The following is a 56,450-nucleotide window of genomic DNA, read 5'->3' as shown; positions in this document are numbered from 1 at the left end:
TAAAAACGCTTTCGCCAACCGGCGGCAGCGCTACCAGGGTTGTCATCGACGTTTCCAGCTCGTACCCCACGCCGTGTACATCCACCACGATCCATGGCGGCTGTTTCTCAATCAACTGGCCTTGAAGCCGTCCAATCATATTTATGCTCGCGCTAAGCCAAACCAGTCGCCACTATAAAGCCACTCTGTACAAGTGACCAGTGGTGGGGCTGATTATCAGAGTCGCCACCGCCCGGTCGAACGGCGGCGCCCTCTCCCCTGCGTGGTCAGCGCCTTGGGCCCTTGACTGGCGTAGGCGTGGGTCAGTGCAATGGCCAGGGCATCGGCGGCATCGGCCTGTGGCGAAGCCACCAGGTGCAGAATAGCCGCTACCATATGCTGCACCTGCACCTTATCGGCGCCGCCCTGACCGGTGACCGCCTGTTTGATCTGCCGCGCGGCATACTCGTCGACCACCAGACCATGGTTGGCCATACAGACCAGCGCCACGCCTCTTGCCTGGCCGAGCTTGAGCGCTGAATCAGGGTTTTTGGCCATGAAGACGCGCTCTATGGCCACGGCGTCCGGGCGGTGTAATCCAACCACTTCCCCAAGTCCGGCATAGATTTGCGCCAAACGCTGCTCTAAAGGCCCTTCCGCCGTGCGAATGCAGCCGCTAGCGACATACCGGGGAACAAGTCCTGCCAGCTCAATGACCCCATAGCCGGTAATGCGCGAACCAGGGTCAATGCCCAGGATGCGCAGCGGACTGGATAAGGCAGGTGTCTGCATATAACAGCACTCAGGTCGTCCAAACAAAAACACCGACGCCCAGGCGCCGGTGTAAGGAGGTATATAAAGAGCGCTTATTCGGCCGTGGTATCCGCTTTGGCTTTCTGACGCAAACGGATATTAAGGTCTTTAAGCTGCTCTGAGCTGACTTCCCCCGGGGCGTCGGTCATCAAGCAGGCAGCGCTTTGGGTTTTCGGGAACGCAATCACTTCACGGATGGTCTTGGCACCGGCCATCAGCATCACCAGACGGTCCAGACCGAAGGCCAAACCACCGTGAGGCGGTGCGCCGTACTGGAGAGCATCCAGCAGGAAGCCAAACTTCTCCTGGGCCTCTTCCTGGCCAATTCCCAGGATATCAAACACCGTACGCTGCATGGTTTGATCATGAATACGGATTGAACCGCCGCCAAGCTCGGTACCATTCAGCACCATGTCATAGGCGCGCGACAGTGCGCTCGCCGGGTCATCCTTGAGCGCTTCAGGTGAGCATGACGGGGCAGTAAAGGGATGATGCAGCGGGCTGAGACGGCCGTTATCGTCTTCTTCGAACATCGGGAAGTCGACGACCCAGAGAGGCGCCCAGGCCTGGGTGTAGAGGTCGAGGTCTGCCCCCAGCTTAACACGCAATGCGCCGATCGCTTCGTTGACGATACGCGTCTTGTCAGCACCGAAGAAAATAATGTCGCCGTCTTGGGCGTCAACACGGTCGAGCAGTTCCTCAACCACGTTTTCCATGAACTTGACGATCGGTGACTGCAGGCCATCAAGCCCCTTGGCGCGTTCGTTGACCTTGATCCACGCCAGCCCCTTGGCACCATAGATACCGACAAACTTGGTGTATTCGTCGATTTCCTTGCGCGACAGTGATGCACCGCCAGGGACTTTCAACGCGGCAACGCGGCCGTCTGCCGCATTCGCCGGTCCGGAAAACACCTTGAAGTCAACCTGTTGCATCAGGTCATCGACATTGGTCAACTCAAGGGGGATACGCAGGTCGGGCTTGTCTGAACCAAAGCGGTCCATGGCTTCCTGCCACGTCATGCGCGGAAACGCGGCCAGCTCGACGTCCAGCACTTCCTGGAAGAGCTGGCGAATCATGGACTCGGTAATGTCCATGATGTCGTTTTCTTCTACGAACGAGGCCTCGATGTCGATTTGCGTGAACTCGGGCTGGCGATCGGCACGCAGATCTTCGTCGCGGAAACACTTGGCAATCTGGTAGTAGCGATCAAACCCCGCCACCATCAACAGCTGTTTGAAGAGCTGCGGCGACTGCGGCAACGCAAAGAAGTTGCCCGCATGGGTACGGCTCGGCACCAGGTAATCGCGCGCGCCTTCGGGTGTCGCGCGGGTCAAAACCGGGGTTTCGATATCCAGAAATCCCTGATTTTCGAGGAACGCACGGACGGTGTGTGAAATACGCGAACGCAGCCGCAGCTTGTCGATCATATCGGGGCGGCGTAAATCGATATAGCGGTGTTTGAGGCGCACCTCTTCACCGACTTTGCCATGCTCGTCGAGCTGGAAAGGCGGCGTCACCGCGGTATTAAGCACTTCGACATCTTTTGCCAGTACTTCAATCATCCCGGTGGGCATGTTGGGATTTTGCGTGCCCTCGGGGCGCAGACGAACCCGCCCGGTAATGCGCAGAACGAACTCATTGCGAGCACGGTCGGCATTGGCAAACGCGTCGGCGGTATCTGGGTCCACGACGAACTGAGCGACGCCGTCGCGATCGCGCATATCGAGGAAGATAACCCCACCGTGGTCACGGCGGCGATGCACCCACCCGCATACGGTGACCGTCTGGTCTACCAATGTTTCATTTAGCTGGCCGCAATAATGACTGCGCATGTCTCATCCTGTTGTGTTTCGTGGCAAAAGATAATGGTGGGCCTTGATAGGCCCAGGTACGTGGGCTAGGCCGCCGTGTCTTTTTTCTTGGCCGCCGGACCGGTGCCATTCTGGCCGCCGGTCTCCGGCGTTGCGCTTTTGGCATCAGCAGCTAAATTCTTTTTGCTGCCGGTTTTAAAATCAGTCTCGTACCAGCCGCCGCCCGCCAGACGGAAACCGGCCGCGGATACCAGCCGCGACAAACTGGCGCTTTCGCAAACGGGGCAGTCCGTCAACGGATCAGCGCTGATTTTTTGCAATTTATCCATGCGATGGCCGCAGGCCTTGCACTCATATTCATAGATGGGCATGTTGATGACTCCAGATAAAGCTCAACTCCGACAAAACAGCAACATGAATGTTGCCAAGCTGCAATATGCGGCCCGTCGGGATAAATTCCAAGGCGATGATTATTCACGCCAGTTTATTATACCCTTTTGTGCCCCCTGCCGAGCAAGGCTAGACGCCACCGGCAGACAGTGGAGGTCAGAAAATGCCTAATGCAGTGATACTGGATGCCGAAAGCCTCGGCCCGCAAATCGATTTAACTGCCATCCGCCAGGCGGTATCGCATCTTGAGGTGTTTGGTCAAAGCACGACTCAACAGGCCCGTGAACGTCTGGCCAAGGCCGATATCGCCATTGTCAATAAAGTTGTGCTGGATGCGGAGACACTCGATCAATTGCCCTCGCTCAAATTGATTTGCGTGCTGGCTACCGGGCTTAACAATATCGACCTGGAGACTGCCCATGCCAGGGGGATAGCGGTTAAAAACGTTGCTGCTTATGGTACCGCCAGTGTGTCGCAGCACACCTTGATGCTGATGCTGACATTGGCAAACCGACTGCCGCTTTATCAACGGGATGTCGCCGCAGGTGCCTGGCAGAAAAGCGACTTCTTCTGCCTGCAGCATTATCCAACGATGCAGCTGTCGGGCAAGCACCTGGTGATGATAGGCCAAGGAGAATTGGGCTCGGAAGTGGCGCGTCTCGCTGAAGCGCTGGGCATGCGCGTCACCTTTGCGGCCCGCCCGGGTAATGAAGCGAACGACAACCGCGCGTCGCTCGACGACCTGCTACCGGAAGCCGACGTTATCAGCCTTCATTGCCCGCTGAATGACGCCACCCATCACCTGATCAATGCCTCACGCCTGGCCAGGGCCAAGTCTTCGTTATTGCTGGTTAACTGTGCCCGAGGAGGCGTTATCGACGAACATGCCGCGCTCTCGGCACTCAGGGATGGGCAGATCGGCGGGCTTGCCGTCGACGTGCTACCCAATGAGCCGCCCCGCGAAGGACATCCTCTGCTGGACGCGTTGGATGAAGCAATCAACCTGATTGTCACGCCCCATAACGCCTGGATTACGCCAGAAGCCAGGCAAAACATTGTCGGCTTGACCGCTGAGAACATCCAGCAGTGGCAAGCAGGCTGCTAATAAGTCGCGAAATGATCCGGAGCGTGGCACTGATCCAGGACGTTAAATTCGACATGGGTCACCTGCGCTCCTTCGGGACCTTTCCATAGCCATTCGCTGACGGTTTTTACATCCTCCGAACGGCCACAAAGCAACACTTCAACACGGCCGTCAGGCAAATTCTTTGCATAGCCGGTTAAACGGTGCTGCAGCGCCTGTTGTTGGGTAGAGCGCCGAAACCAGACGCCCTGCACTTTCCCCGTCACCCATGCACGTACACAGCAATCTGCCATTGTCGCCCTCCTGTTTTAACCGTCGTCATGTTCCTGATATTTGATAACAACAGCGCTATTGCGTGGCACCAACGGCCGACCTCTGCGTAACAGAAGCGAACGCGTAAAGGCGGCGCCAAACAGCAAAATGAGAGATGAATAATAAACCCACAGCAGCACCATCACGACAGAACCCGCTGCACCGTAAGTGGAAGCCGTTGCCGTATAAGCAAGATAGACAGCGATGACGCTCCGGCCAATGGTAAATAATACGGCTGTCACCAACGCCCCTATCAGGACATCTTGCCAACTCAACACCACATCGGGCAAGACCTTGAAAATCGTCGCAAAAAGAAGCGCAACGACCAATAGGGAAACCAGCGATTCGGCCACTTGGCTCAGCAGGCCCACGTAAGGCAGCAGTTGATCTGCAGCGCCGAGGGCGCTTCGGATGGCCACACCCAACACTAACGAAACCAGCAATATAAACCCGATCGACAGTACAACCGTCAGCGATAGGATGCGATTTTTAATGAACACCAGCGCCCCGTTAGCAGTCGGCTTGGCGGTGACGCCCCAGATCGTATTGAGCGAGAACTGCATTTGTGCGAACACCGTTGTGGCACCCACGACAAGTGCGCCCACGCCGAGTAGCGTCGGCATTACTCCCGCCTCCTGAATGCGCGATTGAGCGACGGCTTCCTCCACTACCGCTGCGGCATCAGGGCCGATAGTGCCTTGCAGTTGCGCCACAATCTGACCCTGGGCCGCCTCTTCACCCAGCACAAGGCCAATAACGGTGACCGCAATAATGATGGTGGGCGCCAGTGAGAAGAGGGTGTAAAACGCCAGAGAACCGGCATAGCTGAAGGCGTTGCGCTTCAACCATAATGACGCTGAATCCCTGATCACGTTGCCCCAAAAACAAGCACTGCGTTTAAGCATGAAAACTCCCTAATCCATTGATAAAGGGCCAACTATCCATGGCCTGATTTAATTAGCATACCCAATCACACCGTTGGCTGCAGAGGTAGATTGCGCCGCCTGGACAAGCCCACCATAATGCGGGGCCATGACTTACAGACAAAGGACGGCCTCGCATGCCAACTGATGCCTCACGCCCGAGCCAGGCGTATGAGTTTGACTGCCTCGTCTTTATTGGCCGTTTTCAGCCCCCTCACCTTGGCCATGTGGCGGTTATTCGTGAGGCGCTGAAGCAAGCCCGTCAGGTCATCGTGTTGGTCGGCTCATCCTGGCAGGCACGTTCGCTGCGTAACCCCTGGCGTTTTGATGAACGGCTGATGCTGTTGCGTTCAGGTTTTGACGAGGAGGATAACCAGCGGCTGGAAATCACACCGCTACTGGACGCGCTTTACAACAACGACGTCTGGGTTCGCGATGTTCAGCGTAAAGTACGGGATTTGACCGCGCCGACAAATGCCAGGCTGCCACGGATCGGACTTATAGGCGCTAGCCGGGGGCAATCCAGCTACTACCTGTCACTATTTCCGCAATGGGAGTCGGTGAGCGTCCCCTTGGTCGAAGGCATTTCGGCGAGCCAGATCCGTGAACGTTTATTCCGCTCGCCCGGCGCCACCGACGATTACCTCAGTACAGGGGCCTACCACGACCTACCGCCCGGCGTGGTCGATCATGTGCAAGCTTTTTGCCGGGGCAGCGACTATGAACAGCTGCTGGAAGAACAGCAACTGCTGGACCAGTATCGTCAAGCCTGGCAGCAGGCCCCCTACCCGCCCATTTTTGTCACCGTCAATGCCGTGGTGGTCCAATCAGGGCATGTGCTGCTGGTGCGCCGGACTGCAGCACCGGGTAAGGGGCTGTTCGCGCTGCCGGGCGGCTTTATCAATCCCCATGAGCGCTTGCTTGACGCCTGTCTGCGGGAATTGCGTGAGCGTATTCGCTTGAAGGTACCAGAACCGGTATTGAAAGGCTCATTGAGGGGGCAGCGCCTGTTTGACGAACCCCACCGCAGCTGGCGAGGTCGTACACTGGCGGAAGCGTTTTACTTTGCCCTGCGCCCTGACCAGCAGTTGCCTCGCTTGAAACCCGTCAAGGGCGGCGATCATGCCCGCTGGGTCGCCCTTGCCGACCTCCAGCCCGACAGCCTGTTTGAAGATCATTTTTTTATTATTCAAAATTTTCTCGGCCTACCTGCCGACTTCAGCAGCGTTCCATCGCACTAATTCAAACAACCAGGACTTATCCCTGCAGAAAGTCCCGAGGCAGCTTCATCATTTGTCGCCACAGGCGTTCGACACCAGGCTTGTGGACCAGTGAACAGCGGTATAGTCGAATTTCCAGCGGGATATCCCAATTGGCATCAGCGGCACGCACCAAACGACCGCTTTTGAGCTCCTCGCGAATGCAGAAATCCGGTATCCAGGCAACCCCCACCCCCTGCAATACCATGCCTTTCAAGCCCTCCGCCATGGCGGTTTCATAGACCGTGCGCAGCTTCATGCGCAGTGGGTCGTTTTTCAGCAGCATGCGCACACTGCGGCCCAAAAAGGCCCCCTGCGTATAAGCCAGATAGGGCACTGAACTATCCTGCTGAAGCGAAAACAACGGCTTGCCCTGGGCATCGGGTAATGACACGGGCAGCATATTGACGTTGCCGATCGAAAAAGACGGGAACACTTCGGCATCCAACTGCATGGTGGCGAAGGGATCATAATAGGCCAACATGAGGTCACAGTTGCCTTCCCGCAGCACGTGAATCGCCTCTCCGACATTCATGGCGACCAGGCGGGTAGGCAGCTCCCCGAGGCCTTTTTGCAACCTTGATATCCAGGGGGGATAAAAGCTCAGCGCTAACGAATGCGCGGCAACGATATCCAGCGCCTCATTGGCAATCGAGAGCCCCCGTAAATGGCCTAACGATTCGGTAAGCTGTTCAACAAGGTTTCGCGCGGTGACCAGAAACAGCTGGCCTTCTGAGGTCAAGCCCACCGGCGTTGTCGAACGGTCGACCAGGGTTACCCCCACCGCCTGCTCTAACGCCCGGATACGCCGACTGAACGCTGGCTGTGTCACGTGCCGCTGCCTTGCCGATGCCGAAAAGCTACGTGTATTGGCCAATGCGACAAAATCTTCCAGCCATTTTGTTTCAAGGTTCACCAACGACTCCTTGTCACCCTAGTTATTTGAATTGATCTGTCACCGAGCCGTGAGGCTACTGAATGGGCGCCGTTAAATAGGCTGCCCGAGAGACCACCTTTTTCCACCAGGGACGCTGGGCAATTTCATCCAGACTGATACGACGACATCTTGCGAAATCATTCTCGAGCATCAAGCTAACCTGAGTGGCCACCGACGCGCTGGGCATAAAAGCAGTAATTTCAAAATTCAACCGAAAAGAACGGTTGTCCATATTCACCGTACCGACGGTCGCTGCCTTGTTGTCAACGAGCATGACTTTTTGGTGTAAAAAACCTGGGAGATAACGGTATATTTTTACGCCTGCACGCAGCATGTCGGGCAGGAATGAAAAGGCTGACAGGAAAACCAGTAAATGATCGGGGCGTTCAGGCATCATGACCCGGACATCGACCCCCCGCATGGCGGCCAGCCGAAGTGCATCCTGAACGCCCTGATCCGGCACGAAATAAGGGCTGGTCACCCACAGCCGCTCTTCCGCGCTCTGAATCACCTGCTGTATAAGCAGGCTGGCCGTGTCCTGGCGATCTGCGGGCCCCGAGGGCACCACGACCACATGGTGGTTACTGGCAAAGGTCTTCAGGGGCTGCCAATCCAGGGTAATGACCTCCCCTGTGGCCCAATGCCAATCTTCCCAGAAGGCTTCCTGAAGACCCAGGACACTCGGGCCTTCAAGCTTGAGATGGGTATCACGCCAGGGGCCACGAGCCGGGTCCTCGCCCAGATACTCCACGCCGACGTTAAACCCGCCAAGCCAACCTTCCTGGCCGTCGACCACCATCACCTTGCGGTGATTACGGAAATTCAGCTGGAAAGGATGCTTCAGCCCCCTGGAGGAACGAAACGCACTGACTTCAATACCTGACTGCGCCAGATCATTTAAATAGCGATCGTTGAGCTTTCGGCTGCCCATCTCGTCGTAGAGGAAGTAAATATTGATGCCACGCCGGACAGCCTGCTGAAGGTATGCCATCAATCGACGCCCGAGGCGATCATCCCGGACGATGAAAAATTGCAGAAGGATATAGCGCTGTGCACGCTCGATACCGGCAAACAGGCTTTCGAACGTTTCCTTGCCGTCAATCAGCAAGGTTGCCTGATTCCCCTGCGTCATCGGCATCATGGCTAACTGCTCAACGGCTTTAATGTCAGCGCTTTTGGCTGAAACGCTGTAAGGATCAATGTTGGCACGATAACGCACCAGCATGCGGCGCAATATATTGTCACGCACCCCGCGGGCCGTGACATAACCATAAAACCGCGGCCTTCCAAATAGCCAGTAGGCAGGTACGGCCACATAAGGAAAGGTGAGCAGTGAAATAATCCAGGCGACCGCCCCCTGAGAGGTCCGGCTGGACATCAACGCCATAATCGCTGAAACAATCCCCAGCGCATAGATCAACAAGATGCCGGTCCCTAGCAACCACGAGGTCATAGTGGTGTCCTCATTATGGGTGTCAATTCCATTGCGATGCGCCGGTTGAACATGGATAAAGCCCCGCCACTGGCAGAGCCTTTATAGCCTGGAACACCTTGCCCGTTACGACACTCAAGCCGTCTGGGCGATAATGTCCTTCCACTTGGCAGGCCCGGTCTGGTGAACCGAGGTCCCTGCACTATCCACGGCAACGGTAACAGGCATGTCTTCCACTTCGAACTCATAAATGGCTTCCATGCCGAGATCCTCGAAGCCAACCACGCGAGACTTCTTGATTGCCTGGGCGACGAGATAAGCGGAACCACCCACCGCCATCAGGTAAACCGCCTGGTTATCGCGAATGGCGTCAATGGCTTCCTGCCCACGCTCGGCCTTGCCGACCATGCCCAGCAGGCCTGTTTCTACGAGCATGGTACGGGTGAACTTGTCCATACGGGTGGCGGTGGTGGGGCCTGCGGGGCCTACGACTTCGTCTCCGATCGGGTCTACCGGGCCCACATAGTAGATAAACCGCCCTTTCATATCGACAGGTAAGGGGTCACCCTTGGCAATCATATCCACCATACGCTTGTGGGCCGCATCACGCCCGGTCAACAGCTTGCCGTTCAACAAGAGTGTATCGCCGGGCTGCCAGGCCCTGACGTCTTCGGGTGTCACCGTATCCAGATTGACACGTTTGACGTTGTCGCCTGCCTCACGGGTAATTTCCGGCCAGTCCTCCAGCTTGGGAGCAGGCAATGCCACAGGGCCCGAGCCATCCAGCGTGAAGTGGGCATGGCGAGTGGCGGCGCAGTTGGGAATGATGGCAACCGGCTTATTCGCTGCGTGGGTTGGGTAATCCTTGACCTTGATATCGAGCACGGTGGTCAAACCGCCCAACCCCTGGGCGCCAATGCCACTTTTATTGACCTTGTCGAACAGCTCCAGACGAAGCTCCTCGGCACGATTGCTGGCCCCACGTGCCTGCAGGTCTTGGATATCGATCGGGTCCAGCAGTGCCTCTTTGGCAATTTCCATGGCCTTTTCCGCCGTACCACCAATGCCAATGCCCAGCATGCCCGGCGGACACCAGCCTGCCCCCATTTTAGGCAGTTGCTCCATCACCCAGTCCACCACGCTGTCAGAGGGGTTGAGCATGGCAAACTTGGATTTTGCTTCGCTGCCGCCGCCCTTGGCTGCCACATGAATATCGACTTGATCGCCCGGCACGAGTTTGTGGTGGATAATCGCCGGGGTGTTGTCCTTGGTATTCTGGCGCTTGCCATCAGGGTCCGCCAGGACAGACGCCCGAAGAATATTGTCAGGGAGCTGATAAGCGCGACGCACCCCTTCATTGACCATGTCATCCAGACTCATGTCCGCGTCCCAGGTTACCTTCATGCCCACATGAACGAACACGGTGACGATACCGGTATCCTGACAAATCGGGCGATGGCCGGTGGCACACATCCGTGAATTGATCAGAATCTGGGCGATCGCATCCTTGGCGGCGGGGTTTTCTTCACGCTCGTAAGCGGCCGCCATGGCATCGATAAAGTCTTTGGGATGGTAGTAAGAGATGTACTGCAGTGCATCGGCAACGCTTTGAATCACGTCGTCCTGGTGAATCACGGTCATGAACAAACTGCTCCTCGGTTATCGTCTTATCGGCGGCCTAAGCGGTTATTGGAATAGCGGCCTTTTGGCTGAAAACATTATACCGTATTGGCATTACCCCGGCAGTAACACCAACGTTATAGAATCAGGGAATGGCAGGTTTTAGTGATCTCAGCAGTAAGATAACGGTATAAATTATGGTGTATTGATTTGACAGCCCGGGCACAAATACAGCCGCCGGGAGCCAACCATCATACGTTCGATAATCTGGCCGCAGCGATGGCAGCCAAGTCCCGCCCGTTCAAAAACGCTGAATCGCCATTGGCGGCGCGGTTCACCCGTGGCAATGGCCTGCTCAATCCAGGACTGTGTATTGGTAACACCCGCCTGCTCGTAGGCCTGACGAGTCGTTTCGATAATGCAAACGGCGAGTTGTTGGCGCTGTTGCTCGGTTAAATCAACGGGGCGTTGTTTGGGGTGGCACCGGGCGTAGAAAAGAATTTCCGAGCGCAGATAATTGCCTAACCCCGCGACAAAACCCTGGTCGAGTAGTAATGCCCCCAGGCTGCGCCGATGAAATTGCTTGAGGCTCAATCGTTGCTGAACTTGCAGTGGCGTCACCGCCTGGCTCAGCAGGTCAGGCCCGAGCCGGGACAAAAAAGGATGCTCGGCGAGATTATCTTCATGCCAGAGTGAAATATCCGACGCGCTATAGAGACTGGCGCAGCGCCCTTCTGTGGTTAATCGAACGCGCAGCGAGCGCCGGGTACTGGGTGGCTTACCTTCTTTGTGCAGTTTCCAAACCCCATAAAGCTGATTATGGGAGTAGAGCACGCGCTGATCGGCGAACCCAATCAGCATTACCTTGCCCCGGGTGTCTACCCGCAAAACCCGCACCCCAATCAGCGACGCTGCCTGCTCGGCAAGTTCGGGGAAGGCGAACCAGGCATCGTCAACCACCCGGCCGCCTATCTGCTGCTCAATACGATCTGCCGCACGGCGGATTTCTGGACCTTCAGGCATGCCCTACCCTAGCGCCAGCTGTTTTTCTTTCATCTTGTGCAACTGGTCACGCAGGCGTGCCGCTTCCTCGAACTCGAGATTTTGCGCCGCTTCAAACATGGCATCCTCGATTTTGCTGATCGCGGCGAGGAAATCGTGCTTGTCCATACTGGCGGTATCGTACTCGGCAGCACTCTCAGCCACCTTGCGATCACTGCCACGCTTACGGTTGCTTTTCTTGCCTGGGGCCTGCGCAGCTTCCATGATATCGGTCACCGAACGGGTAATCGTGGTGGGGGTGATACCATGGGCCTCGTTGTGGGCCTTCTGCTTGTCACGCCGACGCTCGGTTTCATCCATCGCCCTGCGCATGGAATCGGTAACCCGGTCGCCGTAAAGGATGGCTTTGCCCTGGGCGTTACGCGCAGCGCGGCCAATGGTCTGGATCAACGAGCGTTCGTTACGCAGGAAGCCTTCTTTATCGGCATCGAGAATGGCAACCAATGAGACTTCCGGGATATCCAGCCCCTCTCGCAGCAGGTTGATCCCCACCAGCACGTCGAATTTACCCAGCCGCAGGTCGCGAATGATTTCCACCCGCTCGACGGTATCGATATCCGAGTGCAGATAACGAACGCGGATACCATGCTCATCCAGGTATTCGGTCAGATCTTCTGCCATGCGCTTGGTGAGAGTGGTCACCAATACGCGTTCGCCCACTTCCGTGCGAAGTCCGATCTCGGACAGCAAATCATCCACCTGAGTGCTTGCAGGACGCACTTCAATTTCAGGATCCAGCAGCCCCGTCGGCCGCACGACCTGCTCGACCACCTGGCCTGCATGCTCGGCTTCGTAGGGGCCCGGTGTCGCCGAGACGAAAATCGTTTGCGGCGAAATGGCTTCCCACTCTTCAAACTTCATCGGCCGGTTATCGAGTGCAGATGGCAGGCGGAAACCGTATTCCACCAGCGTTTCTTTGCGCGACCGGTCGCCTTTGTACATACCGCCTACCTGGGGCACGCTGACGTGGGATTCATCGATAAACAGCAGCGCATCGTCAGGCAGGTAGTCGAAAAACGTCGGTGGCGGCTCGCCGGGGGCGCGGCCGGATAAATAGCGTGAGTAGTTTTCGATACCGTTGCAGTAACCCAGCTCGAGCATCATCTCGATATCGTAAAGCGTACGCTGCTCGAGCCGCTGCGCCTCTACCAGACGCTCGTGCTTGCGCAGCCACTCCAGGCGCTCTTTAAGCTCCGCCTTGATATCGTCAATCGCAGCCAGGATCGTCTCCCGGGGCGTAACATAGTGGGATTTCGGGTAGATGGTCATGCGCGGGACTTGCCCGCGCACGTCGCCCGTCAGGGGATCAAAGAGCCGGATCGAGTCGATTTCATCGTCAAACAACTCCACCCGTACGGCTTCTTCTTCGGCATCCGCCGGGAAAATATCGATCACGTCGCCTCGCACCCGGTAAGTACCACGGCGAAAATCCATATCGTTGCGGGTGTATTGAAGTTCCGCCAGGCGGCGCAGGAAGGCACGCTGGTCGATCAACTCGCCGCGGGTAAAATGCAAGCGCATCTTGAGGTACTGGTCAGGGTCGCCCAGGCCGTAGATCGCCGACACCGATACGACGATCAACGCATCCCGGCGCTCCAGGAGTGCCTTGGTCGCCGACAGGCGCATCTGCTCGATGTGGTCGTTGATGGAGGCATCTTTTTCAATAAAGGTGTCCGACGACGGCACATAGGCTTCCGGCTGGTAGTAATCGTAGTAGGAAACGAAGTACTCAACGGCGTTGTCCGGGAAAAACGCTTTGAACTCACCATAAAGCTGCGCCGCCAACGTCTTGTTGGGCGCCATGACAATCGTCGGCCGCTGCTGTTGCGCGACGATATTGGCCATGGTGAAGGTTTTCCCCGAGCCGGTGACACCGAGCAGCGTTTGATGGGCAAGCCCCGACTCAAGACCACTCACCAAGCCCTCGATAGCGTTGGGCTGGTCGCCTGCGGGCTCAAACTTCGACTGCAACCGGAAATCCTTGCTCATCTTCGCTCCTGATCAGGGTAAGGCGAGCTACGTGGCGCTCGTCGTAATCTCCACGGTCGATGAGGTCATCAACCGCTGGATGGGGCAGCGATGGCTGATATCTTCCAGCCGGGCACGCTGCTCGGCATCGTCAATGCCGTGAAATGTCATCGTCACTGCCAGCTTGTAAACGCCTTTCGTTTCCTGGCTATCATCGCGCTGAACAGTGACGGTAATGCCTTCCAGGGGCCATTGCTTCCGCTTGGCGTACATCTGTACCGTAATGGCCTTGCAGGTACCCAAGGCGATATCGAAGTAGTCGTGGGGGTCCGGCGCGCTGCCGTCGCCCCCCACAACGGGCGGCACATCCGCCGCCAGATCCTCAAGGCCGTCAACCTCAACGCGCTGTCGAAAGACGCTGTTGCGCTCACTGATCACCGTAATCGGCTTGTGCATCATGTTACCTTTATGCCCAGGTTGAGCTTTTCAACGGCCTTGATGAGCGCTTCACGCTTTACCCGGCCGTCCACCTCAGCGCCATAGCGGCCCACTTCAGCGCTGTCCACGCCGTCGAGCATCATCAGCGCTGTGGTAATCTGATTGACCTGTTCAGCGGATTTGACCCCGTGAAAGGTTAATGATTGCTGTGCCATTGGCTAGCCTTGTTTCAAATACATTGTACTGTCACGGGTCAATGCCAACGATTATTGGCTCTCCGAGCGGATTGATATTGTCCTATGCAAAACTGATACAGACAACGAGTCTAGCATGCGGCGGGGACCTTGCAATCGCGGCCCATCGCCCACACTTAAGGTAAAATTGATTCGCATCACGATTCAGCCACCCCTTCAACAGGAGTTGTCATGGCGACCGTTCCCTCTCTCGATGCCCTTAACAGCGGTATTCGCCTTCACCACTTGGCGGCCTTGGATATCCAAGGCCCCGATGCCGAGAAATTCTTGCAAGGGCAAACCAGCGCTCAGGTCAGCCTGGCCGACGGGCGCTTTGCGCCCCTCACCTGTTTCTGCACGCCAAAGGGGCGCGTGCTGGCGAATGCTCAACTGATGAAGATAGGCGACAGTCATTATCGGCTACTTCTCAGCGAGTCGCTGCTGGAAACGCTGACCAGCCATTTGAAAAAATTTGCTGCTTTCTATAAAGCGGAGTTGACCCCACTTGCCGAGCTCTCGCTGGTCGGCGCGGGAGAAAATGCCCGCTCAATCGCGGAAACGCTGGATCTCCCCCTACCCAAGGCGCCAGGCACTCAATCCGCAAACTCGCACGCCAGCGTGCTATGTTATCCAGGGGATACACCACGCTGGCTGTTCTGCCTGGAAGACGACACCCTGATCGAGGCCCTTGACGATGAAGGCGGCCGGGCGGCCTGGCAACTGGCCGACATTCGCAGCGGCCTGGCATGGTTGACCGAGGCACAGCAGGACCATTTCCTGCCGCAGATGCTCAACTGGGAAGCGCTTGGCGGTATCAGCTTCAAAAAAGGCTGTTATACCGGTCAGGAAGTCGTTGCCCGGGCCCATTTCCGCGGTCAGGTAAAAAAACGCCTGGTGCGCGCTGAACTTGCGAATAGCGAGACGCCGACAACCGGGGACACGGTCATCAATGAAGCCAGCAAGGCCGTCGGCGAAGTCGTTAACAGCGCCGTGAGCGAAACAGGCAGCATCGAGCTTCTAGCCGTCATGAATACCAAGGTGATGGAAGAGGCCATGCCCGTTTATATCGGGGAGGCCCGCTTGGCACTGCTTGACCTTCCCTACCCTATCGAACGGCTCGACCCCGAACAACTTGCCATGGGCCTGGCGAATTGAAGGCTGGTTAATCGACGGCATAGGGTAGTCGAAACAGGCGGGCAGCATTGGCGCTGCTGATGGCGGCGACATGCTCGCGTGTTTGTCCGCGTAATGTTGCCACGACATCGCAGACGTCACTCACCCGGCAGGGTTCATTGCGCTGGCCCTGGTAGCCACTGAGCGGCATATCGGGGCTGTCCGTTTCCAGCACAAAGCTGTCATCGGGTAATGCCCTGATAACGCGGTGCAAGCGCTTTGCCCGCTGATAGCTCGCCGCGCCCCCCAACCCAAGGACATAACCGAGATCCACAAACTTCCTGGCCTGTTCGTAAGACCCGGCAAAGGCGTGGATCAACCCGGCCCTGGAAAGCGTGCGCTGGCGAAGCCGTTTGGCGACGGTGTCGTTGGCTTTGACACAGTGCACGACCACCGGCAACGCATGTTGCTTGGCCAGGGTCAATTGGGCATCGAAGTACGCCCACTGGGCATCGAGCGTAGCGTCGAAGCGTGCATCAATCCCGCACTCGCCGACGGCAACCAGCTCGGAACGCTCATTCAGCAAGCACGCCAATCGGGCAAGATCCTGGTCACGGTGTTCATCCATAAAGTAAGGATGAAGGCCCGCGCAAACGCTGACATCCTGGTGTTGCTCCCCAAGCGCCAGCACGGCTTGCCAACGGGCGCAGGTCGTCCCCGGCACGATAAAGTGCTTGACCCCCACGCCTCTCGCGGCTGCCATGACCGCATCACGATCAGGATCGAACTCCGTAAAATCAAGATGGCAGTGGGCATCAATCAGCATGGTCGCCTCGTATTGCCAGGCTAGTGCTCGCGTGTCGGCTGGAAGCGAATGTCCGGCCAGCGCTCCTGGGTCATCTGCAGGTTGACGCGAGTCGGCGCGATGTAGGTCAGGTAGCCCCCGCCATCGATCGCCAGGTTGGCGCTTGCCTTGCGCTTGAATTCCTCCAGCATCTTGGCATCTTCACAATACACCCAGCGGGCCGTCTGCACATTGACGGCTTCATACAGGCAATCCACCTTGTATTCTTCCTTCAAGCGGTGCGCCACCACGTCAAACTGCAGCGTCCCCACGGCCCCCAGGATCAGGTCATTGTTGTCGATCGGCATGAAGACCTGCGTAGCGCCTTCTTCCGAGAGCTGCTGCAGGCCTTTCTGCAAGGCTTTCATTTTAAGCGGATCTTTCAGGCGAACGCGTTTGAAAAGCTCCGGCGCAAAGTGTGGAATACCGGTAAAGCGCATATTCTCGCCCACGGTAAACGTATCGCCAATCTGGATGGTGCCGTGGTTGTGCAGGCCAATGATATCGCCAGGCCAGGCTTCTTCCACCTGGGAGCGGTCGGAGGCCATGAACGTCAGCGCGTCGGCAATCTTGACATCCTTGTTGATACGCACATGGCGCATTTTCATGTTCTTGTCGTACTTGCCCGAGCACACCCGCAGAAAAGCGATACGATCACGGTGGTTGGGATCCATATTGGCCTGGATCTTGAACACGAAGCCCGTAAAACGAGGGTCGTCAGCCGGGACATCCCGCACATCGGTTTCCCGGGGCTGGGGGGCTGGTGCATATTCAACAAAGCCATCCAGCATTTCGCGAACGCCAAAGTTACCCATCGCGGTTCCGAAGTAGACGGGCGTCAATTCCCCACGGCGATAGGCGTCAAGGTCGAACTCATGGGATGCGCCGCGCACCAGCTCGACTTCCATGCGCAGTTCCTCGGCCTGCTCTTCACCCAGCACTTCGTCTACCTCGGGATTATCCAGCCCCTCGATACGCTTGTCCTCGGGGATACGACTGCCCTGGCCCTGGGTGTAGAGATGAACCACATCGTTGTACAGGTGATACACCCCACGGAAATGCCGTCCCATGCCAATGGGCCATGTCATGGGCGCACACTGGATATTGAGCACCGTCTCGACTTCGTCCATCACCTCGATGGGGTCACGGATATCGCGGTCCATTTTATTGATGAAGGTCAGAATCGGCGTGGTGCGTAGACGACAGACGTCCATCAGCTTGATGGTCCGGTCCTCGACGCCTTTAGCACCGTCAATCACCATCAGGGCAGAGTCCACCGCTGTCAGGGTACGGTAGGTATCTTCAGAGAAATCCTCGTGACCTGGCGTATCAAGCAGGTTAACGATGCGTCCTCCGTAGGGAAACTGCATCACGGAGGTTGTCACCGAGATGCCCCGCTCCTGCTCCATTTTCATCCAGTCCGAGGTGGCATGACGGTCATTACGCTTGCTTTTCACCGAACCGGCCAGCTGGATGGCATTGCCAAACAGCAGCATCTTTTCAGTAATGGTCGTTTTACCGGCATCGGGGTGGGAAATGATAGCAAAGGTTCTTCTAAGCCCGGCTTCCTGGGCTAATTGGGTATCTTTCATCGGGCCTCATCATTAGCGTGTACTCAGCCAGACACATGGATGCCAAGTGTCAGTGGCCGAGCTATATGGCATTGCTGGCAATTGTACCCTCGCAGACAATCTTGGGCCACAAGAGGACGGTTTGGGGACGGGTTAGAACGCAGCCTCCTGTCGTGAACAGCGGGCACCATGGAGAGGCGCCAGACGCGAATAAGCGGCCATAAAAAAACGCCGGAAGACCGGCGTTTTTTTTTAAGCTGTCGCTAACCAATGGAATATCAGGCGAAGGTGTTGACCTGAGTTCCCACGGTGCCCTCTTTTGCCAGATCAGGCTGTGCACCGGTATCGGCGGACGCCATGATGTCAGTCACCTGCTGCGCCTGCGTATCCAATGCTTCCTTGAATACCTGCATCTGAGCCTGTTCAGCACTCTGGGCCTGGTTCATGTAAAGCGCTGTGCTCACCGCATTACTGACGGCTACATCCATATGGTCACCTCAATGTAGTACGAATATACTAGGAGACTAGCAAATGGCACGACAACACGCAAAACACACTCTCTAAAAACGCTCGGCCCTGAAGGGCGCCATGTCGATGGCGGGCGTCTTGCCTTCCATCATGTCAGCAAGCAGGTAGCCCGTTGCCGGTCCCAGGGTAAACCCTTGATGACCGTGTCCGAAGGCCAACCAGAGGCCTTTATGCCGAGGCGCGGGGCCAATCACCGGCTTCATATCCGGAAGACACGGGCGTGCGCCCTTCCAGGCGGCTTCATCAAGACGCTCAGCCAGCGGGAAAATACGTCGTGCAGCGCTTTCCGCCGCGCTTAGTTGGCCTTCATCAGCCGGTGACTCAAGGCGGTCCAGCTCGGCACCGGTGGTCAGCCGAATGCCTGCATTCATGGGCGCCAGCAAATAGCCTACCTCGGCATCCATCAACCAGTACTGCAACCGAGCCGGTGCTTGAGTGGCATAATGCATGTGATATCCCCGCTTGACGAAGGTCGGGAAGCGGTAGCCCAAGCCTTTGAGCCACTCGCCTGACCAGGGTCCCAGCGCCATTACGACATCGTCTGCGACCACCTCTCCATCACTGGTGGTCACACACCATTGTGCTTCACGCTGGGTGACCGACTGAATGTCACTTTGCACAATCTGACCGCCATTGGCGACGAATGATGCTGCATACGCGGCCACCAACGCGCCAGGGTCAGCGACTGTCCAGGGATCAAGCCAGTGAATGGCCCCCATGATTTCATCGCCAAGGTCGGGCTGTTTGTCTAGCAACGCCTGTCGATCCAACACCTGAAATTGCACATCGTAGAGGTCCCGCATTTCTTCGGCCTCTTTCGCGCGCTTGGCCAGCTTCTCAGGCGTTCGATATATCTCCAGCCAGCCTTGGCGACGCACCAGGTCCTCGGCACCCGCGGCCTCGATCATCGGTCCATGGGTTTTAAGACACAGCTGAATCAAGGAGGCATATTCCGGCACGATCTGGCGGTAGCGACGCGGCGAGGAATGATGCCAATAGCTCAATAACGGCGACGCCGCCTCCAGCATACCGCCAGTACGATAGCGAATATCCACGCGTCGATTGGGCAGCACGCTCAGGATGGTTTTAAAATCGCGAGGAAAGGGGTAGGGCTTTACCGCTTCACGCTGGATAATACCGGCATTGCCAAAGGAGGTTTCCCGGCCTGGCTGGCGTCGGTCCATCAGAGTGACCTGAATCCCCCGCTGCTGCAGATGCCATGCAATGCTGACACCTACCATACCTGCCCCTAACACCACCGCATGACGCGACATTGAAACACCCTCCCATCGACAAATTGCACGACACGCAGGTCAGTCACACCGCACGCCTAGTTACCTAAAAAATAGCACTGATAAAGAAGCATTAATACAGTCTAAAAAACTGTTTTTAATAAAAAAATCAGAAATTAATATCGCCAAAAACAAAAAAACCGAAAGCGTTCGGTATTACGGCACAGCAATTGCTTTGCCTTATTACCGCGAGGACCATCATTATGGCAAAAGGCGCTAATTCAGCGCCGCCTTAACCACGCTTCGCCGTGCGCCATGCACCCAAATAGAGCTTGCAGCGCACCAAAAAAGAACAAGGATGCCACCATGCCACTTACCCCCATCATCGATACAGAACTGCTCGATACACTATGGGTATTATGGGCAGCCGCACTGGTCTTTGTCATGCAGGCGGGTTTTTTATGCCTGGAAGCGGGCACAACCCGCAGCAAAAACGCCATCAATGTCGCGATGAAGAATATTGCGGATTTTGCCATTGCACTGAGCGTCTTCTGGCTGGTGGGCTTCGGGTTGATGTTCGGCGTCTCGGAAAGCGGCTGGCTGGGCACAAGCCTGTTCGGGTGGCAACTCAACTCAGCATCCAGCTGGGTAATCACGCTATTCATCTTTCAGGCCATGTTCTGCGCTACCGCGGCGACCATTGTGGCAGGCGCCGTCGCCGAGAGAATGCCGTTTTTTACCTACCTCTGGACCGCCCTCTGGATAGCGCTACTCATCTACCCCGTATTCGGGCACTGGGCATGGGCCGGCCTACTGGGAGGGGAAAGCGGCTGGCTCGCTTCGCTGGGGTTTGTGGATTTTGCCGGTTCCACCGTCGTTCACAGCGTGGGGGGCTGGGTCGCGCTTGCGGCCGTTCTCGCCATCGGCCCTCGCCAGGGACGCTTCAACCAAAACCAACCCCCCACTGCCTTTCCGGCGGGCAACCTGCCCCTCGCCATGCTGGGGGCGCTGTTCATGATACTCGGCTGGTTTGGCTTCAACGGCGGCAGCACGCTGGCCATCAACGGCCAGGTACCCGGCATTCTCGCCAATACGGTCCTGGGCGCCGCAGGGGGCATTCTATCCGCCATGCTGATGGGCTGGCGAGCCCGCCGCTATGCCGACGTCATGTATGCCATCAACGGCGCCATTGCCGGATTGGTCGCTGTTACCGCAGGAGCCCATGCAGTGTCGATGTCAGCGGCACTGGGCCTCGGGGCTGTCAGCGGTGTTCTGATGGTGATCACCAGCGAATGGCTGCTCAACCACCGCATCGATGACGCCGTAGGCGCTATTCCGGCGCATCTGGTTCCCGGCATTTGGGGCACGCTCGCTCTGCCCTGGATAGCCGACCCCGAGGCGCTGGGGACTGGGCTGGGCACGGTGGAACAGGCCGGTGTGCAGCTGCTGGGCGTCGTTATCTGCGGACTCTGGAGTTTTGGTATTGCGTGGCTGCTGTTTCGTATCTCCGGGCGCTATTTTCCGCTTCGGGTTAGCCCTGAAGATGAAAAAATGGGCTTAAACCTCGCCGAACACGGCACCCATAACGAACTGACCCAATTGCTGGAACACATGCGCCGCCATGAACAACAGGGCGACATGCGCCAGCGCATCGAGGCAGACCCTTTTTCTGAAGTGGGCGAGATTGCCGCAGGCTACAACCGTGTCGCGGCGGCCCTGGAAAGCGCTATCGGCCATACCCGGGTGATGCTTCACAACCTGCGTGACGGCGTGCTTACCTGGCAGGCCAACGGGATACTCACCAGCCTCAACCCGGGTGCGGAGCAGCTGTTTGGCGTTCAAGCCGAGCAGATGATAGGCACCCCTGTCAGCCGCTTACTGGAGCGCACCAACCTGGCGCCGGGTGAACGCCATGAAATCAAGCTGCGCTCCGCCACTCAGGAAGTCCGCTATCTGGAAGTCCAGATCAGCGAAGGAGCCAGCGGTTCGGACTCGGAACGTTCCGGCATGGTGCGCGACATTACCGAACGCAAGCGCCTGCAGGAACAGTTAAACCGCGAGCGGGACCTGGCCAGAACGACCCTGGCCTCGATTGGGGATGGCGTCATCACCTGCGATGCTAGCGGCCTGATCACCTTCATGAATAGCGAAGCCCAGCGGCTGACCGGTTGGCACCTTCGCGAGGCTCGTGAAAAACCGATCCAGTCGATTTATCGCCTCATCGACGACAAAACCGGCAGTCTACTCAGCAACCCGGCGCGCCAGGTACTCACCCAGCACCGCGCCATTCATTCCACCGAGGACGGCTGGCTTGAGCACTGCGACGGACAGCGAACGCCCATTCAACACAGTGCCGCCCCGATTCGCTCGCGCAGCGGCATTACGTTGGGCGCAGTAGCGGTCTTCCAGGACGTCAGCATCACTCGCCAACTTGCCGACCAGCTTAACTACCAGGCCAGCCACGACAACCTGACAGGGCTAATCAACCGTCGAGCATTTGAAACAACGCTGAGCCAGTTGCTCGATGGCCAGGAAGGCAGTCACGTTTTATGCTATCTGGATCTTGACCAGTTCAAGATCGTCAACGATACCTGCGGCCACATCGCCGGTGATGAGCTTCTCCGCCAGGTGGCCACAAAACTGCAGGCTTATGTCCGCAGCAGCGATACCGTCGCCCGCCTTGGTGGCGACGAGTTTGCCCTGTTGCTACCCAACTGCCCCATGGATCAGGCCAGACAAATTGCCGATGCTATCCGCTGCGATATCGAAAACTATCGCTTTGCCTGGCAGGAGCACACCTTTGGTATTGGCGTCAGCATCGGGCTGGTCGTTCTGAGTGATGCCCACATGCAGTTAACCGATGCCCTGCACGCTGCCGATGCCGCCTGCTACACCGCCAAGGAGGCAGGACGCAACCGCCTACACTGTTACCAGGCCAATGACCATTCGGTACTCGAACGCGACGGTGAGCTTCGCTGGGTACAGCGCTTGCAGAACGCGCTCGACAATGATCATTTCCGACTCTTCTCGCAACCTATCGAAGCTGTCTGCGCCAAACGCCCCGCTTACCAGGAAATACTTTTACGCCTGGAGGAAGACGGCAACCTGATCACACCGGGCAGTTTTCTACCCGCTGCCGAGCGCTACCACTTTATGCCGCGCATTGACCGCTGGGTGGTCCGCAACACCCTTGCATGGCTGTCCGATATTACCCGCTCAGCCCCCGACACTGCCTGGGGCTGCTGGGGGGTCAACCTCTCGGGCGCGTCGCTGTCCGATGGCGAATTCTGCCGGGACCTGATCACCCAGGTGCAAAATGCCCAGTTGCCCAAGGGCAGCCTGTGCTTTGAAATCACCGAAAGCGCGGCCATTGCACAACTTTCCAGCGTGATCGAGCTCATCCACACACTGAAACAACTGGGCTGCCGGTTTGCGCTGGATGATTTTGGCACAGGGCTGTCTTCCTTTAGCTACTTGAAACAGCTGCCCGTTGATTATTTAAAAATCGACGGGCATTTCATTCGCCATGTCCATGAAGACCCGATTGATCGAGCAATGGTGGAAGCCATTCACGCCGTGGGCAAAGCGCTCAGTATAGAAACCATTGCTGAATTCGTCGAAACGCAGCAAACCCTGGATACGCTAAAGGCCCTTGGCATTGACTATGCGCAAGGCTATTTACTCGGACACCCCGGCCCACTCACCCAGGTAGGCGGACAGCCCATCAAGGTGATGCCACGCTGACCAACAAGTGACGCCCAGAAAATTCCCGGATGGGAGAAGTCATTGGGAAGTTCAAAACGGGAGAGAAGATATAGATGAATGAAGATAAGCGGGTAAAACAGAAAAGAGGTTAATGGGGTGGATGATGGGGATCGAACCCACGACCACCGGAGCCACAATCCGGGGCTCTACCACTGAGCTACATCCACCATAACCTGTAGAAGGGAACTGCTGATTACTGTGCTGTCACTGGGGTGGATGATGGGGATCGAACCCACGACCACCGGAGCCACAATCCGGGGCTCTACCACTGAGCTACATCCACCATTGACAACTGCAACCGACGAGATTTCAAGGCTGATCGCTACTGGTACAAATGGCGCGCCCAGCAGGATTCGAACCTGCAACCTACGGCTTAGAAGGCCGTTGCTCTATCCGGTTGAGCTATGAGCGCACATGTAATATCCGTGAACAAAGACATTGATGAGCACTTGACCACAACCATCGCCTGGAAAAGCAAAACTACCTTTCGCGTTAGACGTGGTCGGGGTGGAGGGATTCGAACCCCCGACATCCTGCTCCCAAAGCAGGCGCGCTACCAGACTGCGCTACACCCCGATTTCATTGCCTAAACGCTGCCGCCTGGCCCGTCTCAAGCGAGGCATATATTACTGTTTTTAATTTTAAAGTCAACCATCAAGCTGACAACTTACCCTGGCACTTTGCCTGACTGCCCCATCATGCGAAAATTGGTAACGGCAGACCTTTGGTTAACACTCGTGTCTTTAGTTCGCCCTTCAACCTCTACGGGGATTTCTTTACATGACCGCCCAACTCATCGATGGCAAAGCTATCGCCGCCAATGTCCGTCAGCATGTTGCTCAACAGGTAGCTGCCCGCCAGCAGGCAGGTAAACGAGCACCCGGACTTGCGGTTGTGGTGGTAGGAGACGACCCCGCCTCACAAGTCTATGTGAACAATAAGCACCGCGCCTGTGAACAGGCAGGCATTCTTTCCTTTCAGCACGCCCTGCCCAGCGATACTTCCCAGCAGACACTTGAAGCGCTGGTTGACCAGTTAAATGACGATCCTACCGTCGACGGCATTCTTGTCCAGCTCCCCTTGCCCGACTCGCTCAACGCCGAACCGATACTCGAACGGATTCGACCCGACAAGGACGTCGATGGCTTTCATCCCTTCAATATTGGCCGGCTGGCCCAGCGCATGCCTGCCCTTCGCCCCTGTACACCAAAAGGCATCATGACGCTGCTCGAACAGAGTGGCGTCAAGGTCCGCGGTCTCGATGCCACCGTCGTCGGCGCCTCTAACATCGTCGGGCGGCCCATGGCACTGGAGCTGATGCTTGCCGGCGCCACCACCACGGTATGCCACCGGTTTACCAGGGATCTGGAAGCACATGTCCGACGTGCCGATCTTGTCGTGGTTGCCGTCGGCAAGCCCGGCATCGTGCAGGGTGACTGGATCAAACCCGGTGCCGTGGTGATTGACGTGGGGATCAATCGCCAGGAAGACGGCAAGCTGAAGGGGGATGTCGGCTTCACCGCTGCCGCCGAACGCGCCAGCCTGATCACCCCCGTCCCTGGCGGCGTAGGACCGATGACCGTCGCCACCCTGCTGGAAAACACCCTGGCGGCCGCTGAACAGCACGATCAATCTGACAGCTAACCGCGCTGTTTATCTTCTTCTGACGTACAGGAAACCAACATAGTGAAGCGTATCGGTATCATTGGCGCCATGGCGCAGGAAGTCAGCATCCTGGCGTCCCAGCTCGACAACCCGGAGCGTTATGAGCACGCGGGGTTTATCTTTCATCGTGGCACACGCCACGGCCTCGACGTGACCATCCTGCAATCGGGTATTGGCAAAGTGAACGCAGCGGTCGGCACGGCGCTACTGCTGGAGCGCCATCAACCTGACGCGGTGATCAACACCGGTTCAGCCGGCGGGTTCGCCAGCGACCTGCATATCGGCGATATCATCATTTCCGACGAAGTCCGCCACCATGACGTAGACGCCATGGTCTTCGGCTACGAAATGGGCCAGGTTCCCGGCATGCCCGCGGCTTACCTGGCCGATGCAGCGCTCCGCAAAGTGGCCCAGGGCGCCATCAAGACACTGGGCGAGGTCAAGGTGCGTGAAGGCTTGATCGCCACTGGCGATGCCTTCATGGCTGACCCGGCCAGGGTCGATGCCACCCGCGCCTTGTTCCCCGACATGCTGGCGGTGGAAATGGAAGCCGCCGCCATTGCCCAGACATGCCATTTGTACCAATGCCCCTTCGTGGTGATCCGCGCCCTATCCGACATCCCCGGCAGCGGCGATAACCATCTGTCCTTTGAGCAATTTCTGGATATGGCTGCCGACCATTCCTCGCGCATGGTCGACCAGATGCTCCTCACCTTGAGCGCTAGCTGATTGACCAGTCGAGCGCTTCCCCCGCCAGCAGCGGAATGATCGCTTCACCCTCGGCGTAGGGGTAGCTGGCGGGGACGTTTTGCGGGCGCCGAGACAGGGTAATCGTGTCGCCATTGGGCGGAAGACCATAAAAGCGCGGCCCGTTGAGGCTGGCAAACCCCTCCAGCGCCGATAGCGCCCCGACTTCGTCAAACGCCGTCGCATAAAGCTCTATCGCCGTGGATGCCGTGTAAGCGCCCGCACAGCCACAGCTGGACTCTTTGGCGGTTTGCGCATGGGGGGCGCTGTCGGTACCCAGGAAAAACTTCCCACTGCCGCTGGTCGCCGCTTTCAGCAACGCCTGGCGGTGCCTTTCGCGCTTGAGAATGGGCAGGCAGTAATAGTGCGGCCGAATACCCCCGACCAGCATTTTATTGCGATTGAATAACAGGTGGTGCGCGGTAATCGTCGCGGCCACCGTATCGGGTGCCTGGGCAACGAACTCGGCGGCTTGCTGTGTCGTGATATGTTCGAACACCACTTTCAACCCTGGGTGGCGCGCTAAAAGCGGTGTCAGCACGCGCTCGATAAACACCGCCTCGCGATCAAAGATATCAATGGCCGCGTCGGTGACTTCACCATGCATCAACAACGGCATGCCTGCTTCGGCAAGCGCGGCAATGGTCGCATCGCAGCGCGTCAGATCCGTCACCCCAGAGGCAGAGTTGGTGGTCGCGCCTGCCGGGTAAAGCTTGACGGCGTGGACGATGCCGCTACTTGCCGCCCGCGCGATTTCTTCCGGCGGTGTGGTGTCTGTCAGATACAATGTCATGAGCGGTTCAAAGCGACTACCGGCAGGCAGCGCATCCAGAATCCGCTCACGGTAAGCGACAGCTTGTTCGGTCGTGGTGATCGGCGGCGTCAAGTTCGGCATAATGATTGCGCGCCCCATCTGGGCAGCGGAATGGCCCACGACCGCTTTCAGTGCTTCGCCATCGCGCAGGTGGAGGTGCCAGTCGTCTGGCCGGGTCAAAGTAATTGCGTCCACGGAAGATCCTGTACGTCGTCAGTTATCGCAGTCAATGAAATGGGCGCCCAGCGCCTCGAACAGCAGTATACCGGATACGCCATCAGGTTGAATCGAGTGCCATTCACCCACAGCTGACTCAATGTGGCGTATGATAATTATCACTGGTTGGTCAAAGGATACACGTTATGCAGAAGGTCCGGCGAAACGCCGACATTATTGCCAGCCTCGAAGGCTTGCTGTGGCTCGCACTCGCGTGGTCGGTGTCGTTTTCTGCGTATTACGGCAGCACCGAAGCAACCGTCACCATGCTGCTGATCATTGCCACGCTGGCATTTTTCAGCTGGGCGCACCGGCCGCTTCGCTACCTGCTGCGGCGTTATCATGTGCGCAAACGGCGGACCGATATGTGGATTCACCTGCTGGCGCTGCCGGTGCTTATCGCGATGTTTTTCCACATCATGATTGAGGGCCTGTTAGGCAGCGCCTGGCTGCCGCCCAAGATGCTGGTCTTCAATATTGTGGCCACGGCGGGATGGTTAACTTACGTCATGACGCTGTTTATTAAATTCCTGATTCATCGCTTTAAATCCACCGCCAGGTGAGCCACATGCCAACCGAGCTCCCGCTACCGTTATCGACCCCGAACCGCAACCTGGTCCGCTTGACCATTGTCAGGGGCATTACCTGGACGGGTTTTTTAATTGCCATCATCGTGGGCGTCAAGTTCCTCTCGTTTGAGCTGCCCGTCCCTGAGGTGGTCAGCGTCGTTCTGGCGATGGGACTGCTCAACATTGCCACCTGGTGGCGGCTGGGGCGGCCACGTGCCGTCCAGCACCTTGAGTACTTGCTGCACCTGCTCGCCGATGTGGTGGGCTTGACGCTGCTGTTCTATTTTTCCGGGGGATCCACCAACCCCTTCATCACCTATTATCTGGTTCCGATTACCATTGCGGCCGCTACCCTGCCCTGGCGTCATGCCTGGATCATTGCCGGCTGCGCCATGGCCGCCTATAGCTTCTTGATGATTGACTACCATCCCATTCCCCAATTGGGGCATATCAACAGTGGCAGTCCGCTGAGCCTCCATGTCTTGGGCATGTGGGTGAATTTCGGCATGTCCGCAGGGCTGGTCACTTTTTTCATCTATAAAATGGCCCATGCCTTGAGACGTCGCGACCAAGCGCTTTCCCGCACCCGCGAAGCGGCGTTACGCAACGAGCAAGTGCTGGCCGTTGCCACCCAGGCGGCAGGCACCGCGCATGAATTGGGCACGCCGCTATCCACCATGGCGGTACTGCTCAAGGACATGCAGCAAGAAGCCAAGGGTGACCCGGAGCGTCAGGAAGATATCGAATTGCTGCGTCAGCAGGTGGATATTTGCAAATCCCGCCTGCAGCACCTCGTCAACCAGGCAGACCGGCGGCGCATGGCAGAACCGGAAGTGCTCGACGCCGAAACCTGGCTAAGCGGTGTTGTCCAACGCTGGCTGGTGTTACGGCCCGATGTCAGTCACCGACTGGACATCGCTGGCCGCCGTGGACGGCCCTGGCTGGCCGTTGACGCCACCCTCGATCAGGCGCTCACCAATCTGCTCAATAATGCCGCGGATGCCAACCCCGAAGGCGTCGCCATCGGGCTGGATTGGCACTCAGACCGCGTCGTGATCGATATTCGTGATCACGGGCCTGGCGTTGCCATGTCGATTGCCGATCAGTTGGGCGATACGTTCATTTCCACAAAAAGCAAGGGAATGGGCATTGGCTTGTTTTTAACTCACGCCACTATCAATCGTTTTGGTGGGGGCGTCAGTCTTTATAACCATCCTGAAGGCGGCACGTTAACCGAAGTCACGCTACCCCGTGCTGGTGCTGACTAGGCGCTGTGACGCCTCCCGTTAGTGATTCATTGAGGTCATCATGCAAACACCCAACCAGCGGTTATTGATCGTCGACGACGACGAGATGTTTTGCCATGTGCTAAGTCGCTCGCTCACCCGGCGCGGCTTTGAGGTCGTCGTGGCCAATGATGCGGATCAGGCCCTGGCACTTGCGGCTCAACATATGCCCACCATGGCCACCCTCGACTTGAAGCTGGAAAATTCATCGGGGCTCAAATTATTGCCCGAACTGCTGGCAGTCGTTCCGCACTGTCATGTGGTCGTATTGACCGGCTACTCGAGCATTGCGACCGCCGTGGAAGCCATCAAGCTGGGGGCCGTCAATTATCTATGCAAACCGGTCGACGCTGACGATGTACTGACCGCTTTCGAACGGTCCCAGGGGGACCCCAATATTGAAGTGGCTGATAACCCACCTTCCATCAATCGCATTACCTGGGAACACATCCAGAAGGTCTTGCAGGAGCACGATGGCAATATCTCGGCCACCGCCAGGGCGCTCGGCATGCACCGCCGAACACTGCAGCGCAAACTGCAAAAGCGCCCTGTGCGCCACTAACCCGCTGTTTGTCTAGGCCTGTGGGCTAATGCAGCGCGAATTAATGGGCGGTCCAGCCCAGGTCGATATTCCAGCTCGCCCCGGTCACCGCCCCTGCTGCATCCGAGGCCATGTAGGCGACCAGTTGCGCCACTTCACTCGGCTCGATCAGGCGTTTTACAGCGGCGTTCTTGAGCATGATATTTTCAATCACTTCCTGCTCGCCCATGCCATGCAGCTTGGCCTGATCCGCAATCTGGTTATCGACCAGCGGCGTCTTCACGTAAGCCGGGCATATCGCGTTCGCCGTAATCCCCTGTTCACCGCCTTCCAACGCGGCCGTTTTGGTCAGCCCGATCATGCCGTGCTTGGCACTGATATAAGCCGCCTTGCCCGGCGAGGCTACCTGGGCATGAATCGACGCAATATTGACGATCCGCCCCCAGCCCTTTTCACGCATGTGCGGCCAGGCGGCCTGGGTCAGCAGGAAAGGGGCTGTCAGCATCAGGTCGATAATGTGACGCCATTTGGCTTCAGGAAAGTCTTCAATGGCCGCCACATGCTGAATCCCGGCATTGTTGACCAGGATATCCACGCCGCCAAAGCGTTTGACCGCCTCCGCAACGGCGCCGCGACAGGCTTCCGGGTCGGTTAAATCCGCCTGGTAGAACGCAGCCCCTGCTGCCTCGGCAATCGTTTTACCCTCGGGATTGAAATCTACCGCCAATACCTGATGGCCCAATTCACAAAAGTGTTTGACCACTGCCTCGCCAATACCGCTGCTGGTGCCGGTAACCAAGGCAACACGAGGGGTCACTGCTGTCGTCGTCATGGCAAATCCTGTTGATCAAGTGAATGTACATACTGGGGTCAGTCTAGCTGATTGCTTACCGCTTCACTGCTCCCCTTCGGTAGCAGACGCAGATGATAACGTGACTCAATAACCTTTTTAGCGTCCCCCTATTGGATAACGCTGGCCGGTTGATTCACAATGCGTCTTCGTTCTGATACTGACAAAGGAGTCATGTATGTTTGTGGTCATTTTTGGGCGCCTTTCCTGCCCGTTCTGTGTTCGCGCCAAGCAGCTTGCTGATCAGTTGGAACAGGCAGGCAGTATCGAAGGCTACCGCTACGTCGACATGCCGTCTGAGGGCGTCAGTAAAGACGATATTGCCAAAACCGCAGGCAAGCCGATTCATACGGTGCCCCAGGTCTTTGTCGATCAGCAGCATGTCGGTGGCTTCAGCGAGTTCGACCAGTTCGTCCGCGACCGCCAGCTACTGAGCACCTCCTCGACTGCCTGACCCATCGTTAGCCTGCCGTTTAGCTGCGTTGAACTTATCGTTTGTCACTTGCCTATACTGGGGTCGATAGCAACCCATAAGTTAGTGGGCCGACACCCTGGCAAGGAAGGCAGCATGCATCGCGAGGAGTTCATCCAGCAGTTATGGCTGGATTATATTCATACCCACCCTGATATCGGGGCACTTCGCCTCTGGCCCCTTTCAACGCCAGCGGATTACCTCACGCTGGTAACGCTCAATCATGGTGGTTTTTCCTCACAGGCACTGTCACCAGCGCTTGCCCATATGGGGTATCGCCATATCGGGCATTATGCGATGGCCGACAAAGGGCTGCTCATCCACCTGTTGGCGCCAGCGGACAGCGGCAGCTGGTTGGTTCTCGCCGAATTACAAACGGGCACCCTGTCAAGACCCTCACGCGAAGCGCTACTCGGCCTCGTCCAGCAGACACATCCGCAAGACAGCAAGGGCCAGAACCTGCTTTGCAGGGGTCGCCCCTGGCCAATGCCTACCTGGGGGCTCTATCAGCAGCTTTACACCGAACACCCACTCGCCGCCTGGTTAGCCGTAATGGGGCCCAGGCTGCACCATGCCGGCTTTGACTGCGAACAGCTTGGCCTGTCAATGGAAACCATTGACCGGCAACTGACAGAAAGCGGCCTGCCCCACCTGGAAGGCCAGCAGAATGGGGTGTTTAGCGTTTCCAATCTGCTCACCCACCGTTTCTATCCGACCACGCCGCAAAAAATGATATTCGCCCAGGGTGATGAACATCGCCTCTGCCTGGGCGGCCTGGCTATTGTCCAGAAGCACCTGGACAGCAATCATGAGCGGATCGCCGAGCTGTTGCTGCCTCTTCATGCACGCTGCGAGATGGCGTAAGCGCGGCGACGCTTACGCCCTGACTTGCAACAGGCACTCGCGGGTCGGCTAGCCTTCAACAAAGGTCATTTCGGGGACGTGGTCGGGTACCACCAGTTTACCAGCGGTCTTTTCGACGATTTCCTCAACACTCACGCCCGGCGCACGCTCTTTCAGAATGAAAGTGCCGTCCTTGATTTCCAGGTAAGCCAGGTCAGTCAATACACGGTTGATACAGCCTGCGCCGGTCAGTGGCAGATTGCATTTTTCGAGCAGCTTGGATTCCCCGTGTTTCGATGCATGGGTCATGGTGCAAATGATATTTTCCGCACCGGCCACCAGATCCATGGCGCCCCCCATCCCCTTGATCAGCTTGCCGGGAATCATCCAGGAGGCAATATTGCCGTTCTGGTCGACCTCAAACGCCCCCAGAACCGTCAGGTCCACATGGCCGCCGCGAATCATTGCGAAGGACTCTGCCGATGAGAAAATCGCCGCGCCGGGCCTCGCCGTTACGGTTTGCTTGCCGGCGTTGATCATGTCGGGATCGACTTCTTCTTCGGTGGGATAACGGCCCATGCCCAGCAAACCATTCTCCGACTGAAGCATTACGTCCATATCCTCGGGGATATAGTTGGCCACCAGGGTCGGAATGCCGATTCCCAAATTAACGTAAAAGCCGTCTTCCAGTTCACGCGCCACGCGCTGAGCCATTTGTTCACGTGTCAATGCCATGGTCAGTTCCTCATAGTGAATCGATTAAAAGCCAAAAAACCGGGTGGTTCGATAACGCCGCACTCTTAGCTGTGCACCGTGCGTTTTTCGATGCGCTTCTCAAACGTGCCCTGAATGATTCGGTCTACATAGATGCCCGGTGTATGGATCTGACTGGGCTCCAGTTCGCCGGGCTCAACGATCTCTTCGACTTCAACGACGGTAATCCTGCCCGCCGTTGCGACCATGGGATTAAAGTTCTGCGCCGTATGGCGGTACATCACATTACCGTAGCGGTCGGCTTTCCAGCCCTTCACAATGGCAAAATCACCGGTAATGGCCTCTTCCAGAATATACGGACGACCATTGAATTCACGGACTTCCTTGCCTTCGCCGATGGGGGTGCCGTAGCCGGTGGCGGTGTAAAACGCCGGGATACCGGCCCCGCCCGCGCGCATCTTTTCCGCGAGTGTCCCTTGGGGGGTCAGCACCACCTCGATCTCGTCATTGAGCATCTGCTGCTCAAAGAGCGCATTTTCGCCTACGTAAGACGCCAGAATCTTGCGTATCTGACGGTCTTCGAGCAACAGGCCGAGGCCAAAACCATCGACGCCGCAGTTGTTCGATACAACGGTCAGGTCCTTGACCCCACGCCGCTTTATTTCAGCAATCAAATTTTCAGGAATGCCGCACAGGCCAAAGCCACCGGCCAATACGGTCATGCCGCTTTCAATGCCTTCCATTGCTTCTTCGTAGGAAGCAACACGCTTATCGAATCCTGCCATTGTTATACCTCGCCTTGTTGTCGATGACTGTTGTCGATGACGGTTGTCAGTGATACCCCAATGTCGCTGAGCCCACGAGATGCAAGGTGTGACGGCTATTGCGACGCAGGCTTAGGGTTGCAGTGTTGTGCCAGACAATATATTTGTTAAGTTTGTTTTTCTTATCGATTTATTTTCATAACTTATAAAGAGACAGCCATGACCGTCAAACAGTTACGCGCCTTTCTGGCTGTTGCCCAGACCCTGAGCTTTACCCAGGCCTGCGAACGGCTGCATTTGTCCCAGCCCGCCCTTAGTCTAGCCATAAAAGGGCTCGAAGATGCGCTGGGCGGCAAATTATTGCTACGCAGCACTCGCAGCGTCCGCTTGACGCCCGAGGGCGAGTCGTTGCTACCGCTGGCCAAGCACTTGCTCGCCCAGTGGGACAATACGGAAGAACGCCTGCGTCAACGCTTTACCCTGCAGTTGGGACGCCTCAGCGTCGCGGCAATGCCCGCCTTTGCCTGCAACCTGCTGCCCAGGGCATTGGTTCGATTCCGTCAACAGTACCCCAAAATCAACGTGACCGTGCACGATGTCATCAACGAAGACGTTAACGACATGGTGCGTTCGCGTCAGGTGGAAATGGGCATTGCGTTCGCACCGGAGGGTACCGGCAGCCTGTCATTCACGCCCTTGTTCGAGGACCATTTTGTCGCGGTCGTTGCCAAAGGCTCACGGTTGAAGCAGCGAACATCGCTGTCATGGGAAGACTTGCTTGGCGAAGACTTTATCACCTTGCAGCGTCCCTCAATGGTTCGCCGACTGCTGGAACAGGCCCTTTCCCGACAGCAAATGGATTTGCCGGTTGCCTTCGAGAGCCATCAGTTATCGACCGTCGGCCGAATGGTGGCGGAAGGCCTGGGGGTCAGCGCCGTGCCGTCAATGTGCATTCCCCAGATGCAGGCGCTGGGCGCCCACTACCTGCCACTGACCTCGCCAACCATCGCCTGTCGCGTGGGGATCCTGACGCAACAGGAGCTATCAGTGGCCGCGCATGCACTACGCACGGTCTTGCTGGAAACCGTTCAAGCGCCCTACTTACCCGAGCATGAGGCTGGGCAGGCTGGGTAATATCCTTTAGCATTCAACATTACGCACCAGTAAGGAAGCGCGGAATGCCGATGTTTAAAGGGGTGATTAGCGTCGTCTTGCTAGTCCTCAATACGCTTTTTTGGGGTATCCCCCTGACAGCGCTATCGCTGCTCAAACTGATAGCCCCCAGGGGGCGCATTCAAAAGGCAGTACAAGCAGGTATTGGTCACGTCACCATGAACTGGATAGGCGTTAACCTGTGGTGGATGCGCCACTGGATACAACCCCGGCTGGAGGCGTCCGTTCCCGACAACCTGCGCCCGGATCAGTGGTGGCTGGTGATATCCAACCATCGTAGCTGGACCGATATCTTTATGCTGCTGATGGTTCTTCACCGGCGCATTCCCATGCCGCGTTTCTTCGTAAAGCGGCAGTTATTGTGGATACCGATAGTCGGTCTTGCCTTCTGGGCGCTCGATTTCCCTATCATGCGCCGCATTACCCGAGAGCAAATTGCCCGCAATCCGGGCCTGGCAAAGCTGGACCGGGAGGCGACAGAACGCATGTGCGCTCGCGCCCGCCAGTCGCCCATTGCTATCTACAATTTTGTTGAAGGCACCCGCTTCACGCCGCATAAACATGCCTTGCAACAGAGCCCCTACCGCCATCTGCTTCGGCCCAAGGCGGGCGGGGTTGCTCAAGTCCTCAACTTGCTTGGCGACAAGCTCGACGGCATCCTTGACGTGACGCTGAGCTACACCAATCCGAATCCCACTTTTTGGGGCTTTCTTTGCGGCCAGGAAGCACCGATCACCCTGAAGGCACGCATCCTTGAAGTGCCTGCATGGATGTTGACCGCTGACTATCACGCCGAATCGCAGCACAAGGAACATTTCCACTCATGGATCAATGCACTCTGGCAGGAAAAAGACTGTCAGCTGGATGGCCAGATCGATCACGCGTGAGCAAGTGGCTCGGGGCTCTCATGGTCGCCAGCACACTGGTCGGCTGCGCCAGCACGCCCTCTGCCCCTCAGCGAGTCGCCGCCCCGGCGGCGGCCCAGATCAGCGGTAGCTGGGTGGCAGTCAAACGTGGCGATACGCTGGGCCAGTTAGCCAAACGCGCCAACGTGCCGCTCGAAAGGCTGCAGCGTTTCAATCCGGGCGTCAGAGCACGCCACCTGGCCGTTGGTCAACGCTTGCTGATTCCCACGCAGCAGGAACGCGCGCCAGCCAGCGGCCCATACCGCTACCAAATCCGCCCGGGCGATACTTTTTCCAGCCTTGCTCGCCATTTCGGCACCACCCCATCGCGGCTGCAAAGTGCCAACGCGGGCACCTCGGCGACCGAGTTGCGCGTTGGTCAAATGATCAATATTCCCGTCGGCTCGAGCAATGGTACCTCGACCGCAAGCTCGACAACGTCAAGCCGCAGCCAATCGGCCGCGCAAACATCCAGCCCGAGCAGCTCATCGCTCCCGTCATCGGCCAAACGCTGGCCCTGGCCGCTGGACGATTACCGTGTAGTTCGCCGCTACGGCCCCGATAGCCGTGGCACGCTCCAGCCCATGCTGCTGGCCACCCAGGCCAATGCAAGTGCGAAGGCAGTTGCCAGGGGCGAGGTTCGTTTTGCGGGCAGTATGCGACAGCTTGAGAAGGTGGTGATTGTTCACCATGCGGATAACCTGCAAAGCGTCTATGCCCTGTGTGAGCAGTTAACCGTCGAAGAAGGTCAGCAGGTGGCCGCAGGTGACCCGCTTTGCCAGGTAGGCAAAAGTCGGGCCACAGGCCGTCATGATTTGTTGTTTGACTTACGTCAGGGCGGCAAACCGATCGACCCCCGGCGGGTGCTGAAATAAAACCGTCCCCGCGGCTGAAACCGGAGCGGGGGCGGTTTAACAGCCCTTAACCACGATAATAGTTGGCGGTGACAAAGGGTGTTTTGGTGACCGTCATGGGCAACCGTTTGCCGCGCACTTCGGCATAGACGGTCGTGCCCGGTGCTTCTAGGTCCCGGGAAACATAGCCCATTGCCACCGGCTTGCCCACACTGGGCCCGAATCCACCGGAGGTCACCGTCCCCACCTCACTGCCATTTTCATCTACCAGCGAGGCGCCCTCACGCACCGGCGCGCGCCCCTCGGCCACCAGCCCCACGCGTTTACGGGTATGGTCTTTGGCATCGACCTGGTGAAGGATCAAATCCGCACCGGGGAAGCCGCCAGGGCGGGCACCACCGTGGCGACGCGGTTTGCTGATCGCCCAGATCAAACCGGCTTCTACCGGCGTGGTCGTGGTATCCATGTCGTGCCCGTAGAGACACAGACCCGCTTCCAGACGTAAGGAGTCCCGCGCCCCAAGACCAATGGCTTCTACTTCTGGTTCTGACAGCAGACGCTCGGCGAAAGCCTCCGTGGCGTCAGCCGCCACCGATATCTCGAAGCCATCTTCGCCGGTGTAGCCACTGCGGCTGATCCATATTTCCTGGTCATCCACCTGAAAGCGACCGTGCTGCATGAACACCAGCTCGCAGGCTGCCGGGCACACCCGCTGCATGACCTGGTGCGCGCTGGGACCCTGCAGGGCGAGCAACCCACGGTCCAGGGGCGCTATGCTCAGACGGTCACCTAAACGGGCCTGCAGATGGGCGATATCCTGTTCCTTGCAGGCAGCATTGACCACCAGATAGAAATGTTCGCCCGCATTGACGACCATCAGGTCGTCAAGAATCCCGCCTTCATTGCTGGTCAGCAGCCCATAGCGCTGGGCACCTTCGGCCAACCCAACCAGATCGGCAGGAATCAGGGTTTCCAGTTCCTCGGCGACGTTATCACCGGACACCACTACCTGCCCCATATGCGAGACATCAAACAAGCCGCACTGCTGGCGTGTGTGCTCGTGCTCCTTTTTAACGCCCAACGGAAACTGGACAGGCATCTCGTAACCGGCAAAAGGCACCATCTTCGCCCCAAGTCGGCCATGCAGCGCATGCAACGGGGTCTGTTTAAGCTCAGTCATCAATCACTCCTCTACAAACAAGAGCGGGAAGCCACATGAGTGCCTTCCCGACTCTTCATAAGCATTGCAAAGGCGCACGAGCGCCTGGCAACGATTAGTTGTCGTGGTCTAACGCTTCCCCTGGCAAGACGTCTTTGCCATCGAAATAGTCTTTGGTCAGTTTAAACACGACAGGCGACAGCAGTGCCAGTGCAATCAGGTTGGGAATTGCCATCATGGCGTTGAAGGTATCTGCCATCAGCCAGATGAAACCAAGCTGTGCCATGGCACCAAGCGGAATCGCCAGAACGAAGAGTACCCGATACAACATGATAGAGCGCGTACCGAACAGGAACTGGAAGCATTTTTCACCGTAAAACGACCAGCCAAGGATGGTGGTAAAGGCAAATACCGCCAGTGCAACGGCAACAATCTGATTGCCGAACCCGGGTAACGCCGCATCGAAGGAAAGTGCCGTCAGCGACGCCCCTTCTTCACCATCGATCCATACGGTTGAGGTCAGGATCACCAGCGCTGTGATGGTACACACCACAATGGTATCGATGAAGGTGCCCAGCATGGCAATCAGACCCTGGCGGACCGGGTTCTTGGTCTGTGCCGCCGCATGGGCAATTGGCGCACTACCCAAGCCTGCCTCGTTGGAGAAAATCCCCCGAGCCACACCAAAGCGAATCGCTGCCATGACCGCCGCGCCAGCAAAACCACCCGCAGCCGCAACGGGGTTGAAGGCGTAGTAGAAAATCAGGCTGAAGGCTTCACCGATCTGGCCAGCATTAATAATCAGCACGAGAATACCCGCGACGATGTAGGCAATGCCCATGACCGGCACCAGCTTGCCGGCGACCTTGGCAATCCGCTTGATGCCGCCGAGAATGACCGCACCAGCCAGCACCATGATCACCACACCGGTCAACCATGTCGGCACGCCAAAGGTGGCATCCATGGCATCCGCGACCGAATTGGACTGAACCGTGTTACCGATACCGAAGGCCGCAACAGCCCCGAAGAACGCGAACAGTACGCCAAGCCACATCCACTTCTTGCCGAGACCGTTCTTGATATAGAACATCGGTCCGCCAACATGGTAGCCAGTGCTGTCGGTTTCACGAAAACGGACCGCCAACAGGGCCTCGGCAAATTTTGTGGCCATCCCCACCAGCGCCGTGATCCACATCCAGAACACCGCGCCCGGCCCACCTAACGCAATCGCGGTGGCCACCCCGGCGATATTACCGGTACCGATGGTCGCCGATAACGACGTCATCAGCGCGTTAAAGGGAGAAATTTCGCCATCTTTTTCAGCACTTTCGCCCTTGGCTTCCCGCCCCTGCCACATGAGCTTGAAGCCGATACCCAGCTTCCTGATGGGCATCAGTTTCAGGCCAAGCTGGAGGTAGATACCCACACCTAGCAGCAAGATGAGCATCAACGGGCCCCATACCACCCCGTTAATGGCTCCGAAGAGACTGTTTAATGTTTCCACCTGCTACCTCCTTACCCTTTTCATGGTTTGATTTATTCGATGTAGACCAGATGTGACGCTTGGCGACGCGTCGCTTGATTCTGGCCATCAAACGTTCTGGTGTCACGAGCCGATCGCTGGCGGCACCCGACGTAAGATCGCCATGTTTTACACCATAACTTTGGTCACTTGCCATGGCATTGTCGAGTTTACATAGCAAATATCGCTAAATTGGCAATTCATCACCACGTAATCGCCATTGACGTTTTAGGTAGGGGGGTCGTCATAAAGCGGCATCGGGGAACTTGTTTCCTATTGGAAACACGTTACCATGCGTCGCTAAACGCTCGCCGTGCACAGCGCCCATCGCCAAGGTGAACAACAAGCGCTAAGATGGCGGCTCCACATCCGTTTCGTATAGGGAATCACCATGAGCAACCTTCCTGCCAACCTTCGTTACGCTGAGAGCCACGAGTGGGTGCTTGATCATCAAGACGGTACGGTCACCATCGGCATTACCGACCATGCTCAAGCCGCGCTCGGTGATGTCGTGTTCGTCGAACTGCCCGATGTTGGCACCACGCTGACCAAGGGTGATGAGTTTGGTGTCATTGAGTCGGTCAAAGCCGCTTCCGACCTTTATTCGCCCGTCGATGGTGAAGTCATCGAGGTCAATGAAGCGCTGGAAGATGCCCCCGAAACGGTCAATGATGCCCCTTATGAAGGCGGCTGGATCATGAAGGTGCGTTTAAGCGATGAAAACCTTGACGAGCTCATGGATGCAGACGCTTATCAAGCGACCTTGAGCGACGACTGATCAATAACGCCTGCCCATTGGCAGGCGCAGCCCCCTGCCCGGTTTTCTCATCACGTTCGGAATTCTCTCCATGCCTTTTGAAACTCGCCGATTAGCCGAACTGGCTGACCACGATGCTTTTATCAAACGTCATAATGGCCCTGACGCCGACGACGTCTCCACCATGCTAAAAGCGCTCGACATGCAGCGCATGGAAGACCTGATCGAGCAAACTGTCCCTGGCGATATTCGCCTCGGCCGCGAGCTGTCGCTCGACGATCCCAGAAGCGAAGCCGAAGCCCTCGATTACCTGAGCCAGCTGGCACGTCAGAACCGGGTCGCCAAAAGTTATATTGGCCAGGGCTACTATGGGACCCACATGCCCGCGGTGATTCAGCGCAACGTACTGGAAAACCCGGGCTGGTATACGGCCTATACGCCTTACCAGCCGGAAATATCCCAGGGGCGCCTGGAGGGCCTGCTGAACTTCCAGCAGGTGGTCATGGATTTAACCGGCATGGAGCTTGCCAACGCCTCCCTGCTGGATGAAGCAACCGCGGCGGCTGAAGCCATGGCGTTGTGCAAGCGCGCCAACAAGAAAAACAAGTCCAATGCCTTTTTTGTTGCTGACGATGTGTTTGTCCAAACCCTGGACGTGGTCAAAACCCGCGCCGATTTTTTTGGGTTTGAACTCATCGTCGGACCGGCGTCATCTGTCGCCGAGCATGACGTTTTTGGGGCCTTGTTCCAGTACCCCACGGCCAACGGCGACATTAGCGACCTGGCGTCGTTGATCAGCTCCGCCGAAAAACATTCAATCATGACCTGTGTCGCCACTGATCTGCTGAGCCTGGTTCTGCTCAAAGAACCGGGTGCTCTGGGTGCCGATATCGTGGTGGGTAACTCCCAGCGCTTTGGTGTACCCATGGGCTTCGGTGGGCCTCACGCCGCCTTTTTTGCCACATCAGACAAACTCAAGCGATCCATTCCCGGGCGGATTATTGGCGTCTCCAAGGACAGCCGTGGCCAAACGGCGCTACGCATGGCCATGCAAACCCGTGAGCAGCATATTCGCCGCGAAAAAGCCACGTCCAACATCTGTACTGCCCAGGCGCTACTGGCCAACATTGCCGGTTTTTACGCCACTTACCACGGTGCCGACGGGCTGCGCAAAATTGCCGGCCGCGTGCATCGCTTGACAACAGTGCTCGCCCACGGCCTTCAGCAGGCAGGTATCCGGCTGACACATGACACCTGGTTCGATACGCTGCGCCTGACCCAGGTGGATGCAGGCAAGATCCATGGTCGCGCGATGACCCACGACATCAACCTGCATTATTTTGCCAACGGCGATGTGGGCATCAGCCTGGATGAAACCACCACGGCCCACGACGTGGCCCTGCTGTTCGACGTGCTGCTGGGTGATGAGCACGGACTCTCTGTCGCCGCTCTTGACGAGCAGATTGTCACGGACCGTGTTTCCGGCATTCCCCGCGCCTACCAGCGAGAAAGCGATTTTCTGATCCACCCTACCTTTAAGCGCTATCGCAGCGAAACCGAGATGCTGCGCTATCTGAAGCGATTGGAAAATAAGGATTTATCGCTTGCCCATGCGATGATCCCCCTCGGCTCGTGCACCATGAAACTCAACGCCACCAGCGAGATGATTCCGGTTTCCTGGCCGGCGTTTGCCCATATTCACCCTTTCGCCCCCCGCGAGCAGGCGGCTGGCTACCACCAGATGATCGACGAACTGGCCGACTTCCTGGTTGAGGTAACCGGCTATGAGCATATTTCCATACAGCCTAACTCGGGCGCCCAGGGTGAATACGCCGGGCTGGCGGCCATCAGGCGTTACCAGAATGCCCAGGGCGAAGGCCACCGCAATGTCTGCTTGATCCCAAGCTCGGCCCACGGCACCAACCCGGCGTCTGCGGCCATGGTGCAAATGCAAGTGGTGGTGGTCGAGTGCGACGCCAACGGCAACATTGACCTGGATGACCTGCGCAGCAAGGCAGAAAAGCACCGGGATCAGCTCTCCGCCATCATGCTCACTTATCCGTCGACCCACGGCGTTTTTGAAACCAGCGTGCGCGAAGCCTGCCAGATCGTTCACGACAATGGTGGCCAGGTATATATCGACGGCGCCAACATGAACGCCCAGGTGGGGTTAACCCGCCCCGGGGATTTTGGCGGCGACGTGTCGCACCTGAATCTGCATAAAACGTTCTGCATCCCCCACGGCGGCGGCGGCCCAGGCATGGGGCCTATCGGCGTCAAAGCCCACCTGGCGCCCTACGTGTCCAACCACGTGGTCACGCCCATTAACGGTGTCAATCCAGAGTGCGGCGCGGTATCCGCCGCGGCGTTTGGCAGTGCTTCCATCCTGCCGATTTCCTGGGCCTACATTAAAATGATGGGCGCGCGGGGGCTGCGCGAAGCCACCGAGCTGGCCATTCTCAATGCCAACTATATTGCCAAACGGCTTGAAACGGCCTACCCGATTCTCTATCGCGGCCAGAACGGTACAGTGGCCCACGAGTGCATCATCGACATTCGCCCGCTCAAGGCGGCCTCAGGCATAAGCGAAGAAGATATCGCCAAACGCCTGATGGATTACGGTTTCCATGCGCCCACCATGTCGTTCCCCGTGCCTGGCACGCTGATGATCGAGCCAACCGAGTCGGAATCATTGTATGAAATTGACCGTTTCTGTGATGCAATGATTGCCATTCGGGAGGAGATTACGCGTGTCGAGCAGGGGGAGTGGCCGCTGGATAACAACCCGCTGGTCAATGCGCCGCATACGCAGGCGGATATCATTGACACCGAGTGGCAGCGTCCTTACGACCGCGAACTGGGGGCCTTCCCTACCGCCGCCGTCAAGGCATCGAAATACTGGCCAGCCGTCAATCGCGTGGATAACGTCTTTGGTGACCGTCAGTTGATTTGTTCTTGCCCGACCATCGACGAGTACCGCGACGCATAACGGCCAGCTCAATCAGCAGCCAAGCGCCTTGAGGCCGACGCCTGTAAAGAGCCTCAAGGCGTTATTTCCTGCATCCGCTCCTGATGAAAGCCGTCAAGCAGCTTTTCATAGCGCTTGGGCAACACGGAATCCCGACGACGCAGTAAATACAGCACTTCATTCACCGTATTGGGCAGGTTGAGTGCCTTCACCTGGCGTTGCCAGGGCGAGGTCTCGAGTACCAGACGCGATACCACCGTAAACCCCAGCCCCCGGGCGACAGCATCGAGCACCATGCTGACCTCATTGGTGAAGCCCTGGTGACGGAAATGCGTCATCGAGCGAAACTCATCCGGAAAGTTGGCACGCAACAACGCATTGGCGTGGTTGATGCCGTCGTAATAGTTGAGAAAACCAATTCCCATCAGATCCGCAAGCGTCCCCTCGACAAAGTCTGCCGGTACCACCAGACACAGCGGCTCCTGGTGCCATACGTGGCACTCCAGGTCGGGATGATTGACCGTATCGGTCACGATCCCGATGTCATAGCGCCCCTCCAGGAGGTCATTGACGATCTCGTGATTGAAGGCAAAGCTATAGCTGACGGTCAAGCTGGGGTGTCGTTGCTGCTGACCCAGAATGTACGGATAGAACATCAGCCCCACGCTTCCCGGTGACGCTATCCGGCATTCGCCGCTATCCAGCAAATCGTCGTCCAGCGCATGACGAAACTGCTCATGCTCAGCAAACAGCTTCAGCGCATAGTCGTAAGCCCGACGCCCCGACTCGGTTAACGTAAAACCTCGACCGCGCCGCTCCAACAAGGTTTTATTTAAATAACGCTCCAACTTGCGAATATGCTGGCTCACTCCGGGCTGCGTCATATCCAGTCGCTGCGCGGTACGTGTAAAACTGCCCGTTTCCACTAAAGTGATATAGGTTCGAAAGTATTGCGCATTAAACATGTTGAGCATCATCGGGTTAGCAATGGTGCCTATCATAGCACACTGCTCGTCGGGCGATGTCGGTGTACCCATTCAGGGAGCATGATAGTATGCGTTAAGACTCCACACCGTCAGGAACAGCAACACTAATGACCCCAAACGCTCAATCGCGCGACACCATTTCCAGCATTATATCGCCGGAGGGAAGCCTTGAAGTCCTCTCCCAACACGAAGTCAACCGACTGCATCGCACGTCAAAGAGTGGCTTGCATGATTTGCTGAGGCGCTGCGCCCTGGCCGTGCTTAACTGCGGCAGCCCGACCGACGATAGCCTGGCAATTCTGGAAGCCTATAAAGACTTTGAAATCGAAGTGCTTCAGCAGGATCGGGGCATCCGTTTAAAACTGACCAATGCGCCTGCCGAAGCCTTTGTGGATGGGCGCATGATTCGCGGTATTCGGGAACACCTTTCATCGGTCATCCGCGACATTGTGTATATCTACAATGAAATCCAGCGCCATGACCGTTTCGACCTGACCACTGCCGAGGGCACCACCAACGCGGTGTTTCATATTCTGCGTAAGGCGGGCACGCTCATACCCGGCCGAGACCCCAGCCTGGTGGTGTGCTGGGGCGGTCACTCCATTTCCCGGGAAGAGTACGAGTACACCAAGGACGTGGGCTACCACCTTGGCCTGCGTGATCTGGACATTTGCACAGGCTGCGGCCCAGGCGCCATGAAAGGCCCGATGAAAGGTGCCAACGTCGCCCACGCCAAGCAGCGTCGCCGCGACGGCCGCTATCTGGGGATTTCTGAGCCGGGCATCATCGCCGCCGAGGCGCCTAACCCGATCGTCAATGAACTCGTTGTCATGCCCGATATCGAAAAGCGCCTTGAAGCGTTCGTGCGCCTGGGTCACGGCATCATCGTCTTTCCTGGCGGCGTGGGCACCGCGGAAGAAATCCTCTACTTGCTGGGCATTCTGCTACACCCCTCGAATCAGGATATGCCATTTCCGCTCATATTGACCGGCCCGGCCGATTCAACGGCCTACTTTGAAAAGATCGATGAGTTTCTGGTCTACACGCTGGGCGAGGACATCCGGCGTTTTTATACCATTATTACCGGCGATCCCGTCGCGGTTGCCCGGCTGATGCGCCAGAGTGTCGATGAGGTTACCGAGTTCAGGCGCACTCATCAGGATGCCTTCTACTATAACTGGCGCCTGACGGTTGCCCGCGACTTCCAGGCACCTTTTGACCCCACTCACGATGCCATGCGAGCCTTGGCGCTTCACCGCCAGCAGCCGACCCATGAGCTGGCCGCCAACCTGCGCCGGGCGTTCTCGGGCATTGTCGCGGGCAACGTCAAAGAGCAGGGCATCCGCGCCATTGAGGCCCATGGGCCCTATGTGCTCAATGCCGAGCCTGAACTAATGCGTCGTCTGGATGAGCTGCTGAGTTCATTTGTGGCACAGGGCCGCATGAAACTTGATGGACAGGCCTACACCCCATGTTATGTACTGACATGATCATAAGGGCAAAAAAAACTGAACGACCACACGGGACGCGTTTAACGCTTTATCAAGGAGAGTAACTCACCATGGACATGATCAATCAGTTGAGTGACGGAAAAACCAAGGCATTTGCCAAACATTGCTTTGAAAGACATTCCCGGGATGAGCTGGAGGATGCCGCTAAAGGCAGGCCTGACCAGACAGAAATGAAGCATTGGGGGATTAGCGCAGGACAGTGGGAAGAAGCAGTAACCGCCGCCCTCGCCGACCACCAGGCACCCAGCTAACCCGTCAGCAACCTGACTGCCAATCCATACAAAACGCCGCCGGACCATGACTTCCGGCGGCGTTTTTGTAGGCATCTTCATGATGCTACTGGATTAATAGTCTCATCACTTGCGATGAAATAGATCCAATTACATTGCTCCTGGTAGGTGTCATTGAGAGAATGACGACACCCGTACGACATTCAAGCCAAACGCAACAGTGGGGTGGCCATATGAAGACCTTGTCCAACATGGGGTTTGCCTTCTTTGGCGCTGCCCTGGTGGCCATCAGTTACGGGCTCGCACGCTTCGCGTTTGGCTTGTTTGTACCCTCCATCAGCAATGAACTGGATCTGTCAGCCTATGTCGTCGGCATTATCGGCGCATTGCCCTTTGTCAGTTTCGTGCTTGCCACCATGGTGGCGCCACTTGCGGCCGACCGTCTCGGGGCACGCAACCTGGCAGTCCTCTCAGGGTGTTTTGGTGTTGGCGGTCTGGCCCTGATCAGCCGGTCTTCTGACGCTCTATCGTTGGGAATTGGTGTGTTTACCTGCGGTGTCTGCACCGGGTTGATGATGCCAGCACTGACCTCCGCCATGCAGGTATTGGTCAGCCGTTCGATGCACGGCCGCGTCAGTTCCATCATGAACGCAGGAACCAGTATCGGCATCATCGTGGCGGTACCGACCGTCGTATTTCTGGCAGATGCCTGGCGTTTTACTTATACGTCTTTTGCCATACTGGCAGGCATCGGAGTCGTGGCCGCCTGGTTTTTTATCCCCTCGGTCTCACGGGTGATTCCCGCCAACGCCGCGCCACCTCCCCCGGTGACGCGACAGCAGTGGTCGCGCCTTGTCCGGCTTTCTCTGTTTGCGTTCGCGATGGGATTTGTCTCTGCCCCGTACTGGATCTTCGCACCGGATCTGGTGGTCAGGCTGGGCGGACTCCCCCCCGCCTTCACCGGCTGGCTGTGGTTCGCCGCTGGTATTGCCGGTCTAGGAGGTGCGGTGGTGAGCGATGTTGCCGATCGCAACAACCCGCCCATTACCCAGGCGTTAATGCTGATGATGCTGGCGGCAAGCCTGGTGCTCCTCGCCGCCAGCCCCGACCAGTTAGCCCTGGCGATGTTTTCCGCATTGGTATTCGGTCTCGCCTACATGAGCCTGACAGGTTTATACCTGATGACCGGCATCCGCCTGTTGCCCGGACGTCCATCCATGGGCCCGGTGTTACCTTTCATGGCCTGCGCGCTGGGGCAGGCCGCGGGCTCACCGGTGGTCGGTATGCTGGTCGGCGAATTCGGCTATGCTGACGCTTTTTCCATATTCTGCGTGATCGGTATTCTTGTCTCGGTACTCTCCCCCCTCTATCCAGGCCATATCGACTACCTGACCGACGATGACGAGCAACCCCAGGAAGTTGAAGCTGAAGAGACAGGCCTTCAAGCGGCGTACGATCACCAATTCCTGGACGAGGATGGCAATCCTATTGAACCGGTCGGGGAGGAAGAAGAGGAAACGTCTCACCAGGAACAGCGCTAAGCCAGGTCGCTGAGATACCTCAATTGCATTCAGACTGGCTTAAGCGTCTTGAACCGCTTGCATTAATGCATTACTACTATTCACTTGCTTTATCACGGTGCATTTTGCAATCATTCGCGCTCATTTGGTGCATACGGGCGTGGAATGAAGACTTATTTAAGCAAGATGCGCGGAGAGACTGTCCAGCGTTCTTTTGTAGGCTGGAAAGACGCTTTCTGGTCCTGGCTCGGTGCCTTCAGCGGTATGGCGTTGATTTGCTGGTTAAGCGCAGGGTGGCTCTCAAAAGAACTGCTCATTGTAGGGTCTTTTGGCGCCACCTCAGTACTCATCTATGCAGCGCCTGAAAGCCCCTTTGCACAGCCAAGCCACGTACTCTTTGGCAGCATGCTGTCTGCGTTAGTGGGCGTTGTTTGTTACCAATGGCTTGGCACCTCCCCTATTGCCATGGCACTGGCCGTGTCGCTATCGATTTTTGTCATGCAACTGACCCATACGGTTCACCCACCGGGTGCCGCCGCGGCTTTGACGGCGGTTGCGGGTGGCGAAAACGTCCATCAGTTAGGCTGGCTATATCCGATTTTCCCTATTGGGGCTGGTTGCATCATTATGCTTTCAGTCGCCATTACGGTTAACAACCTTGCCCGTCACCGGCGCTACCCGCACTACTGGTAAAGTTATATTTAGCCTGATACGGAATTAAAAAAGCGAATTGGATGGATAGCAAAAGCGCAGGGCTTTGGACGATCAAGCCCCTCACCCTCCTGAAGGAGGCATAAAAAAACGGCCACACGCTGTATTAGCTGAGTGGCCGTTTTTGATAATTTCTTTGGTCGGAGCGACAGGATTCGAACCTGCGACCTTTGCAACCCCATTGCAACGCGCTACCAAGCTGCGCCACGCTCCGATTGATTGAGGCGTTAATTTCTTGCCTCAAGACGGTGCGTATACTAGCGGTTTAGCGGGCAAATGAAAAGCTCTTTTTGCGCTTTCTTTTCAAGTGCTTGTCTATCATACCGATTCATCGTTTCAGCCTATGCGGCACTATCGGCATCGCGTAGTAATCTGACCATCGCAGAGTGAACGGCGGGCGTACTCACAAGCAAATGCTTGGAGTATAAATCTTCGGGCACGTCAGCTGGCACATCGTAAAGATGCCCCACACTGGCACCTGCCTCGCGGGCAATGACCCAACCGGCGACGAAATCCCAAGGCGAGACGCTCTCGTAATAAGCATCCAGCCGCCCACAGGCAACATCGCAAATATCCAGAGCAGCCGCGCCGTTACGACGTATATCGCGGCAGTTGGCCAATACGGCAGCCAGGCGAGGCAAGAGAGCTTCCCGGGCCTCTCGCTGGTAGGGAAACCCGGTTGCCACAAGACTGCGCGCCAGTTCGTGGGCTCCGCTTGGCCGGATGGGCTGGTCATTGCAAAAGGCCCCAGCGCCCTCAGCAGCAGTGAAGGTTTCTTCCAAAAACGGCGCGTGGACAACACCCATCTTTGCCACACCGTTTTCCATCCAGCCGATCGAGACCGCCACATGGCGAAGCCCCTGGGCAAAGTTGACCGTGCCGTCAATCGGGTCGACGACCCATAGCTGGGAGGTACTTTCGCTGAATGCCTGATCAGGAGAGAGCTCTTCGCTTAAACGGGTCTCGCCAGGAAAATGCGATGCCAATTGATCACTTATAAAGCGATCAACCGCGACGTCGGCGTCCGTCACCAACTCATCGCCCGCCTTGTAATGCCGACCAAAGGATTGCTCCTGGCGTGCATGACGAATCATTTGCCCCGCCTGTTCGGCAATCGTACGGACGATGTCCAGGCGCTCTTTGAGGGTGTAGGCAGGCATTAGCAGCTCCGTTAATGGCAAGGCCCTAGCGTAGCGCATCCACCAGAATATCGACAACCACGCGGGTGGCCGCATCGATCAACACCACATCAGCCCCCACACGCTGCCACTCATAACCGGGATAACGAGGCAGTTCGTTGGCAATCGGTCCATCAAACCGCTTGGCGATGCCTGGCGGAAGTGGCTTCCCACGGGCCAGATTGCGCTCTATACCCGGTGGAAGCGCCTCGGCCCTGGGCGCGCCATATTCGCGTAGCAGACGCTGGATCAGCCGTTCTTCAATACGTGGCGGGTCATCGCGATAATTTCGTTCGGCGCGGTCATCGTAAGACCGATGCTCACGCTTTGGTGCCTGCCCCTGGTGATGTGAGTTATCGCGAGCGCCATGCGCCGGGGCATGGTCGGGTTGAGCTAAGGTGGCACTGCTGAGCATAAGTGCTATGAGTGCGCTTGGAACCGCAATTTTGAAAAGATTCACTGTAAGCTCCACATCTGGGTTTGGTACTTACAGTGTAGTTAGCCAATGCGCAGATATTGAGTAAATAACAAGCATATTACAGACATTTAAAATGCTGAAAACGCTATTACAACTGATATCTCTCTTGGGGGTTAAAGTTCTTTCTGATCACGGCAGGAACCCGGCAAATATTTTTCGTCAAGCGCATTACCTGCGCCGGTAGTCGTGCGGCAAGACCACTGAATAGAACCACCTGTCGCTTCTGATTCCATCACCACCCATTTACCCGCAATGGCGCTGTTGGCATTATCGCTCATTTCCATGACAACACGAGCCGCATAGTTCTCTTCGCCGGGCCAAATGCCGATGTAAGCTACATAGCTATCGTCGCTGCTTTCTCCGCCGTTACCGCTTCTATCCACATCTTCAGGCAAACCAGCTTCATCATTGCTATCAGGGAAGCGGCCTTTCACCGCGTAAAACTCACTCATGGTCGTTTTATAGGCGGACGCCAGATTAAAAGCCTCGGACACCTGGGCGCGAGCAGTGTAGTTCTGGTATTGCGGAATGGCGATGGAGGCCAAAACACCGATGATGGCCACGACAATCATCAGCTCGATCAGCGTAAAGCCTTGCTGGATTCCCTTCATTTCAATCCCTCGAAGAATACTGGGTCATTACTATCTAAATGGGGCCCCAAAAGGCCCCATCAATTAGCTTGCTTTTAATTCAATCTTCGCGACAGCCGGCAGGTAACCAATTATCTTGAGCATCGCTGCCATCTTCCCAAGAACATGTCCAGCCATTGCCGGGATTAGCAGCTCCATCGTCACCACTATCAGCGATAGGTGTAACTTCCATTACCGCTCCATTAAGTGCGCTTTCACTGGAAAAAGTGACTTCAATATCTGGAGAGTCATAGTCAACGCTGGATACGTAGCGGCCAGCAATATCTAGAGTCTCATCATCGCCAATACCAAGCTGCGCAGCAGTAGGCATTGATCCACGTAATGAGTACTGCTCTGCAATATCCGCACGAACCCCGGCGGTAACCGACAGTCCCTCGCTGGCCTGAGCGCGGGCGGTGTAGTTCTGATACTGCGGTACGGCGATGGACGCCAGTACGCCGATAATCGCCACCACAATCATTAGCTCGATCAGGGTGAAACCGCCCTGCTTCTTGTTGCGAATTGCCGGTTCTGCAGATTGCTGCATGGAGACGTCTCCTTGGGGAATGCTACCCAGCGTTACCGCCGAGTATTGCTTTGGGCAAAGATGCAATGACATTAACTGACAGTCTATGGTTTATCAATATTACGCATCAACGCTTGAGTATGAGTTATATCGGCCGCAGGATGCTTGGCTTGAACCTTTCGGCTTAAAGAGCCGCTACTGCCTTGTGTTGCCAAGTATGGTAAAAGTAATCCGCAGCGCACTTCATCAACGAGTCACGCATGAGCGAACCCAATTTCGAGTCAACCTTAAGCCATGCCGCCGCCCGGGGCGGGCTGCGCGGCATCGCCCAGCGTCTGGTCAAGCACGGGTTGCTGACCGAGGCTCAGGCGGCCACCGCCGAGGCGACGGCGTTCGACCTGGATATTTCACTACTCCAGCACGTTGTTGACAGCGGCCTGGTCGATCCCAGGCAATCAGCGATAGCTGCTGGCTGGGAGTATGGCTTGCCGGTGATCGATCTCAACGCCGTGCGTTTATCGTCACTGCCACCAGCGGCTGACTATCCGATTAAAGTTCTTCAGCACTTGACGGTGTTGCCATTAGCGCGCCACGGCCACCGACTTACCGTTGCCGTCCCTTATCCGGCGACGCTCACCCAACTGGATGAACTGCAATTTGCCACCGGACTGAGCGTTGAAGGGGTACTCGCGCCTGTTGACCAACTGAGCACGGCGTTGAACCAGTATCTCACCCAGAATGAACGCAGCATGCTGGAGGAACTTGATGACATCGACGATGCCGTCAGTTCCTTGAATGTTGTCCAGGGAGCATCCGGTGAAGACGCTCCCCTCGAGGAAGCGCCCCAGAACAGCGACGACGCCCCGATCGTCAAATTCGTCAATAAACTGTTGCTGGATGCGATTCGCCGGGGCGCCTCGGATATCCATTTCGAGCCCTATGAAACCCAGTACCGGGTTCGCTTCCGGATTGATGGCATGCTCATTGAGGTGGCACGGCCGCCTTTTGCCATGCGTAACCGTATCGCCGCGCGTTTGAAGATCATGGCCCGGCTGGATATCTCCGAGCGCCGCCTGCCCCAGGACGGGGCGATTAAACTCAAGCTGTCACGCACCCGCTCTCTCGACTTCAGGGTCAATTCACTGCCGACGGTTTATGGTGAAAAGCTCGTGCTGAGGATCCTTGACCCCACCGCCACCCAACTTGGCATCGAGCAGTTAGGCTTCACCGATGACCAGCGCGGTCATTACGAACGGGCGCTGGCGCAGCCGCAAGGCATGATTCTTGTGACCGGCCCGACAGGCAGCGGTAAAACCGTATCGCTGTATACCGGCATCAATATTCTTAACCAGATAGAGCGCAATATCTGCACCGCCGAAGACCCAGTGGAAATCAAGGTCCCCGGCGTCAACCAGGTCAACGTCCTGCCGAAGATCGGTCTGGATTTCGCAAGCGCGTTAAGGGCATTCCTGCGCCAGGACCCTGACGTGGTCATGGTCGGTGAAATACGCGACCTGGAAACTGCCGAGATCTCCGTCAAAGCGGCCCAGACCGGCCACCTGGTGCTGTCGACGGTACATACCAACTCGGCGGCCGAAACCCTTACTCGCCTGTCCAATATGGGGGTGTCTTCCTTCAATATTGCAAGCGCAGTCAGTTTGATCATTGCCCAACGCCTGGCGCGCAAGCTTTGCCCTCACTGCAAGGAACCGGCGGACATTCCCCACGAAGCGCTGAGACGCGAAGGGTTCAGCCAACAGGCGATTCAGCAGTCCACCCTATTTCGCCCGGTCGGTTGCAAGCAGTGTACCCACGGCTACAAGGGGCGCGTGGGTGTCTACGAAGTCGTGCCGATTACCGATGCGATGCGCCAGTTGATCATGCGCGATGCCAACTCTCTGGATATTGACCAGTTGGCCCGCCGTGAGGGCTATCCGAGCCTGCATCAGAGCGGTCTTTTAAAGGTGATGCAAGGGATCACGAGCCTCGAGGAAGTCAACCGTGTCAGCAAGGAGTAAACCATGGCCAAGTCGCCTCGGGCTCGTCGTCAGCCAAGCATTCAGCTTTACCGCTGGAAGTGGGAAGGCACTGGGCCTCAGAATCGCACGCTTAGCGGTGAAATCATTGGTCGCAGCAAGGCAGACGTCGCCAGCGAGCTCGCCAATCAGCAGATCAACGTAAAGCGGTTACGCAAGAAAGGCGGCCTCGGTGGTCGCGGGCGAATCAACCCACACGACATCATGGTGTTTGCCCGCCAGATGGCGACCATGATTCGGGCCGGTATTCCGCTACTCCAGGCGTTTCAGGTGGTCGCCGAGAGCCTCAAAAAACCGGCGATGGTAGCGCTGGTGCAGCAAATGATGAGCGATGTGTCCGCCGGGGCAAGCTTCTCCGATGCACTACGCCGTCACCCCAAGCACTTTGACCGTCTGTTTGTGAACCTTGTTGAAGCAGGCGAGCAATCCGGTGCACTTGACCAGATGCTTGACCGCATCGCCACTTACAAGGAAAAAGTCGAGTCGCTTAAGAGCCGCGTCAAGAAGGCCATGTGGTACCCCTCCGCAGTGCTCCTGATCGGTGTCGGGGTCACCCTTCTTCTACTGATCAAGGTGGTGCCCGAATTCGACAGCATGTTTGACAGCTTTGGCGCGGAACTGCCCGCCTTGACGCAGATGACAGTCAACTTGTCAGGCCTTGCCCAACGCTATTGGCTTTACGCACTGGGGGGCACCATCGCAGGGGTATTGCTGCTCAAGCAGGCGATTAACCGTTCTCCCCGCGTTGCTTATCGCGCACACAGCATTCTATTGCGCCTGCCCATCATCGGGGACATCCTGCATAAATCGGCAGTGGCGCGGTTTGCCCGAACCCTTGCGACCACCTTTGCGTCGGGCGTGCCGCTGGTCGAGGGACTGGATACGGCATCCGGGGCAACCGGCAATAGAGTCTACGAACGCGCCGTCACCCGAACACGCCATGACGTGGCCACCGGTCAACAGTTACACTTCGCCATGCGCATGACCAATCAGTTTCCGCCCCTGGCGGTGCAAATGGTCAGCATCGGTGAAGAAGCAGGCTCGCTGGATGCCATGTTAAACCGCGTCGCGGACTACTACGAAGAAGAAGTCGACAACAAGGTGGATGCCTTAACCTCGCTGATGGAACCGCTCATTATCGTGGTCTTGGGTCTGCTGGTCGGCGGTGTCGTGGTGTCGATGTACTTACCCATTTTCAACTTAGGCTCGGCCCTGTAGGGCGTCGTGCAAAGGCATGTCATGCAGTATTTTTCGACCATTTTCTGGCCACTGGTTGTTTTATTGGGGCTATGCCTGGGCAGCTTTCTCAATGTGGTGATTACCCGTCTGCCCGTCATGCTGATGCGGCAGTGGCGTCAGGAAGCTCGCGCCCAGCTCGCGCTGGCTGAAGAGCCATCGCCGCGCTTCAATCTGGCCCAGCCGCGCTCAATGTGCCCCCGCTGCGAGTCTTCTATCGCCTGGCACGATAATCTGCCGTTGATCGGCTGGCTCAAACGACGTGGGCGCTGCGCGCACTGCAATGCCCGTATCAGCCTGCAATATCCGCTCATCGAGCTTGCGGGTGGCATCCTGGCCATCAGCGTCGCCCTGCTTTATGGCCTCAGTTGGCAGGCGCTATGGCTTTATGGCGCCTGCTTGACGCTGCTCGCCCTGGCCGTCATTGATTGGCGTGTACAGCTACTGCCCGATATTTTGACACTGCCGCTGCTGTGGGCCGGCCTGATCTATCAATGGCTTTTTCAACCCGCTTTCCTGGCCGATGCCGTTATCGGCGCCGTGGTCGGCTATATGAGCCTCTGGAGTTTTTACTGGTTGTTCAAGCTGACTACCGGCAAGGAAGGCATGGGCTTTGGTGACTTCAAGCTGCTCGCTGCATTGGGCGCCTGGCTGGGTTGGCTATCACTTCCACTGGTGGTGCTGTTTTCGGCAGGTTTAGGCGCCATACTCGGCCTGGCCTATCAAGCGTCATCCCCCCAGGCGCGCGGCACCCCCATGCCGTTCGGACCTTTTTTAGCCCTCGCCGGTTGGATGATGCTGCTCGCTGGCAACGATATATTAGCGGTATACCTTAATATCGTCAGTTAAGCCTGACGGTCCTAATGACATATCACAGGTAGATGCACCATGATTATTGGCCTTACAGGCGGCATCGGCTCAGGCAAGTCAACCGTCGCCCGCGCCTTTGGCGAACGCGGTATCGGATGGGTCGACGCCGATGATGTGGCCCGCGAAGTTGTCGCACCCGGTGAGCCCGCGCTTGACGCTATCGGTGAGCATTTTGGACCCGAGGTGATTGATCAGGATGGGGCACTCGACCGCGCCGCTCTGCGCAAGATCATTTTTGAAGCTCCCGAACAACGCCAATGGCTTGAGCAACTCACCCACCCTCTGATTCGCGAGCGAATTATCGCCCGACTAGAGAATATTCAGTCGGGGCCCTCTCCGTATGCGCTGCTGGTATCGCCTTTACTGTTCGAATCGGGCCAAGCGGCATTAGTGGATCGCACCCTGGTGATCGATATTCCCACCGACATGCAGCTATCCCGAACACTTGAGCGCGATGGTGTCAGTGAAGCAAATGTGCGTGCTATTCTGGACGCACAGATGTCGCGCGAGGAACGCTGTGCCCGTGCCGATGACATCATCGACAACAGTCGCGATATTGCGCATATGCAGCACCAGGTCGCCCAACTTGATCAACACTATCGAGAGCGACTATCGTCGTGACCCGTTGACGGCCTTTGAGGCGTCCTCTTTCACTGATCACGTTTTACATTTGCGGATATTTTATGTCTCAACCTGCTAACGACAGCCCATTTGAAGTCGCCTGCCCTCAATGCTCACGAACCGTTGCATGGAGTAGCGAAAGTCCTTTCCGTCCGTTTTGCAGCAAACGCTGCCAGCAGCTTGATCTGGGGGCCTGGGCGGAAGAATCCCACCGAATAGCCGGTGAAAATGCCATGGACGAAGCCGATATCGACGCCCTGCTGGCGCGGGCTGACCGCGATGCACCACTTTCCTGAATGACCGCACCTGCCTACCATCTTATCCAGCACCTTGAAAGGTGCTTTGATGATCTGATGGCCGCACTGGACGTACTCGCCACGCAATACGCAGTGCAGTGTCCGCCTACCTGGCTGCTGTCGCCCACAGCCGACCCCTCACCGGAAGGGTTTAGAGCGGCACTTTTCGATGTCTGGCATCAGACGGGGCAGGATGGCCGGGAAACACGCAATTATCTGGGTATCGTTGTCGCCAACGACGAACTTATCGACGCTGCTCGCCAGGTAAATATAGCCAAAGACGCATTCCATGCGGGCTTGCAGAAGATTAAAAGCACTACCCCCAAAGCACTGAGTGACGCTAAGGCGAAGCTAACCACTCGCCACCCGGATGTTAATCATGTCTTACGTAAAGAAGGGTTAGCGCGGTTACATTTAAAACAATGCTGGCGTCATTTGCCTATCGCCGATGCCGAAGTCGCAAAAGTGCGCTTTGCCTGGTATCAAAGTGGACGTTCGATTAAACGCATCACCGTCAGAGACGCCGAACAAAAGCTACTTCGGCTGGATACTGATGCGCCTCATATAAAAGTGCAATTGCGTCGTCTTGCAGGCTTACCCAGCGAAGAACCGCTTGCCCAGGTTCAAGCCCAGGCACCGCTAATGCGTGCCAATCTCTTTTTTAGCCACCCGTTAGCGGATGGCCACACGCGACGGGCGCTGAACGTCTCCATGCCCCTTTTCGTTCCCAATGAGCGCTTGGGAATGCCCGATATCAAGGCACCGCCAACTCACCCCCAGCCACAACGTACACGCGCGACTCGGCGCGATGAAAAGCTGGAGTCCGATGTTTTCCTACCCAGCCTGCGCGTGTATCGCTACCGCTAAGCTTATTTAAACAGCGGGTTAACAACCAGGTTTAATCAATCAGGCAGGCGCCTGCTCCTCTGTCCAACGCCCGGACGCCAGCAGCGTCTCGATCAGCTCGCGCAGCTCGTGCGAGGCAATGTGGTATTCCGTCAGCAATGCTTCGAATTGCTGCTGAAACGCCTCCTCTCGTAATTGAGCCTGCTTTTCGGCGTCTTCCTCTTCAAGCGCCTCCAAGGAACGCACTGGCGGCCCGGTGGGAATCTCCATCGCCTTGCCAGGGTCCTCTAACTGACGTAGCGCTTGCGCAAACGCATCATCCAGTTCGCGAAATTTACGAAGCTTGTCGCGCTCATCCATCGGTTTCTGAACTTTTTGATATTTCATTGATATGTCATTCACACCCTTTTGATTGAGGGATACGCCTTTCTATAAGGCTATTTTCCCCAAAAACTGTGCCCAAACGCGTAAAAAGCCAAAGCCAACTTGCCTTCGAGAGCTGTTACTAGCATAAAGAGAGCATCACTACGTACTGGTGCATATAGTAAATAATACTTACGTATCGCTGCATATTTTGCGACCACTGCAATACAACGCTGCAATGTAATCACTAGGCTCTAGTGTCAGCATTGAGGCAGAA

General features: G+C 56.9%; 55 protein-coding genes and 5 tRNA genes (1 of these 60 cut by a window edge). 26 read left to right on the top strand and 34 right to left on the bottom strand.

Features of this window, described 5'->3' with window-relative positions; genetic code table 11:
- The 4 genes from ruvA to NH395_RS02685 form a co-directional block, all read right to left on the bottom strand.
- Positions 1-139, bottom strand: partial view of a Holliday junction branch migration protein RuvA gene (gene ruvA, locus NH395_RS02700; protein WP_253022219.1) — the 5' portion only. The gene continues 473 nt to the left of window position 1, outside the view; 139 of the gene's 612 nt are visible here — the first part of the coding sequence; its start codon is at positions 137-139; its stop codon lies beyond the left edge, outside the window.
- A 77-nt stretch (positions 140-216) separates the two neighbouring features.
- Positions 217-771 carry a crossover junction endodeoxyribonuclease RuvC gene (gene ruvC / locus NH395_RS02695; protein WP_253022217.1) on the bottom strand — a complete coding sequence of 185 codons (555 nt, stop codon included), beginning with the start codon at positions 769-771 and terminating at the stop codon, positions 217-219.
- A gap of 74 nt (positions 772-845) precedes the next feature.
- On the bottom strand, positions 846-2,627 hold the full coding sequence (gene aspS, locus NH395_RS02690; protein WP_066320530.1) for an aspartate--tRNA ligase: 1,782 nt from the start codon (positions 2,625-2,627) through the stop codon (positions 846-848).
- A gap of 65 nt (positions 2,628-2,692) precedes the next feature.
- On the bottom strand, positions 2,693-2,977 hold the full coding sequence (locus NH395_RS02685) for a zinc ribbon domain-containing protein (protein WP_066320528.1): 285 nt from the start codon (positions 2,975-2,977) through the stop codon (positions 2,693-2,695).
- Positions 2,978-3,159: 182 nt separating this feature from the next.
- On the opposite strand from NH395_RS02685, the gene NH395_RS02680 reads away from it, so the two are divergent.
- Entirely contained in the window at positions 3,160-4,101 is a 942-nt protein-coding gene (locus NH395_RS02680) for a D-2-hydroxyacid dehydrogenase (RefSeq protein ID WP_253022215.1), read from the top strand.
- Here the strand turns inward: NH395_RS02680 and NH395_RS02675 are convergent.
- Together NH395_RS02675 and NH395_RS02670 are read right to left on the bottom strand one after the other, a co-directional pair.
- Entirely contained in the window at positions 4,098-4,373 is a 276-nt protein-coding gene (locus NH395_RS02675; RefSeq protein ID WP_253022213.1) for an acylphosphatase, read from the bottom strand. The two genes, NH395_RS02680 and NH395_RS02675, sit on opposite strands and share 4 nt — an antisense overlap.
- 15 nt (positions 4,374-4,388) lie before the next feature.
- Entirely contained in the window at positions 4,389-5,297 is a 909-nt protein-coding gene (locus NH395_RS02670) for a YihY/virulence factor BrkB family protein (protein ID WP_253022211.1), read from the bottom strand.
- Positions 5,298-5,452: 155 nt separating this feature from the next.
- Here NH395_RS02670 and NH395_RS02665 point away from each other — a divergent pair, with 155 nt between their 5' ends.
- Positions 5,453-6,556: a bifunctional nicotinamide-nucleotide adenylyltransferase/Nudix hydroxylase gene (locus tag NH395_RS02665; RefSeq protein WP_253022209.1), complete on the top strand. Its 1,104-nt coding sequence runs from the start codon at positions 5,453-5,455 to the stop codon at positions 6,554-6,556.
- Positions 6,557-6,572: 16 nt separating this feature from the next.
- Here NH395_RS02665 and NH395_RS02660 read toward each other — a convergent pair whose 3' ends face one another.
- The 7 genes from NH395_RS02660 to NH395_RS02630 form a co-directional block, all read right to left on the bottom strand.
- Positions 6,573-7,490 (bottom strand): LysR substrate-binding domain-containing protein, encoded by a 918-nt coding sequence (locus tag NH395_RS02660; protein WP_066320522.1) that lies wholly within the window; start codon positions 7,488-7,490, stop codon positions 6,573-6,575.
- Between the two features lie 55 nt (positions 7,491-7,545).
- Positions 7,546-8,964: a cardiolipin synthase gene (gene cls, locus NH395_RS02655; RefSeq protein WP_253022207.1), complete on the bottom strand. Its 1,419-nt coding sequence runs from the start codon at positions 8,962-8,964 to the stop codon at positions 7,546-7,548.
- A 114-nt stretch (positions 8,965-9,078) separates the two neighbouring features.
- Positions 9,079-10,584, bottom strand: a complete 1,506-nt coding sequence (locus NH395_RS02650) for a fumarate hydratase (RefSeq protein WP_253022205.1) — start codon at positions 10,582-10,584, stop codon at positions 9,079-9,081.
- A gap of 174 nt (positions 10,585-10,758) precedes the next feature.
- The gene (nei, locus tag NH395_RS02645; RefSeq protein ID WP_253022203.1) at positions 10,759-11,586 is read right to left on the bottom strand and encodes an endonuclease VIII; all 828 of its coding nucleotides are present in this window, start codon (positions 11,584-11,586) and stop codon (positions 10,759-10,761) included.
- A gap of 3 nt (positions 11,587-11,589) precedes the next feature.
- Positions 11,590-13,614 (bottom strand): excinuclease ABC subunit UvrB, encoded by a 2,025-nt coding sequence (gene uvrB, locus NH395_RS02640; protein ID WP_253022201.1) that lies wholly within the window; start codon positions 13,612-13,614, stop codon positions 11,590-11,592.
- 27 nt (positions 13,615-13,641) lie between these two features.
- Positions 13,642-14,049: an OsmC family protein gene (locus NH395_RS02635; RefSeq protein WP_253022199.1), complete on the bottom strand. Its 408-nt coding sequence runs from the start codon at positions 14,047-14,049 to the stop codon at positions 13,642-13,644.
- Complete coding sequence (locus tag NH395_RS02630; protein ID WP_066320516.1) at positions 14,049-14,246, bottom strand: hypothetical protein; 198 nt, start codon at positions 14,244-14,246, stop codon at positions 14,049-14,051. The genes NH395_RS02635 and NH395_RS02630 overlap by 1 nt, the downstream gene beginning before the upstream one ends.
- 210 nt (positions 14,247-14,456) lie before the next feature.
- On the opposite strand from NH395_RS02630, the gene NH395_RS02625 reads away from it, so the two are divergent.
- Positions 14,457-15,419: a folate-binding protein gene (locus tag NH395_RS02625; RefSeq protein WP_253022197.1), complete on the top strand. Its 963-nt coding sequence runs from the start codon at positions 14,457-14,459 to the stop codon at positions 15,417-15,419.
- 7 nt (positions 15,420-15,426) lie between these two features.
- On the opposite strand, the gene NH395_RS02620 is transcribed toward NH395_RS02625, so the two are convergent.
- From NH395_RS02620 to NH395_RS02605, 4 genes are all read right to left on the bottom strand, one after another.
- Complete coding sequence (locus NH395_RS02620; RefSeq protein ID WP_253022195.1) at positions 15,427-16,203, bottom strand: TatD family hydrolase; 777 nt, start codon at positions 16,201-16,203, stop codon at positions 15,427-15,429.
- A 20-nt stretch (positions 16,204-16,223) separates the two neighbouring features.
- Positions 16,224-17,813 carry a peptide chain release factor 3 gene (locus tag NH395_RS02615; protein ID WP_253022193.1) on the bottom strand — a complete coding sequence of 530 codons (1,590 nt, stop codon included), beginning with the start codon at positions 17,811-17,813 and terminating at the stop codon, positions 16,224-16,226.
- A gap of 257 nt (positions 17,814-18,070) precedes the next feature.
- On the bottom strand, positions 18,071-18,280 hold the full coding sequence (locus NH395_RS02610) for a putative motility protein (RefSeq protein WP_066320510.1): 210 nt from the start codon (positions 18,278-18,280) through the stop codon (positions 18,071-18,073).
- A gap of 72 nt (positions 18,281-18,352) precedes the next feature.
- A complete protein-coding gene (locus tag NH395_RS02605) occupies positions 18,353-19,594 on the bottom strand; it encodes an FAD-binding oxidoreductase (protein WP_253022191.1) in 1,242 nt (413 codons plus the stop codon).
- A 324-nt stretch (positions 19,595-19,918) separates the two neighbouring features.
- Here NH395_RS02605 and amt point away from each other — a divergent pair, with 324 nt between their 5' ends.
- Positions 19,919-23,296, top strand: a complete 3,378-nt coding sequence (gene amt, locus NH395_RS02600) for an ammonium transporter (RefSeq protein ID WP_253022189.1) — start codon at positions 19,919-19,921, stop codon at positions 23,294-23,296.
- A 113-nt stretch (positions 23,297-23,409) separates the two neighbouring features.
- Here amt and NH395_RS02595 read toward each other — a convergent pair.
- From NH395_RS02595 to NH395_RS02580, 4 genes are all read right to left on the bottom strand, one after another.
- Positions 23,410-23,484 (bottom strand) — tRNA-His (locus NH395_RS02595).
- 41 nt (positions 23,485-23,525) lie between these two features.
- A tRNA-His gene (locus NH395_RS02590) sits at positions 23,526-23,600 on the bottom strand.
- A 52-nt stretch (positions 23,601-23,652) separates the two neighbouring features.
- Positions 23,653-23,729, bottom strand: a tRNA-Arg gene (locus NH395_RS02585).
- 87 nt (positions 23,730-23,816) lie between these two features.
- A tRNA-Pro gene (locus NH395_RS02580) sits at positions 23,817-23,893 on the bottom strand.
- A 204-nt stretch (positions 23,894-24,097) separates the two neighbouring features.
- On the opposite strand from NH395_RS02580, the gene folD reads away from it, so the two are divergent.
- Both folD and mtnN read left to right on the top strand, forming a co-directional pair.
- The gene (gene folD / locus NH395_RS02575; protein ID WP_253022187.1) at positions 24,098-24,961 is read left to right on the top strand and encodes a bifunctional methylenetetrahydrofolate dehydrogenase/methenyltetrahydrofolate cyclohydrolase FolD; all 864 of its coding nucleotides are present in this window, start codon (positions 24,098-24,100) and stop codon (positions 24,959-24,961) included.
- Between the two features lie 42 nt (positions 24,962-25,003).
- Positions 25,004-25,711: a 5'-methylthioadenosine/S-adenosylhomocysteine nucleosidase gene (mtnN, locus tag NH395_RS02570; RefSeq protein ID WP_253022185.1), complete on the top strand. Its 708-nt coding sequence runs from the start codon at positions 25,004-25,006 to the stop codon at positions 25,709-25,711.
- On the opposite strand, the gene pyrC is transcribed toward mtnN, so the two are convergent.
- Positions 25,704-26,738, bottom strand: a complete 1,035-nt coding sequence (pyrC, locus tag NH395_RS02565) for a dihydroorotase (RefSeq protein ID WP_092828383.1) — start codon at positions 26,736-26,738, stop codon at positions 25,704-25,706. The genes mtnN and pyrC overlap by 8 nt on opposite strands.
- A 167-nt stretch (positions 26,739-26,905) precedes the next feature.
- Between pyrC and NH395_RS02560 the strand changes: the two genes are divergently transcribed.
- Genes NH395_RS02560 through NH395_RS02550 form a run of 3 tightly spaced genes read left to right on the top strand, consistent with a single transcriptional unit; the run spans position 26,906 to position 29,176 of the window.
- On the top strand, positions 26,906-27,322 hold the full coding sequence (locus tag NH395_RS02560; RefSeq protein ID WP_066320499.1) for a hypothetical protein: 417 nt from the start codon (positions 26,906-26,908) through the stop codon (positions 27,320-27,322).
- Positions 27,323-27,327: 5 nt separating this feature from the next.
- Complete coding sequence (locus NH395_RS02555; protein WP_253022183.1) at positions 27,328-28,596, top strand: ATP-binding protein; 1,269 nt, start codon at positions 27,328-27,330, stop codon at positions 28,594-28,596.
- 40 nt (positions 28,597-28,636) lie between these two features.
- Complete coding sequence (locus tag NH395_RS02550) at positions 28,637-29,176, top strand: response regulator transcription factor (RefSeq protein WP_253022181.1); 540 nt, start codon at positions 28,637-28,639, stop codon at positions 29,174-29,176.
- 40 nt (positions 29,177-29,216) lie between these two features.
- Here the strand turns inward: NH395_RS02550 and NH395_RS02545 are convergent, their stop codons facing one another.
- On the bottom strand, positions 29,217-29,987 hold the full coding sequence (locus tag NH395_RS02545) for a 3-hydroxybutyrate dehydrogenase (RefSeq protein ID WP_066320494.1): 771 nt from the start codon (positions 29,985-29,987) through the stop codon (positions 29,217-29,219).
- Between the two features lie 196 nt (positions 29,988-30,183).
- Between NH395_RS02545 and NH395_RS02540 the strand changes: the two genes are divergently transcribed.
- On the top strand, positions 30,184-30,459 hold the full coding sequence (locus NH395_RS02540; protein WP_253022179.1) for a GrxA family glutaredoxin: 276 nt from the start codon (positions 30,184-30,186) through the stop codon (positions 30,457-30,459).
- A 114-nt stretch (positions 30,460-30,573) separates the two neighbouring features.
- Entirely contained in the window at positions 30,574-31,341 is a 768-nt protein-coding gene (locus NH395_RS02535; protein WP_253022178.1) for a DUF1338 domain-containing protein, read from the top strand.
- 48 nt (positions 31,342-31,389) lie between these two features.
- Here the strand turns inward: NH395_RS02535 and NH395_RS02530 are convergent, their stop codons facing one another.
- Both NH395_RS02530 and NH395_RS02525 read right to left on the bottom strand, forming a co-directional pair.
- A complete protein-coding gene (locus NH395_RS02530) occupies positions 31,390-32,055 on the bottom strand; it encodes a CoA transferase subunit B (protein WP_092828371.1) in 666 nt (221 codons plus the stop codon).
- 65 nt (positions 32,056-32,120) lie between these two features.
- Complete coding sequence (locus NH395_RS02525; RefSeq protein WP_253022176.1) at positions 32,121-32,819, bottom strand: CoA transferase subunit A; 699 nt, start codon at positions 32,817-32,819, stop codon at positions 32,121-32,123.
- Positions 32,820-33,017: 198 nt separating this feature from the next.
- On the opposite strand from NH395_RS02525, the gene NH395_RS02520 reads away from it, so the two are divergent.
- The 3 genes from NH395_RS02520 to NH395_RS02510 all read left to right on the top strand — a co-directional run bounded on the left by NH395_RS02520 (position 33,018) and on the right by NH395_RS02510 (position 35,751).
- The gene (locus NH395_RS02520) at positions 33,018-33,932 is read left to right on the top strand and encodes a LysR family transcriptional regulator (RefSeq protein ID WP_253022174.1); all 915 of its coding nucleotides are present in this window, start codon (positions 33,018-33,020) and stop codon (positions 33,930-33,932) included.
- A gap of 44 nt (positions 33,933-33,976) precedes the next feature.
- Complete coding sequence (locus NH395_RS02515) at positions 33,977-34,858, top strand: acyltransferase (protein ID WP_253022172.1); 882 nt, start codon at positions 33,977-33,979, stop codon at positions 34,856-34,858.
- Positions 34,859-34,971: 113 nt separating this feature from the next.
- On the top strand, positions 34,972-35,751 hold the full coding sequence (locus NH395_RS02510; RefSeq protein ID WP_253022434.1) for a M23 family metallopeptidase: 780 nt from the start codon (positions 34,972-34,974) through the stop codon (positions 35,749-35,751).
- A 46-nt stretch (positions 35,752-35,797) separates the two neighbouring features.
- Here NH395_RS02510 and gcvT read toward each other — a convergent pair whose 3' ends face one another.
- Entirely contained in the window at positions 35,798-36,910 is a 1,113-nt protein-coding gene (gene gcvT, locus NH395_RS02505; protein WP_253022170.1) for a glycine cleavage system aminomethyltransferase GcvT, read from the bottom strand.
- Between the two features lie 94 nt (positions 36,911-37,004).
- Positions 37,005-38,393 carry a sodium:alanine symporter family protein gene (locus NH395_RS02500; protein ID WP_066320478.1) on the bottom strand — a complete coding sequence of 463 codons (1,389 nt, stop codon included), beginning with the start codon at positions 38,391-38,393 and terminating at the stop codon, positions 37,005-37,007.
- Positions 38,394-38,802: 409 nt separating this feature from the next.
- Here NH395_RS02500 and gcvH point away from each other — a divergent pair, with 409 nt between their 5' ends.
- Both gcvH and gcvP read left to right on the top strand, forming a co-directional pair.
- Positions 38,803-39,189 (top strand): glycine cleavage system protein GcvH, encoded by a 387-nt coding sequence (gcvH, locus tag NH395_RS02495; protein WP_066320476.1) that lies wholly within the window; start codon positions 38,803-38,805, stop codon positions 39,187-39,189.
- A gap of 70 nt (positions 39,190-39,259) precedes the next feature.
- A complete protein-coding gene (gcvP, locus tag NH395_RS02490) occupies positions 39,260-42,157 on the top strand; it encodes an aminomethyl-transferring glycine dehydrogenase (RefSeq protein WP_253022168.1) in 2,898 nt (965 codons plus the stop codon).
- 53 nt (positions 42,158-42,210) lie between these two features.
- Here gcvP and NH395_RS02485 read toward each other — a convergent pair whose 3' ends face one another.
- Complete coding sequence (locus NH395_RS02485; RefSeq protein ID WP_092828636.1) at positions 42,211-43,101, bottom strand: LysR family transcriptional regulator; 891 nt, start codon at positions 43,099-43,101, stop codon at positions 42,211-42,213.
- A gap of 128 nt (positions 43,102-43,229) precedes the next feature.
- Between NH395_RS02485 and ppnN the strand changes: the two genes are divergently transcribed.
- The 4 genes from ppnN to NH395_RS02465 all read left to right on the top strand — a co-directional run bounded on the left by ppnN (position 43,230) and on the right by NH395_RS02465 (position 47,076).
- Positions 43,230-44,612, top strand: a complete 1,383-nt coding sequence (ppnN, locus tag NH395_RS02480) for a nucleotide 5'-monophosphate nucleosidase PpnN (protein WP_066320473.1) — start codon at positions 43,230-43,232, stop codon at positions 44,610-44,612.
- A gap of 71 nt (positions 44,613-44,683) precedes the next feature.
- Positions 44,684-44,884 (top strand): hypothetical protein, encoded by a 201-nt coding sequence (locus tag NH395_RS02475; RefSeq protein WP_066320472.1) that lies wholly within the window; start codon positions 44,684-44,686, stop codon positions 44,882-44,884.
- Positions 44,885-45,096: 212 nt separating this feature from the next.
- The gene (locus NH395_RS02470) at positions 45,097-46,404 is read left to right on the top strand and encodes an MFS transporter (protein ID WP_253022166.1); all 1,308 of its coding nucleotides are present in this window, start codon (positions 45,097-45,099) and stop codon (positions 46,402-46,404) included.
- Between the two features lie 144 nt (positions 46,405-46,548).
- Positions 46,549-47,076, top strand: coding sequence for an HPP family protein (locus NH395_RS02465; protein WP_253022164.1), 528 nt, complete (start codon positions 46,549-46,551; stop codon positions 47,074-47,076).
- Between the two features lie 155 nt (positions 47,077-47,231).
- Here NH395_RS02465 and NH395_RS02460 read toward each other — a convergent pair.
- From NH395_RS02460 to NH395_RS18350, 5 genes are all read right to left on the bottom strand, one after another.
- Positions 47,232-47,308 (bottom strand) — tRNA-Pro (locus NH395_RS02460).
- A 127-nt stretch (positions 47,309-47,435) separates the two neighbouring features.
- Entirely contained in the window at positions 47,436-48,254 is an 819-nt protein-coding gene (locus tag NH395_RS02455) for an inositol monophosphatase family protein (RefSeq protein WP_253022162.1), read from the bottom strand.
- A 25-nt stretch (positions 48,255-48,279) separates the two neighbouring features.
- A complete protein-coding gene (locus tag NH395_RS02450) occupies positions 48,280-48,732 on the bottom strand; it encodes an anti-virulence regulator CigR family protein (protein WP_366064984.1) in 453 nt (150 codons plus the stop codon).
- A gap of 131 nt (positions 48,733-48,863) precedes the next feature.
- A complete protein-coding gene (locus NH395_RS02445; protein ID WP_290443659.1) occupies positions 48,864-49,361 on the bottom strand; it encodes a pilin in 498 nt (165 codons plus the stop codon).
- A 79-nt stretch (positions 49,362-49,440) separates the two neighbouring features.
- Positions 49,441-49,926 (bottom strand): pilin, encoded by a 486-nt coding sequence (locus NH395_RS18350; protein ID WP_290443658.1) that lies wholly within the window; start codon positions 49,924-49,926, stop codon positions 49,441-49,443.
- A gap of 239 nt (positions 49,927-50,165) precedes the next feature.
- On the opposite strand from NH395_RS18350, the gene pilB reads away from it, so the two are divergent.
- The 6 genes from pilB to NH395_RS02400 all read left to right on the top strand — a co-directional run bounded on the left by pilB (position 50,166) and on the right by NH395_RS02400 (position 55,831).
- The gene (gene pilB, locus NH395_RS02425) at positions 50,166-51,923 is read left to right on the top strand and encodes a type IV-A pilus assembly ATPase PilB (RefSeq protein WP_092829425.1); all 1,758 of its coding nucleotides are present in this window, start codon (positions 50,166-50,168) and stop codon (positions 51,921-51,923) included.
- Between the two features lie 3 nt (positions 51,924-51,926).
- Positions 51,927-53,159 carry a type II secretion system F family protein gene (locus NH395_RS02420; RefSeq protein ID WP_253022160.1) on the top strand — a complete coding sequence of 411 codons (1,233 nt, stop codon included), beginning with the start codon at positions 51,927-51,929 and terminating at the stop codon, positions 53,157-53,159.
- Between the two features lie 21 nt (positions 53,160-53,180).
- Entirely contained in the window at positions 53,181-54,026 is an 846-nt protein-coding gene (locus NH395_RS02415; protein WP_253022158.1) for an A24 family peptidase, read from the top strand.
- Between the two features lie 39 nt (positions 54,027-54,065).
- Positions 54,066-54,668, top strand: a complete 603-nt coding sequence (gene coaE / locus NH395_RS02410) for a dephospho-CoA kinase (RefSeq protein WP_253022156.1) — start codon at positions 54,066-54,068, stop codon at positions 54,666-54,668.
- 62 nt (positions 54,669-54,730) lie between these two features.
- Positions 54,731-54,964 carry a DNA gyrase inhibitor YacG gene (gene yacG, locus NH395_RS02405; RefSeq protein ID WP_092829429.1) on the top strand — a complete coding sequence of 78 codons (234 nt, stop codon included), beginning with the start codon at positions 54,731-54,733 and terminating at the stop codon, positions 54,962-54,964.
- Between the two features lie 57 nt (positions 54,965-55,021).
- The gene (locus NH395_RS02400; protein WP_253022154.1) at positions 55,022-55,831 is read left to right on the top strand and encodes a DNA replication terminus site-binding protein; all 810 of its coding nucleotides are present in this window, start codon (positions 55,022-55,024) and stop codon (positions 55,829-55,831) included.
- A 39-nt stretch (positions 55,832-55,870) separates the two neighbouring features.
- On the opposite strand, the gene NH395_RS02395 is transcribed toward NH395_RS02400, so the two are convergent.
- Complete coding sequence (locus NH395_RS02395) at positions 55,871-56,197, bottom strand: hypothetical protein (protein WP_066320451.1); 327 nt, start codon at positions 56,195-56,197, stop codon at positions 55,871-55,873.
- Between the last annotated feature and the right edge of the window lie 253 nt (positions 56,198-56,450).

The organism is Halomonas sp. Mc5H-6, assembly GCF_024124705.1.
In the GTDB taxonomy this organism is placed as follows: domain Bacteria; phylum Pseudomonadota; class Gammaproteobacteria; order Pseudomonadales; family Halomonadaceae; genus Vreelandella; species Vreelandella subterranea.
The sequence above is the reverse complement of the archived record's forward strand: the minus strand, read 5'-3'. Positions and strand labels throughout refer to the sequence as shown.

What these genes read in the sequence shown, in the direction of transcription:
- ruvC (WP_253022217.1), bottom strand. Translation starts at nt 771, where the DNA reads ATGCAGACACCTGCCTTATCCAGTCCGCTGCGCATCCTGGGCATTGAC.
- aspS (WP_066320530.1), bottom strand. Translation starts at nt 2,627, where the DNA reads ATGCGCAGTCATTATTGCGGCCAGCTAAATGAAACATTGGTAGACCAG.
- NH395_RS02685 (WP_066320528.1), bottom strand. Translation starts at nt 2,977, where the DNA reads ATGCCCATCTATGAATATGAGTGCAAGGCCTGCGGCCATCGCATGGAT.
- NH395_RS02680 (WP_253022215.1), top strand. Translation starts at nt 3,160, where the DNA reads ATGCCTAATGCAGTGATACTGGATGCCGAAAGCCTCGGCCCGCAAATC.
- NH395_RS02675 (WP_253022213.1), bottom strand. Translation starts at nt 4,373, where the DNA reads ATGGCAGATTGCTGTGTACGTGCATGGGTGACGGGGAAAGTGCAGGGC.
- NH395_RS02670 (WP_253022211.1), bottom strand. Translation starts at nt 5,297, where the DNA reads ATGCTTAAACGCAGTGCTTGTTTTTGGGGCAACGTGATCAGGGATTCA.
- NH395_RS02665 (WP_253022209.1), top strand. Translation starts at nt 5,453, where the DNA reads ATGCCAACTGATGCCTCACGCCCGAGCCAGGCGTATGAGTTTGACTGC.
- cls (WP_253022207.1), bottom strand. Translation starts at nt 8,964, where the DNA reads ATGACCTCGTGGTTGCTAGGGACCGGCATCTTGTTGATCTATGCGCTG.
- NH395_RS02650 (WP_253022205.1), bottom strand. Translation starts at nt 10,584, where the DNA reads ATGACCGTGATTCACCAGGACGACGTGATTCAAAGCGTTGCCGATGCA.
- nei (WP_253022203.1), bottom strand. Translation starts at nt 11,586, where the DNA reads ATGCCTGAAGGTCCAGAAATCCGCCGTGCGGCAGATCGTATTGAGCAG.
- uvrB (WP_253022201.1), bottom strand. Translation starts at nt 13,614, where the DNA reads ATGAGCAAGGATTTCCGGTTGCAGTCGAAGTTTGAGCCCGCAGGCGAC.
- NH395_RS02635 (WP_253022199.1), bottom strand. Translation starts at nt 14,049, where the DNA reads ATGCACAAGCCGATTACGGTGATCAGTGAGCGCAACAGCGTCTTTCGA.
- NH395_RS02630 (WP_066320516.1), bottom strand. Translation starts at nt 14,246, where the DNA reads ATGGCACAGCAATCATTAACCTTTCACGGGGTCAAATCCGCTGAACAG.
- NH395_RS02625 (WP_253022197.1), top strand. Translation starts at nt 14,457, where the DNA reads ATGGCGACCGTTCCCTCTCTCGATGCCCTTAACAGCGGTATTCGCCTT.
- NH395_RS02620 (WP_253022195.1), bottom strand. Translation starts at nt 16,203, where the DNA reads ATGCTGATTGATGCCCACTGCCATCTTGATTTTACGGAGTTCGATCCT.
- NH395_RS02615 (WP_253022193.1), bottom strand. Translation starts at nt 17,813, where the DNA reads ATGAAAGATACCCAATTAGCCCAGGAAGCCGGGCTTAGAAGAACCTTT.
- NH395_RS02610 (WP_066320510.1), bottom strand. Translation starts at nt 18,280, where the DNA reads ATGGATGTAGCCGTCAGTAATGCGGTGAGCACAGCGCTTTACATGAAC.
- NH395_RS02605 (WP_253022191.1), bottom strand. Translation starts at nt 19,594, where the DNA reads ATGTCGCGTCATGCGGTGGTGTTAGGGGCAGGTATGGTAGGTGTCAGC.
- amt (WP_253022189.1), top strand. Translation starts at nt 19,919, where the DNA reads ATGCCACTTACCCCCATCATCGATACAGAACTGCTCGATACACTATGG.
- folD (WP_253022187.1), top strand. Translation starts at nt 24,098, where the DNA reads ATGACCGCCCAACTCATCGATGGCAAAGCTATCGCCGCCAATGTCCGT.
- NH395_RS02560 (WP_066320499.1), top strand. Translation starts at nt 26,906, where the DNA reads ATGCAGAAGGTCCGGCGAAACGCCGACATTATTGCCAGCCTCGAAGGC.
- NH395_RS02555 (WP_253022183.1), top strand. Translation starts at nt 27,328, where the DNA reads ATGCCAACCGAGCTCCCGCTACCGTTATCGACCCCGAACCGCAACCTG.
- NH395_RS02550 (WP_253022181.1), top strand. Translation starts at nt 28,637, where the DNA reads ATGCAAACACCCAACCAGCGGTTATTGATCGTCGACGACGACGAGATG.
- NH395_RS02545 (WP_066320494.1), bottom strand. Translation starts at nt 29,987, where the DNA reads ATGACGACGACAGCAGTGACCCCTCGTGTTGCCTTGGTTACCGGCACC.
- NH395_RS02540 (WP_253022179.1), top strand. Translation starts at nt 30,184, where the DNA reads ATGTTTGTGGTCATTTTTGGGCGCCTTTCCTGCCCGTTCTGTGTTCGC.
- NH395_RS02535 (WP_253022178.1), top strand. Translation starts at nt 30,574, where the DNA reads ATGCATCGCGAGGAGTTCATCCAGCAGTTATGGCTGGATTATATTCAT.
- NH395_RS02530 (WP_092828371.1), bottom strand. Translation starts at nt 32,055, where the DNA reads ATGGCATTGACACGTGAACAAATGGCTCAGCGCGTGGCGCGTGAACTG.
- NH395_RS02525 (WP_253022176.1), bottom strand. Translation starts at nt 32,819, where the DNA reads ATGGCAGGATTCGATAAGCGTGTTGCTTCCTACGAAGAAGCAATGGAA.
- NH395_RS02520 (WP_253022174.1), top strand. Translation starts at nt 33,018, where the DNA reads ATGACCGTCAAACAGTTACGCGCCTTTCTGGCTGTTGCCCAGACCCTG.
- NH395_RS02515 (WP_253022172.1), top strand. Translation starts at nt 33,977, where the DNA reads ATGCCGATGTTTAAAGGGGTGATTAGCGTCGTCTTGCTAGTCCTCAAT.
- gcvT (WP_253022170.1), bottom strand. Translation starts at nt 36,910, where the DNA reads ATGACTGAGCTTAAACAGACCCCGTTGCATGCGCTGCATGGCCGACTT.
- gcvH (WP_066320476.1), top strand. Translation starts at nt 38,803, where the DNA reads ATGAGCAACCTTCCTGCCAACCTTCGTTACGCTGAGAGCCACGAGTGG.
- gcvP (WP_253022168.1), top strand. Translation starts at nt 39,260, where the DNA reads ATGCCTTTTGAAACTCGCCGATTAGCCGAACTGGCTGACCACGATGCT.
- NH395_RS02485 (WP_092828636.1), bottom strand. Translation starts at nt 43,101, where the DNA reads ATGTTTAATGCGCAATACTTTCGAACCTATATCACTTTAGTGGAAACG.
- ppnN (WP_066320473.1), top strand. Translation starts at nt 43,230, where the DNA reads ATGACCCCAAACGCTCAATCGCGCGACACCATTTCCAGCATTATATCG.
- NH395_RS02475 (WP_066320472.1), top strand. Translation starts at nt 44,684, where the DNA reads ATGGACATGATCAATCAGTTGAGTGACGGAAAAACCAAGGCATTTGCC.
- NH395_RS02470 (WP_253022166.1), top strand. Translation starts at nt 45,097, where the DNA reads ATGAAGACCTTGTCCAACATGGGGTTTGCCTTCTTTGGCGCTGCCCTG.
- NH395_RS02465 (WP_253022164.1), top strand. Translation starts at nt 46,549, where the DNA reads ATGAAGACTTATTTAAGCAAGATGCGCGGAGAGACTGTCCAGCGTTCT.
- NH395_RS02455 (WP_253022162.1), bottom strand. Translation starts at nt 48,254, where the DNA reads ATGCCTGCCTACACCCTCAAAGAGCGCCTGGACATCGTCCGTACGATT.
- NH395_RS02445 (WP_290443659.1), bottom strand. Translation starts at nt 49,361, where the DNA reads ATGAAGGGAATCCAGCAAGGCTTTACGCTGATCGAGCTGATGATTGTC.
- NH395_RS18350 (WP_290443658.1), bottom strand. Translation starts at nt 49,926, where the DNA reads ATGCAGCAATCTGCAGAACCGGCAATTCGCAACAAGAAGCAGGGCGGT.
- pilB (WP_092829425.1), top strand. Translation starts at nt 50,166, where the DNA reads ATGAGCGAACCCAATTTCGAGTCAACCTTAAGCCATGCCGCCGCCCGG.
- NH395_RS02420 (WP_253022160.1), top strand. Translation starts at nt 51,927, where the DNA reads ATGGCCAAGTCGCCTCGGGCTCGTCGTCAGCCAAGCATTCAGCTTTAC.
- NH395_RS02415 (WP_253022158.1), top strand. Translation starts at nt 53,181, where the DNA reads ATGCAGTATTTTTCGACCATTTTCTGGCCACTGGTTGTTTTATTGGGG.
- coaE (WP_253022156.1), top strand. Translation starts at nt 54,066, where the DNA reads ATGATTATTGGCCTTACAGGCGGCATCGGCTCAGGCAAGTCAACCGTC.
- yacG (WP_092829429.1), top strand. Translation starts at nt 54,731, where the DNA reads ATGTCTCAACCTGCTAACGACAGCCCATTTGAAGTCGCCTGCCCTCAA.
- NH395_RS02400 (WP_253022154.1), top strand. Translation starts at nt 55,022, where the DNA reads ATGGCCGCACTGGACGTACTCGCCACGCAATACGCAGTGCAGTGTCCG.
- NH395_RS02395 (WP_066320451.1), bottom strand. Translation starts at nt 56,197, where the DNA reads ATGAAATATCAAAAAGTTCAGAAACCGATGGATGAGCGCGACAAGCTT.